Annotated in this window: 45 protein-coding genes (2 of these 45 only partly in view); 19 read left to right on the top strand and 26 right to left on the bottom strand. The window is 72.7% G+C overall.

Going from position 1 to position 57,671, the window contains the following annotated elements; genetic code table 11:
• The 4 genes in view from AB0J40_RS24325 to AB0J40_RS24310 are tightly spaced (at most 15 nt apart) and all read left to right on the top strand, a layout consistent with a single transcriptional unit that may run on beyond the window.
• On the top strand, positions 1-535 hold the 3' end of the coding sequence (locus tag AB0J40_RS24325) for an extracellular solute-binding protein (RefSeq protein ID WP_364456748.1). It extends 758 nt beyond the left edge of the window; only the last 535 of its 1,293 coding nucleotides appear in the window; its start codon lies beyond the left edge, outside the window; the stop codon is at positions 533-535.
• On the top strand, positions 532-1,503 hold the full coding sequence (locus AB0J40_RS24320; RefSeq protein WP_364456746.1) for a sugar ABC transporter permease: 972 nt from the start codon (positions 532-534) through the stop codon (positions 1,501-1,503). Before AB0J40_RS24325 ends, AB0J40_RS24320 begins: the two co-directional genes overlap by 4 nt.
• The gene (locus AB0J40_RS24315; protein WP_364456744.1) at positions 1,503-2,327 is read left to right on the top strand and encodes a carbohydrate ABC transporter permease; all 825 of its coding nucleotides are present in this window, start codon (positions 1,503-1,505) and stop codon (positions 2,325-2,327) included. The genes AB0J40_RS24320 and AB0J40_RS24315 overlap by 1 nt, the downstream gene beginning before the upstream one ends.
• A gap of 15 nt (positions 2,328-2,342) precedes the next feature.
• Complete coding sequence (locus AB0J40_RS24310; protein ID WP_364456742.1) at positions 2,343-5,372, top strand: glycosyl hydrolase 115 family protein; 3,030 nt, start codon at positions 2,343-2,345, stop codon at positions 5,370-5,372.
• A gap of 180 nt (positions 5,373-5,552) precedes the next feature.
• Here the strand turns inward: AB0J40_RS24310 and AB0J40_RS24305 are convergent, their stop codons facing one another.
• The gene (locus tag AB0J40_RS24305; protein ID WP_364456740.1) at positions 5,553-6,614 is read right to left on the bottom strand and encodes a LacI family DNA-binding transcriptional regulator; all 1,062 of its coding nucleotides are present in this window, start codon (positions 6,612-6,614) and stop codon (positions 5,553-5,555) included.
• Between the two features lie 69 nt (positions 6,615-6,683).
• On the opposite strand from AB0J40_RS24305, the gene AB0J40_RS24300 reads away from it, so the two are divergent.
• Positions 6,684-7,703 carry an endo-1,4-beta-xylanase gene (locus tag AB0J40_RS24300; protein WP_364456738.1) on the top strand — a complete coding sequence of 340 codons (1,020 nt, stop codon included), beginning with the start codon at positions 6,684-6,686 and terminating at the stop codon, positions 7,701-7,703.
• On the opposite strand, the gene AB0J40_RS24295 is transcribed toward AB0J40_RS24300, so the two are convergent.
• The 7 genes from AB0J40_RS24295 to AB0J40_RS24265 form a co-directional block, all read right to left on the bottom strand.
• Entirely contained in the window at positions 7,690-8,232 is a 543-nt protein-coding gene (locus tag AB0J40_RS24295) for a polysaccharide deacetylase family protein (protein WP_364456737.1), read from the bottom strand. The genes AB0J40_RS24300 and AB0J40_RS24295 overlap by 14 nt on opposite strands.
• 55 nt (positions 8,233-8,287) lie before the next feature.
• Positions 8,288-9,220 carry an acyl-CoA desaturase gene (locus AB0J40_RS24290; protein ID WP_364456735.1) on the bottom strand — a complete coding sequence of 311 codons (933 nt, stop codon included), beginning with the start codon at positions 9,218-9,220 and terminating at the stop codon, positions 8,288-8,290.
• 288 nt (positions 9,221-9,508) lie between these two features.
• Entirely contained in the window at positions 9,509-9,712 is a 204-nt protein-coding gene (locus AB0J40_RS24285) for a cold-shock protein (protein ID WP_086680104.1), read from the bottom strand.
• A gap of 99 nt (positions 9,713-9,811) precedes the next feature.
• Positions 9,812-11,107, bottom strand: a complete 1,296-nt coding sequence (locus AB0J40_RS24280) for a cyclopropane-fatty-acyl-phospholipid synthase family protein (RefSeq protein WP_364456733.1) — start codon at positions 11,105-11,107, stop codon at positions 9,812-9,814.
• Entirely contained in the window at positions 11,089-12,471 is a 1,383-nt protein-coding gene (locus AB0J40_RS24275; RefSeq protein ID WP_364456731.1) for an FAD-binding oxidoreductase, read from the bottom strand. Before AB0J40_RS24275 ends, AB0J40_RS24280 begins: the two co-directional genes overlap by 19 nt.
• 87 nt (positions 12,472-12,558) lie before the next feature.
• Entirely contained in the window at positions 12,559-13,092 is a 534-nt protein-coding gene (locus tag AB0J40_RS24270) for a hypothetical protein (protein WP_364456729.1), read from the bottom strand.
• A complete protein-coding gene (locus AB0J40_RS24265) occupies positions 13,089-13,511 on the bottom strand; it encodes a DUF6292 family protein (RefSeq protein ID WP_364456727.1) in 423 nt (140 codons plus the stop codon). Before AB0J40_RS24265 ends, AB0J40_RS24270 begins: the two co-directional genes overlap by 4 nt.
• A 186-nt stretch (positions 13,512-13,697) precedes the next feature.
• On the opposite strand from AB0J40_RS24265, the gene AB0J40_RS24260 reads away from it, so the two are divergent.
• Positions 13,698-14,114 (top strand): DUF6292 family protein, encoded by a 417-nt coding sequence (locus AB0J40_RS24260; protein WP_364456725.1) that lies wholly within the window; start codon positions 13,698-13,700, stop codon positions 14,112-14,114.
• Positions 14,115-14,138: 24 nt separating this feature from the next.
• Entirely contained in the window at positions 14,139-16,073 is a 1,935-nt protein-coding gene (locus tag AB0J40_RS24255; RefSeq protein ID WP_364456723.1) for a prolyl oligopeptidase family serine peptidase, read from the top strand.
• Here AB0J40_RS24255 and hpaD read toward each other — a convergent pair.
• From hpaD to AB0J40_RS24235, 4 genes are read right to left on the bottom strand one after another with little or no spacing between them, the layout of a single operon-like run.
• Positions 16,056-17,099 carry a 3,4-dihydroxyphenylacetate 2,3-dioxygenase gene (gene hpaD / locus AB0J40_RS24250; protein WP_364456721.1) on the bottom strand — a complete coding sequence of 348 codons (1,044 nt, stop codon included), beginning with the start codon at positions 17,097-17,099 and terminating at the stop codon, positions 16,056-16,058. The genes AB0J40_RS24255 and hpaD overlap by 18 nt on opposite strands.
• A complete protein-coding gene (gene hpaE, locus AB0J40_RS24245) occupies positions 17,096-18,604 on the bottom strand; it encodes a 5-carboxymethyl-2-hydroxymuconate semialdehyde dehydrogenase (RefSeq protein WP_364456719.1) in 1,509 nt (502 codons plus the stop codon). The genes hpaD and hpaE overlap by 4 nt, the downstream gene beginning before the upstream one ends.
• Positions 18,601-19,548 carry a 4-hydroxy-tetrahydrodipicolinate synthase gene (dapA, locus tag AB0J40_RS24240; protein WP_364456717.1) on the bottom strand — a complete coding sequence of 316 codons (948 nt, stop codon included), beginning with the start codon at positions 19,546-19,548 and terminating at the stop codon, positions 18,601-18,603. Before dapA ends, hpaE begins: the two co-directional genes overlap by 4 nt.
• Before the next feature lie 27 nt (positions 19,549-19,575).
• Positions 19,576-20,997 carry a fumarylacetoacetate hydrolase family protein gene (locus AB0J40_RS24235; RefSeq protein WP_364456715.1) on the bottom strand — a complete coding sequence of 474 codons (1,422 nt, stop codon included), beginning with the start codon at positions 20,995-20,997 and terminating at the stop codon, positions 19,576-19,578.
• A gap of 140 nt (positions 20,998-21,137) precedes the next feature.
• On the opposite strand from AB0J40_RS24235, the gene AB0J40_RS24230 reads away from it, so the two are divergent.
• The 5 genes from AB0J40_RS24230 (at position 21,138) to AB0J40_RS24210 (ending at position 32,356) form a co-directional block, all read left to right on the top strand.
• Complete coding sequence (locus AB0J40_RS24230; RefSeq protein ID WP_364456713.1) at positions 21,138-23,339, top strand: helix-turn-helix domain-containing protein; 2,202 nt, start codon at positions 21,138-21,140, stop codon at positions 23,337-23,339.
• Positions 23,340-23,688: 349 nt separating this feature from the next.
• A complete protein-coding gene (locus AB0J40_RS24225) occupies positions 23,689-24,660 on the top strand; it encodes a magnesium transporter CorA family protein (RefSeq protein ID WP_364456711.1) in 972 nt (323 codons plus the stop codon).
• A gap of 326 nt (positions 24,661-24,986) precedes the next feature.
• Positions 24,987-29,537 carry a HAMP domain-containing protein gene (locus tag AB0J40_RS24220; protein WP_364456710.1) on the top strand — a complete coding sequence of 1,517 codons (4,551 nt, stop codon included), beginning with the start codon at positions 24,987-24,989 and terminating at the stop codon, positions 29,535-29,537.
• A 4-nt stretch (positions 29,538-29,541) separates the two neighbouring features.
• Complete coding sequence (locus AB0J40_RS24215; protein ID WP_364456708.1) at positions 29,542-31,914, top strand: SpoIIE family protein phosphatase; 2,373 nt, start codon at positions 29,542-29,544, stop codon at positions 31,912-31,914.
• A gap of 43 nt (positions 31,915-31,957) precedes the next feature.
• Complete coding sequence (locus AB0J40_RS24210) at positions 31,958-32,356, top strand: VOC family protein (protein ID WP_364456706.1); 399 nt, start codon at positions 31,958-31,960, stop codon at positions 32,354-32,356.
• Here the strand turns inward: AB0J40_RS24210 and AB0J40_RS24205 are convergent.
• Both AB0J40_RS24205 and AB0J40_RS24200 read right to left on the bottom strand, forming a co-directional pair.
• The gene (locus AB0J40_RS24205) at positions 32,346-33,440 is read right to left on the bottom strand and encodes an ionic transporter y4hA (protein WP_364456704.1); all 1,095 of its coding nucleotides are present in this window, start codon (positions 33,438-33,440) and stop codon (positions 32,346-32,348) included. The two genes, AB0J40_RS24210 and AB0J40_RS24205, sit on opposite strands and share 11 nt — an antisense overlap.
• Before the next feature lie 51 nt (positions 33,441-33,491).
• Positions 33,492-34,373 carry a LysR family transcriptional regulator gene (locus AB0J40_RS24200; protein ID WP_364456702.1) on the bottom strand — a complete coding sequence of 294 codons (882 nt, stop codon included), beginning with the start codon at positions 34,371-34,373 and terminating at the stop codon, positions 33,492-33,494.
• A gap of 70 nt (positions 34,374-34,443) precedes the next feature.
• Between AB0J40_RS24200 and AB0J40_RS24195 the strand changes: the two genes are divergently transcribed.
• Positions 34,444-36,177 (top strand): pyruvate dehydrogenase, encoded by a 1,734-nt coding sequence (locus tag AB0J40_RS24195; protein WP_364456700.1) that lies wholly within the window; start codon positions 34,444-34,446, stop codon positions 36,175-36,177.
• Between the two features lie 43 nt (positions 36,178-36,220).
• On the opposite strand, the gene AB0J40_RS24190 is transcribed toward AB0J40_RS24195, so the two are convergent.
• The 3 genes from AB0J40_RS24190 to AB0J40_RS24180 all read right to left on the bottom strand — a co-directional run bounded on the left by AB0J40_RS24190 (position 36,221) and on the right by AB0J40_RS24180 (position 39,288).
• A complete protein-coding gene (locus tag AB0J40_RS24190) occupies positions 36,221-36,463 on the bottom strand; it encodes a hypothetical protein (protein ID WP_364456698.1) in 243 nt (80 codons plus the stop codon).
• Between the two features lie 16 nt (positions 36,464-36,479).
• Positions 36,480-37,589 carry an NDMA-dependent alcohol dehydrogenase gene (locus AB0J40_RS24185; protein WP_364456696.1) on the bottom strand — a complete coding sequence of 370 codons (1,110 nt, stop codon included), beginning with the start codon at positions 37,587-37,589 and terminating at the stop codon, positions 36,480-36,482.
• An 85-nt stretch (positions 37,590-37,674) separates the two neighbouring features.
• Complete coding sequence (locus AB0J40_RS24180; RefSeq protein WP_364456695.1) at positions 37,675-39,288, bottom strand: helix-turn-helix domain-containing protein; 1,614 nt, start codon at positions 39,286-39,288, stop codon at positions 37,675-37,677.
• Positions 39,289-39,508: 220 nt separating this feature from the next.
• On the opposite strand from AB0J40_RS24180, the gene AB0J40_RS24175 reads away from it, so the two are divergent.
• Complete coding sequence (locus AB0J40_RS24175; RefSeq protein ID WP_364456693.1) at positions 39,509-40,597, top strand: hypothetical protein; 1,089 nt, start codon at positions 39,509-39,511, stop codon at positions 40,595-40,597.
• Between the two features lie 83 nt (positions 40,598-40,680).
• The gene (locus AB0J40_RS24170; protein WP_364456691.1) at positions 40,681-41,337 is read left to right on the top strand and encodes an HNH endonuclease family protein; all 657 of its coding nucleotides are present in this window, start codon (positions 40,681-40,683) and stop codon (positions 41,335-41,337) included.
• Here AB0J40_RS24170 and AB0J40_RS24165 read toward each other — a convergent pair.
• The gene (locus AB0J40_RS24165) at positions 41,334-42,077 is read right to left on the bottom strand and encodes a fructosamine kinase family protein (RefSeq protein ID WP_364456689.1); all 744 of its coding nucleotides are present in this window, start codon (positions 42,075-42,077) and stop codon (positions 41,334-41,336) included. The genes AB0J40_RS24170 and AB0J40_RS24165 overlap by 4 nt on opposite strands.
• A 55-nt stretch (positions 42,078-42,132) precedes the next feature.
• Here AB0J40_RS24165 and AB0J40_RS24160 point away from each other — a divergent pair, with 55 nt between their 5' ends.
• Positions 42,133-42,489 (top strand): MmcQ/YjbR family DNA-binding protein, encoded by a 357-nt coding sequence (locus AB0J40_RS24160; RefSeq protein ID WP_364456688.1) that lies wholly within the window; start codon positions 42,133-42,135, stop codon positions 42,487-42,489.
• Here the strand turns inward: AB0J40_RS24160 and AB0J40_RS24155 are convergent.
• From AB0J40_RS24155 to AB0J40_RS24130, 6 genes are all read right to left on the bottom strand, one after another.
• Complete coding sequence (locus AB0J40_RS24155; protein ID WP_364456687.1) at positions 42,414-43,271, bottom strand: GNAT family N-acetyltransferase; 858 nt, start codon at positions 43,269-43,271, stop codon at positions 42,414-42,416. The genes AB0J40_RS24160 and AB0J40_RS24155 overlap by 76 nt on opposite strands.
• A gap of 44 nt (positions 43,272-43,315) precedes the next feature.
• Positions 43,316-45,388, bottom strand: coding sequence for a putative Ig domain-containing protein (locus AB0J40_RS24150; protein WP_364456856.1), 2,073 nt, complete (start codon positions 45,386-45,388; stop codon positions 43,316-43,318).
• Between the two features lie 106 nt (positions 45,389-45,494).
• Positions 45,495-45,716 (bottom strand): hypothetical protein, encoded by a 222-nt coding sequence (locus tag AB0J40_RS24145; protein ID WP_364456685.1) that lies wholly within the window; start codon positions 45,714-45,716, stop codon positions 45,495-45,497.
• A gap of 201 nt (positions 45,717-45,917) precedes the next feature.
• On the bottom strand, positions 45,918-47,489 hold the full coding sequence (locus AB0J40_RS24140; protein ID WP_364456683.1) for an acyl-CoA synthetase: 1,572 nt from the start codon (positions 47,487-47,489) through the stop codon (positions 45,918-45,920).
• 106 nt (positions 47,490-47,595) lie between these two features.
• The gene (locus AB0J40_RS24135; protein ID WP_364456681.1) at positions 47,596-50,535 is read right to left on the bottom strand and encodes a BTAD domain-containing putative transcriptional regulator; all 2,940 of its coding nucleotides are present in this window, start codon (positions 50,533-50,535) and stop codon (positions 47,596-47,598) included.
• A 224-nt stretch (positions 50,536-50,759) separates the two neighbouring features.
• The gene (locus tag AB0J40_RS24130; protein WP_364456680.1) at positions 50,760-51,350 is read right to left on the bottom strand and encodes a hypothetical protein; all 591 of its coding nucleotides are present in this window, start codon (positions 51,348-51,350) and stop codon (positions 50,760-50,762) included.
• A 56-nt stretch (positions 51,351-51,406) separates the two neighbouring features.
• On the opposite strand from AB0J40_RS24130, the gene AB0J40_RS24125 reads away from it, so the two are divergent.
• Entirely contained in the window at positions 51,407-51,766 is a 360-nt protein-coding gene (locus AB0J40_RS24125) for a DUF488 family protein (RefSeq protein ID WP_364456679.1), read from the top strand.
• A gap of 2 nt (positions 51,767-51,768) precedes the next feature.
• Here the strand turns inward: AB0J40_RS24125 and AB0J40_RS24120 are convergent, their stop codons facing one another.
• Both AB0J40_RS24120 and AB0J40_RS24115 read right to left on the bottom strand, forming a co-directional pair.
• Positions 51,769-54,114, bottom strand: a complete 2,346-nt coding sequence (locus AB0J40_RS24120) for a glycoside hydrolase family 2 TIM barrel-domain containing protein (protein WP_364456678.1) — start codon at positions 54,112-54,114, stop codon at positions 51,769-51,771.
• Positions 54,115-54,190: 76 nt separating this feature from the next.
• The gene (locus tag AB0J40_RS24115) at positions 54,191-55,225 is read right to left on the bottom strand and encodes a LacI family DNA-binding transcriptional regulator (RefSeq protein WP_364456677.1); all 1,035 of its coding nucleotides are present in this window, start codon (positions 55,223-55,225) and stop codon (positions 54,191-54,193) included.
• Between the two features lie 150 nt (positions 55,226-55,375).
• Between AB0J40_RS24115 and AB0J40_RS24110 the strand changes: the two genes are divergently transcribed.
• Positions 55,376-56,893, top strand: coding sequence for a sugar ABC transporter ATP-binding protein (locus AB0J40_RS24110; protein WP_364456676.1), 1,518 nt, complete (start codon positions 55,376-55,378; stop codon positions 56,891-56,893).
• Positions 56,890-57,671, top strand: partial view of an ABC transporter permease gene (locus tag AB0J40_RS24105; RefSeq protein WP_364456675.1) — the 5' portion only. The gene runs 277 nt beyond the window's last position; only the first 782 of its 1,059 coding nucleotides appear in the window; it begins with the start codon at positions 56,890-56,892; the stop codon falls past the right edge of the window. The genes AB0J40_RS24110 and AB0J40_RS24105 overlap by 4 nt, the downstream gene beginning before the upstream one ends.

Below are 57,671 nucleotides of genomic sequence, written 5' to 3'. Positions count from 1 at the left end.
CGGTACGCCCGCCCAGCAGGGCGCGGGCAGCTCCGCCGGCCTGGTCGCCAACGGCAAGGCGGCGATGGAGCTGCAGGGTGACTGGGAGCCCGGCACGATGTCGTCGCTGACCGAGGACAAGCAGCTGGACTCGAAGATCGGCTGGTTCGCGTTCCCGTCGGTCGCCGGCGGCCAGGGCGACCCGGCGGCCGTGCTCGGCGGCGGCGACGGCTTCGCCTGCACCAGCCGCGCGTCGAAGGCGTGCGCGGACTTCCTGCAGTACCTGAACTCCGAGCCGGTGCAGACCCAGCTCGCGGCGCAGGGGACCGGCCTGCCGGTGAACGCCGCGGCGGCGAAGTCGCTGAAGACCGACACGCTGAAAGAGGTCTTCGACTACGGGACCAAGGCTCCCTACCTGCAGATGTACTTCGACAAGGCGTTCCCGACCGCGGTCGGCGCGGCGCTGAACGACGCCGTCGCGAACATGTTCGCGGGCCAGGGCACCCCCGAAGGCATCGTGGCCGCCGTCAACCAGGCCGCGGCGGGCAACAAGTGACCACGGCGACGACGCCGGTGCGGACGACCGAGCGGCCGTCCGCACCGGCGGCCCGCCCCCGGCGGCGGCGCTCCGGCCTGGGCAAGCGGCTCGAGCTGGCGCTGCTGCTCGGGCCGGCCCTGCTGCTGTTCGCCGGGTTCGTCCTGGTGCCGATCGGGATCGCCGGGTTCTACAGCCTGTTCCAGTGGAACGGCTTCGGCCCGCTCGACAAGTTCATCGGCCTCGACAACTACGTCGACGCATTCACGGGCGCGGTGTTCCAGGGCGCGATCGCGCACAACCTGATCATCGCCGGGCTGTCGATCGTGGTGCAGCTGCCGCTGTCGATCGGGCTGGCGATGCTGCTCAACCGGAAGCTGCGGGGCCGCGCGGTGCTGCGCGCCCTGGTGTTCGCGCCGTACGTGCTGTCGGAGGCGATCACGGCGGTGATCTGGGTGCAGATGCTGCAGCCGAGCGGGTTCGCCGACCAGGTCCTCAAGGGTGTCGGGCTCGGCGGGCTGATCCACCAGTGGGTGGCCGACCCGGGCATCGTGCTCTACACGCTGTTCGCGGTGATCACCTGGAAGTACATCGGCTTCGGCATCATCCTGCTGCTCGCCGGCCTCCAAGGGGTGCCGGCCGAGCTGCGCGAAGCCGCGGCGCTCGACGGCGCGTCGGCCTGGCAGACCACCCGGCACGTCGTGCTGCCGCTGCTCGGGCCGACGATCCGGATCTGGATCTTCCTGTCGGTGATCGGGTCCCTCCAGCTGTTCGACGTCGTGTGGATCATGACGCTGGGCGGCCCGGCGAACGCGTCGACGACGATGGCGACCTACCTGGTCGACCACGGCTTCAAGCGCTACGAGTTCGGGTTCGGCTCCGCCGTCGCGGTGATCCTCTTCGTCATCTGTTTCGTGTTCGCCCTGCTGTACCAGCGGTTCGCGCTGCGCCGCGACACCGAGGGCGCCCTGACCAGGATGGTGGGCTGATGCGCTCGCGCAGGTTCGGCATGGCGACGGGGTACCTCGCGGCGATCGTCGTGCTCGGCGTGACCGTGGTGCCGCTGCTGTTCGTCGTGCTCGGCGGGTTCCGCACCAACGCCCAGATCAACAACGACCCGGCCGGGCTGCCCGGCCCGTGGGTGACGGACAACTACGCCTCGGTCCTCGGCTCGAGCGCGTTCTGGACGTTCCTCGGCAACAGCGCGCTGATCGCCGTGATCGCGACCGTGGTCGCCGTCGGCCTGGGCTCGATGGCCGGCTACGCCCTTTCGCGCTACCAGTTCAAGGGCCGGGAGGCGATGTACACGCTGTTCACGCTCGGCCTGCTGTTCCCGCTCACGGTGGCGACGCTGCCGCTGTACCTGTGGCTGCGGCAGCTGGGCATGCTCGAGAGCTTCTGGGGCGTGGCGATCCCCGAGGCGGCGTTCTCCCTGCCGGTGACGATCGTGATCCTGCGCCCGTTCATGCACGCGATCCCCGGCGAGCTCGAAGACGCCGCGGTGCTCGACGGTGCGAGCAGGCTCGGGTTCTTCTGGCGCATCCTGCTGCCGCTGTCGGCGCCCGCGCTGACCACGGTCGCCGTGCTCGCCTTCGTCACCAGCTGGAACGCCTACCTGCTGCCGTTGCTGGTGTTCAACGACTCCGCGCACTTCACGCTCCCGCTCGGCGTCGCCCAGTTCCAGTCGCAGTTCTCCCAGGACACCGCCCGGGTGCTCGCGTTCACCGCGCTGTCGATGATCCCGGCACTCGCGTTCTTCGTGCTCGCCGAACGGCGCATCGTCGGTGGGCTGACCGGATCCGTGAAGGGCTGACTCAGGAGGTCTGCCGTGCCGTCCGAGGTCCACCGTCGTGCCTTCCTGCAGTTGCTCGCGCTGGCCGGGGCCGGCTCGGCGGCGCTCCCGGCCCTGGCCGAGGCCGGAACCGGATTCCCGCTGGTGTCCCGGGGAAAGGCCGCGACGATCGTCGTCGGCTCGGGTGACCAGCCGGGGGTGCGGCGGGTCGTGGGCGACCTCGCCGCCGACGTCGAACGCGTCACGGGCGTGCGGCCCGCGGTGTCGTTCGACGTCGTCCCGGCGGACGGGCCGGTCGTGCTCGTCGGCACGCTCGGCCACAGCCCCCTGGTCGACTCGCTGGTCGCCGCCGGCCGCCTGGACGTCCGGGACGTCGCCGGCAAGTGGGAGACGTCGCTGAGCCAGGTCGTCGACGGCAGGCTCGTGCTCACCGGCAGCGACCAGCGGGGCGTGATCTACGGCGTCTACGAGGTCTCGCGGCGCATCGGCGTCTCGCCGTGGTACTGGTGGGCCGACGTCCCGCCCGCCCGGCAGGCGGAGCTGCACCTGCCGCCGGAGCGGTTCAGCCTCGGGACGCCGCACGTGAAGTACCGCGGGTTCTTCATCAACGACGAGAACCCGGCGCTCGGCACCTGGGCCCCGGCGTACTTCGGGCCGGGGAAGGCGCCGGGCTTCCCGAACGGCTTCAACCACCTCTTCTTCGCGAAGATCTTCGAGACGATGCTGCGGCTGCGGGCCAACTACCTGTGGCCGGCGGTCTGGGGCCGCGCGTTCGCCGAGGACGACCCGCTCAACCACGCCACGGCCAAGGAGTACGGCGTCGTGATGGGCACCTCGCACGAGGCGCCGATGATGCGCGGCATCGAGGAGTGGAACCGGCACGCCGTCCCGGCCGTCCGCGACTCGTCGGGGACGATCGTGACGCCGGGGCACGACCCGTACGGCGGCACGGGGGAGTGGAGCTTCCGCCGCAACGGCGACGCCATCAAGGCCTACTGGACCGACGGGATCCGCCGGATGGCCCGCGAGGGCTTCGAGGGCGTCGTCACGCTCGGCATGCGCGGCAACGGCGACGTCAGCCTCCCCGACGGCGACGGCATCGAGCTGATGCGGGAGATCATCGCGGCGGAGCGGGACATCCTCGCGCGCGAGCTGAGCACCGACGTCCCGCAGGTGTGGACGCTGTACAAGGAGGTCCAGCGGTACTGGGCCCAGGGCCTGCGCCCGCCCGACGACGTCATCGTCGTGTTCACCGACGACAACTGGGGCAACGTCCGCAAGCACCCGGACCTCTCGCTGCCGCCGCACCCCGGCGGGTACGGGCTGTACTACCACTTCGACTACGTCGGCGGCGGCCGCAACTACAAGTGGGTCGACACCGCGCTGCTGGCGAACACGTGGGAGCAGCTGCACCAGGCCGCTTCCTACGGGAACGACCGGTTGTGGGTCGCCAATGTCGGCGACATGAAGGGAAACGAGCTGCCGCTGCAGTTCTTCCTCGACTACGCGTGGGATCCGGCGTCCCTGCCCGCCGAGCGTCTGTCCACATGGGAACGAACGTTCGCCGCCGAGAACTTCGGTTCCGCGCTCGCGTCGGACATCGCGTCGGTGCTGCACGACTACGGCAGGCTGCAGTCGCGTCGCAAGCCGGAGCTGCTGAACCGGCGGATCACGGTGGACGCCGCCGGGGTGATCACCTACGACGACCAGATGACTCCGTTCAGCCTCGTCGACTACCGGGAGCTGGACCGCGTCACCGAGGAGTGGCAGGACCTCGCGGCGCGGACATCCCGGATCGCCGCGCGGGTGCCCGCGGTTCACCAGGACGCGTTCTTCGAACTGGTGGGCTACGAAGTCACGGCGTCGGCGAACCTCTACGCGTTGCGGCGGGCCGAGTTCACGAACCTGTTGTACGCGGCGCAGGGGCGCGCGTCGGCGAACCGGCTGGCCGCGGTCACCGAAGCACGTTTCGCCGACGACCTGGCGCTCGCGGAGAAGTACAACACCGGCATCGCGGGCGGCAAGTGGAAGGGGTTCCAGACCCAGCCGCACATCGACTACGGCGACGTCGCCCGGTACGGGCCCAACGCGCCGTGGCAGCAGCCGGAGCTGAACAACGTCGCGCTGCCGGACGTCATCTTCCCGGCGGTGCGGCGGATCGAGGTGCCCGCGGCGGCTTCCCTCGGTGTAGCGGTCGACGGGTCTGCGGAGGCGTGGCCGGGGGCCGCGGGACGTCCGGTGCTGCCGGAGTTCAGCCCGTACCAGAGCGCGCCGGCGCAGTACATCGACGTCTTCAACCGCGGCCGGACACCGTTCCGGTGCACGGTCTCGGCGGGCGCGCCGTGGGTCCGGGTCGAGCCGCGCGGCGGCCGGGTGGAGGAGGAGCTGCGGATGACCGTGCGGATCGACTGGAGCCGGGCGCCTCGTGGGACGACGACCGTGCCGATCACGGTGTCGGGCGCGGGGCAGTCGGTGGTGGTGGACGCGGTGGTGCGGCAGCCGGCCCTGCCGGCGTCGTGGCGGCGCGGGTTCGTCGAGGCGGGCGGGTACGTGTCGATGGAGGCCGCGCACTGCAGCGCGAACGTGCCGGCCGGGCCGGTTTCGTGGCGCCGGATCCCCGACCTGGGCCGGACGGGCGACGGGATGACGCCGTTCCCGGTGACGGCGGCGAGCCGAGCGGTGGGCGCGGGACCACGGCTGGAGTACCGGCTGACGCTGGTGACGCCGGGGCTGGTGACGGTGTGGGCGTACCTCTCGCCGCGCAGCAATGTGCTGCCGGGGGACGGGTTGCGGTACGCGGTGTCGTTCGACGACGCGGCACCGCAGGTCGTGAACATCACGAAGGCCACGGGCGCGGACGACATGACCATGAACCGCCAGTGGGAGCGGACCACTTCGGACAACGTGAACCTGACGTCCACACGGCACGAGGTCGGGGCGGGGCCGCACGTGCTGAAGGTGTGGATGGTCGACCCGGCGGTGGTGGTGCAGAAGCTGGTCGTCGACACCGGTGGGCTGCGGCCGAGTTACCTCGGGCCGCCGGAGAGCATGCGGTGGCCGGGATGAGCGGGCTGCCGCGGGCACCGGAGGCGGCCGGCTCGGAGGCCTGCGGGGGCGCCCCCCGTCTTCCACTCTACCGGTGGGCACCGACAATTCCGGCGCCCGGGAAGCCGCAAGGGACCGCCGGCCCCGGGCTGCCCTGGCCCCTCGCCCGACCGGCCGCCGGGCGTGGCCGCCACCCGGCCGTCACACCCGGCCGGCCGACAGGACCTGGTGCGCCGGCGCCGCCGTGCTTTGCCGGACCACCAGGCTCGTCGCCAGCTCCAGCCGGTGGCTCTCCGGGTGCGTTCCGCGGGCCAGCGAAATCGCCAGCCGGGCGCCCGCCGCCGCCATCTCCTGCAGTGGCTGGCGGATCGTCGTCAGCTCCGGGGTCAGCCAGCGGGCCACCGGGAGGTCGTCGAAGCCGACCACGCTCAGGTCGTCCGGGATCCGCAACCCCGCGTCGCGCGCTGCCTCGTACACCCCCAGCGCCTGCAGGTCGCTGCCCGCGAACACCGCCGTCGGACGATCCGGGAGGGTCAGCAGTGAAGCCAGCTCCCGGTAACCCGACCGGACGTGGAAGTCGCCGCGGCGGACCAGCGCCGGGTCGAACGCCAGCCCCGCCGTCTCCAGCGCCGTGCGGTAGCCGTCGATCCGCGCGCGGCTGCACAGCACCCCGTCCGGCCCGCCGATCATCGCGATCCGCCGGTGGCCCAGCTCCACCAGGTGCCGGGTCGCCGTCAGCCCGCCCTGCCAGTTCGTGGCCCCGATCGAGGGCGTCTCCGGTCCCGGCGCGCCGGCCGGGTCGACCACGACCAGCGGGATGTCGCGGGCCCGCAGCTTCGCCAGCTGCCCGCCGGTGAAGTCGGAGCACACCGAAACGATGCCGACCGGCCGCCGCGCCAGCACGCTTTCCAGCCAGCTCTGGCCGGGCGTGTGCCGGCCCGACGATTCCGCGAGCACGACCGCCATTCCGTTTTCGCGGGCGACGTACTCGACCCCGCGGATGATTTCCAGCGCCCACGTGCTTTCGAGTTCGTGGAACATCAGTTCCAGCAACCGGGAACGGCGGGACCGTTCGTCGGCCCGGCGGCGGTAACCGTATTTCCCGATGACGGCTTCGACCCGCGCGCGCGTGCTGTCGGCGACGTCGGGGCGGCCGTTCAGCACTTTCGAAACGGTCGGTACGGAAACGCCGGTTTCGGCCGCGATGCGGGCGATGGTGACCCGGGACGCGAGGGGCTCGGGATCGTCAGACTTCGTTGTCATGGAGGAGATTCTAGGTCATCGAAACCCGGTTTGACACGCCCCGAAACTTTCGAAAAATGGAGGATGCAGATGCTGCGAAGAATTCCTATTAAACGCGCGCTGATGACGGCGGCGATCGTCGCGGGCATTGCCGTGTCGCAGGCGCCGGCGGCTTCGGCGTCGGTTCCGCTGAAAGCCATCACCCACAAGTACGTCGGCAGTGCCGTCGCGGCCGCGTACCTGGCGAACGAACCCGACTACCGGGCCGTCCTCACCCGTGAATTCGACAACGTGACACCCGAGAACGAGATGAAATGGGGCACGGTCGAACCCGTCCGCGGGCAGTACGACTGGTCGGGCGCCGACGCCATCGTCCGGTACGCCCAGGCGACCCACAAGACCGTCCGCGGCCACACCCTGGTCTGGCACTCCCAGCTGCCGGACTGGGTGGCCGCGCTGCCCGCCGACGAGCTGCGCCGCGTCCTGCGCGACCACATCACCACGGAGGTCAAGCGGTACCAAGGAAAGATCCGCGCCTGGGACGTCGTCAATGAAATTTTCAACGAGGACGGCACGCGCCGCGACACCGTCTTCCGGCAGAAGCTCGGCGACGGCTTCGTCGCCGACGTCTTCCGCTGGGCGCACGCGGCCGACCCGCACGCGAAGCTCTACATCAACGACTACAACATCGAAGGGATCAACCCGAAGAGCGACGCGGTCTACGACCTGGTGAAGACGCTGCGGCGGCAGGGCGTCCCGATCGACGGCGTCGGCATCCAGGGGCACCTGTCGATCCAGTACGGCTTCCCGGGCCAGTACCGCGAAAACCTCGCCCGCTTCGCCAGGATCGGCGTGGAGACCGCGGTCACCGAGGCCGACGTGCGGATCCCGACCCCGCCCGACGCGGCGAAGCTGGACACGCAGGCGAGCTACTTCGACCAGCTCTGGGACGGCTGCCAGGCGGTCCGGCGGTGCGTCGAGTTCACGACGTGGGGCTTCACCGACCGGCACTCGTGGGTGCCGGACGTCTTCCCCGGCGAGGGCGCGGCCTGCCTGTTCGACGAGAACCTGCAGCCGAAGCCGGCGTACCTGCGGATCAACCCCTGGTGAGTCCCGGCCGCAGGCCGCGGGCGGCGAGTGCGGCGAGGATCCGCGGCACCGCCGCCACGGTCGCCGGGCGGCCTTCGTGCAGCAGCACGACACCGCCCGGCTCCGCGCCGTCGGCGGCGGCCACGATCTCGTCCGCGGAGGCGCCCGCCCAGTCGCGGGTGTCGACGGTCCACAGCACCTCGGTCAGCCCGTGCGCGGCGACGGTCTCCGCGACGGCGTCGTCCGTGTCGCCGTAGGGCGGCCGGAACAGCACCGGGCGCACCCCGGTCAGCGAAGCCAGGAGGTCCTGCGTTCGCCGGACCTCCTGGTCGCGGACCTGCGCCGGCAGACCGGTGAGGCGGGGGTGGGTCCACGTGTGGTTGCCGATCACGTGACCGGCCGCCGCGATCTCCCGGACGAGTGCCGGGTGTGCTTCGGCGTGCTCGCCCCACAGGAAGAAGGTCGCCCGCACCCCGCCGAGCGCGGCCAGCAGGGCCGGCGTCGTCGAAGGGTACGGGCCGTCGTCGAAGGTCAGCGCCACCGCGTCCACCCGGCCAAGATCACCCCGGTGCCGCCGCCGTGGCAAGGACTTTCGCGGGCTTTCGTCAGCGGGCCAGCGCGGCCAGCCGCTTCGGGGTGGGCCACCGGACGTTCCACGCCCAGCCCAGCTTTTCGAACGCCCAGATCACCCGCGCGGAGACGTCGATCTGGCCGCGCAGCACGCCGTGGCGGGCCGACGTCGGGTCCGCGTGGTGGGTGTTGTGCCAGGACTCGCCCATCGACAGGATGGCCAGCGGCCAGAAGTTCGCCGACCGGTCGCGGCTGGCGAACGGGCGCTCGCCGATCATGTGGCAGATCGAGTTCACCGACCACGTCACGTGGTGCTGGAACGAGATCCGCGCCAGGCCGGCCCAGAGGAACGCGGTCAGCGCGCCCCACCACGACAGGGTGATCAGGCCGCCGAGCAGCGGCGGGAGCAGCAGGCTCAGCACGACCCACAGCGGGAAGAGCCGGTCGACGACGCGCATGTCGCGGTCGCCGGCCAGGTCGGGGGCGAAGCGGTCGACGTTGGTCTTGTCGCGGCCGAAGAGCCAGCCCATGTGGGCGTGCCAGAAGCCGCGGGCGAGCGCCACCGGCGAGGTGCCGAACAGCCACGGCGAGTGCGGGTCGCCCTCGCGGTCGGAGAAGGCGTGGTGACGGCGGTGGTCGGCGACCCAGCCGATCACCGGGCCCTGCGCGGCGAGGCCACCGGCGATCGCCAGCGCGATCCGCAGCACGCGCTTCGCGCGGAACGCGCCGTGGGTGAAGTACCGGTGGTAGCCGACGGTGATGCCCAGCGTCGACACGACGAAGAACGCCCCGCCGATGGTGAGGTCGAGCCAGCTGACGCCCCAGCCCCAGAACACCGGGACGGCCGCGGCGAGCGCGAGGAACGGGACCAGCAGGAACGTCCGGATGGTGATCAGCTCGGCCACCGTCTGGCGGCCGGAGAGCACGGGTTTGGCGACGGGACGGGGAGCCTTCACGGAGGCTGTCATGCACTACTCGTTTCGAGGTCTAATCGCGCGCGGAGCGGGGCTCACGCACCGAGGCCGGGGGAGCGGGACACCCGGCGGTCAGCGGTCTGCGGGTGGCCGGGCGCGTCACCGCTCCTGTCGGCGATCGGGCCTCGGCGGCCACCAATCGAGAGTGGGTCCGGCCGGACGCCGGCGTACTGAGGTGCTCTCGACCCTTCCCATGTTACCCGATCGTTGTGAGCCCGCAGTGTGGCCGGGCACGAGAAAGGCCCCCGCCCCGGAGGGCGAGGGCCTTCGGTGCCTCGTGGCTCAGATGACGCTCACGCGCTGGGCCTGCGGGCCCTTCTGGCCCTGGCCGATCTCGAACTCCACGCGCTGGCCCTCATCGAGGGACTTGAAGCCGGTGCCCTGGATCTCGGAGTAGTGGACGAACACGTCCGGACCCCCGCCATCCTGGGCGATGAAGCCGAAGCCCTTTTCGCCGTTGAACCACTTGACACTGCCCTGAGCCATACCCATACCTACTCTTTGTAGTGAGCCGGGATGTCCCGTTCGGACACCCTGGTCTCCCCACCATCCTCCCATCTACGCCCGCGCGGGGCACGCCCGGTCTCAAACTCCCCAATCGGGGCGCAGCGGCATGCCCATCCCGCCCTCGCTGTCGGTCCGCACGCCGAGGATCTGGTGCAGCTCGATCTCGCGGCGTTCGAAGGCCAGCCGGCAGGCCGCGAGGTACAGCGCCCACACCCGGCTGCGGCCGGCGCCCGCCTCGGAAACGGCCTCGTCCCAGTGCTCGTCGAGGTTCGCACACCACCCGGCCAGGGTCAGCGCGTAGTGCTCGCGGAGGTTCTCCGAGTGCCGGACCTCCAGCCCGGCGTCGTGCATCGCGGTCATCAGCTCGCCGGGGGCTTCGAGCTCGCCGTCCGGGAAGACGTAGCGGTCGATGAACCCGCGCGAGCGGTGGGCGACGCTGGTGTCCGGGTTGGTGATGCAGTGGTTGAGCAGGCGCCCGTGCGGCTTGAGCTTCTCCGCGAGGAACCGGAAGTAGCCGGGCACGTTGCGGGCACCGATGTGCTCGGTGAGGCCGATCGAGGAGATCGCGTCGAACCCGGTCTCGGTGACGTCCCGGTAGTCGAGGTGGCGGATCTCGGCGCGGTCGGCCAGTCCGAGGGCGACGATGTTCTTCTGCGCCCACTGGGCTTGTTCACGCGAAAGGGTGACCCCGAGCGCCTCGACGCCGTAGTGCCGGACGGCGTGCGCGACCATGCCGCCCCAGCCGCAGCCCACGTCGAGCAGCTTCATCCCGGGCTGCAGGCCGAGCTTGCGGCAGACCAGGTCGAACTTGTGGTACTGCGCCTCCTCCAGCGTGGATTCGGCTTCCGGGAAGACCGCGCACGTGTAGGCCATCGACGGGCCGAGGACCAGCTCGTAGAACCGGTTGGACACGTCGTAGTGGCTGGCGATGGCCTCGCTGTCGCGGCCCTTCGAGTGCCGCAGCGCGGTCAGCCCGCGCCGGAACCGGCTCGGGTGCTCCTCGGCGGGCGGCTTGACCACGCGCAGGTGGCGCGGGCCGAGCTTGCGCAGCAGCCACAGCCGGTCGGCGGCGCTCAGCTGGTCGACCTGGGCCGACAGCGCGCGCAGCGCGGTGTACAGGTCGCCGGTGACGTCGAGCGCGCCGGCGACGTAGGCGCGGGCGAGGCCGAGGTCCCCGGGGGAGGACATCAGGTAGTCCAGGGCCAGCGGCGAGCGCACCTGGATGGCGACGGGAGCGTCGGCCGGGCCGCTGCTGCTGCCGTCGTAGGCGGTGATCGACACGGTCGCGCGGGGGCCGAGCAGGCGCTCGAAGACCTCGCCGACCGGGATGCTTGCCTGGTTCACGTTCGTTCCTTTCACCGGCGGCGGACGCATTTCTCGTAGAGGCCGAGCAGCCGCCCGCCCGGGTCGTAGGTCCGCTTGAGGTCCCGGTAGGCGTCGCCGTTGTAGAGCCGCCAGAACTCGTCCTCGGCGTAGAAGCTGTCCGAGTAGAGCGACTTGTGCCCGCCCAGCCGGGTGACCTCGGCTTCGATCATCCGGTTGTGCACGCCGTCGCGCTCGCCGGGGTCCAGCGGCACGGCCGACCAGAACCCGAAGTTGACGTACAGCGCTTCGGGGTCCAGCTCGTACAACGGCCAGCGCACGCCGCCGGGGCGCTGCCGCAACGGGCAGACCCACACCGGGCTGATCGGGATCTCCCGTTCGAAGAACTCGAGGAACTCCGCGGCGCGCCCGACCGGGACCTCGATGTCCTGCACGATCGTCTCCTCCGGCGGGAGGCGCCGCAGCTTCAGCAGCCGCTCGGCGATCTTGAACCGGCGGTCGAGCGCCACGGCCCTCCAGTACACCGAGGACCGCAGGAACCGGCGGCCGAGCAGCAGCCGCGGCAGCCGGTGCTGGACGCCGAACGCGCGCGAGCACCAGAACCAGTCGGTGTCCCACCGCCAGAGGTAGTCCCGCACGGTGAGGTGGTCGGTTTCCCGCCGCCGGATCGACCGGTAGTAGATGTCCAGCCAGGTGTAGTCGCTCGTCGCGGGCGCGGTGTCGGTGAACTTCGCCAGCGTCAGGTACAGCTCGTCGGGGCCGAAGATCGTCCCGTCGACGAAGTCGTGCTCGCCGCTGTCGCACTCGTGCGCGAGCGCGCGGAAGTAGGTGTCCCGGTCGTGGTACCGGACGTGCCGGAGGGCCACGAACGGCTTGACCGGCTCGAGGACGATCTTCAGGCGCAGCGCGTACCCGAGGGTGCCGTAGGAGTTCGGGAAGCCGCGGAAGAGGGCCTGGTGCTCGTTGTCCGGTGTCGCGACGACAATCCGGCCGTCCCCGGTGAGCACTTCGAGCTCGAGCACCGACTCGTGCGGCATCCCGTTGCGGAACGACGAGGACTCGATGCCGAGCCCGGTCACCGCGCCGCCGAGCGTGATGGTCTTCAGCTGGGGGACGACCAGCGGCATCAGGCCGTGCGGGAGGGTGGCGTCGACGAGCTGTTCGTAGGTGACCATCCCTTCGACGTCGGCGGTGCGGCTTTCGGGGTCGACGCGCAGCACGTGGGTGAAGCCGGAGACGTCCAGTCCGGGGTGCTTCGCGGCGGCACGGGAGCGGAAGAGGTTGGAGGTCCGCTTCGCGAGCCGGACGGTGGCTTCACCCGCGACGGCGGTGAGCTGCCGCCGCAGCGCGTCGACGCGGGCTTCGTGTTCGGGGAACGGCGGGGCCTGTGGCACCCCGGCCTGATCGATGGTCACGAACCCGATCCTGCCTCACGCCGACGGCGGGCGCACCGTGCCGCCGCACCACGGTTTCCGGGACCGTCCCGGCTGGTGGGAACGGGGTCAGGCGACGGCGTGGAGCGGGGTGTCCTCTTCGAGGAGTTCCGCCGCTTCGGCCAGGAACGCGTCGATCTTCCGCAACCGGCCGGCGGTCCGGCGTTCGGTGGCGGCGAGGTATTCGACGCGGCGGCGGGCGTGCTCGATTTCGTGGGCCGCGCGTGCCCGGGCGTCCTCGAGCCGGCGGGCCGCGGTCTCCTCGGCTTCGCCGACGATCGCCGCGGCGCGCTGCCGGGCCGCCGCGACGACGCCGTCCGCTTCGGCGTGGGCCAGTTCGAGCAGGTGGCGCACGCGGTCCCCGACCGCGGCCGGGTCGGCGGGGGTCCGGCACAGGCGGTCGGCACGCGCGCGCAGCGCGGCGTTGTCGGAGCGGGCCTGTTCGAGGCGCCGCGCGAGCTGCTCCGCTTCGGCGACCGCGGCGTCGCGGTCGGCCGTGAGCAGGCGGATCTCGGTGAGCAGCTCGTCGATCCGCTCGTCGACCTGCTCCCGGTCGTAGCCGCGCAGGGTGAGGGCGAAGCTCTCCGGCAGGGGGATCGTCATGAGCGGCGCAGGAGGTCGGCGAGCCCGGCGTCGGCCGCGGACCGCAGCGTGACGGGGTCGGGGCGGCCGACGGTGTGGTCGTCCTCGTGCAGTGCGGTGACGAACCGCGCGACCCGCCGCGGCGCCGGGGCCACGGTCGGGCCGCCCAGGTAGCGCAGGACGATCAGGTCTTCGCCGGAGTGCGTCTCGATGGCCGCCGCCCAGCCGCGTTCCTCGTCCCAGAGGAGCGCGACGTCGCGGTCGGGGTAGTGCGGCAGCCGCGTGTCGAGGGCGACGTACGCCGACAGCGGCGCGTCGTGGTCGAGGGTGCACGACTCGAGGCCGATCCCGAGCTCGGCGGTGACGTCGCGCAGGTAGTCGAGCAGCGCGGGGACGGCGGGGTGCTGGTAACCGGTCGGCAGGGCGATCGATGCGGTCACGGGGGGACGGACCCTTTCTCGGAGGTGGTTCTGGTACCACCGTTCTAACATGTCATCGAAACGATGACAAGTGAGATGTCGCCGGATTGACGACGTCAGTCGATCGGGGGTTGATCGCGCCGGTGGCGGGGTATCCGGCGCTCGGACCGCGGGGATCCCGCGGCGGACGGGGAAAGCGAGGCGGCGTTGAGCATTCTGATCGATTTCGGGCGTGACACGGAGTTCTCGTTCGAGCGGGGGTTGCGCGGGTACGTCGCCGCGGTGGCCCGCGCGGTGGGGGTCGGGCTGGAATCCTGCACGCTGGACGCGGGCACGCCCGCGGCGGCGTACATCGCGCTCGACTGGCGCCTGAGCCGGTTCCCCGACCACGACCTGGCCCTGGTCTGGGACGAAGCGAACGGCTGGGCGGCGGCGATCGAGGACGCCGCCGGCGCGACGGTGCTGTCCTACCTGGGCGGCGAGGTGTTCCCCGAACCCCGTGCGGTGGTGCGGTTCCTGGCGGCGGTCCGTGCCGACGACCCGGAGGCGGGGATGGTGGAAGCGCCGGAGCTGCGCGAGCCGGGCCGGCACGAGGAACTGCTGGGAACGCTCGCCCGCGGCTGATCGGTTTCCGGCACACTGGGCGGGGTGCTGACGGCGGAAACGGTGGTGGACCGGAAAGTCCCGCGCGAGCCGCGGATCTCCCCGGACGGCCGGTGGGTGGTCTACGCGACCGCACCGGTGGGACGGACGGGGAACCACCCGGCGAGCGAGCTGTGGCTGGCCCCGTCCGACGGCGGTGCGGCGCCCCGGAGGCTGGCGGCCGGTGCAGGACCGCGGTGGGCGCCGGATTCGGGCTCGGTGTTCTTCCTGTCGGAGGGGGAAACGCCGCAGCTGCACCGGATCGGCCTCGACGGTGGTGCGCCCGAGCAGCTTACGGAGTGGCCGGCGGGCATCAGCGGACATGTGCCGCTGGCGGGGTCGGTGGTGCTGATCGCGCCGGATCCGGCGGATCGGCCGGGCGACCCCTGGGTGCGGATCGTCCGGCGGGCCACGGATCCCGAAGACCGCGGGCAGGGGGCGGGTGGCTGGGACCGCGAAGCTCGCCGGGATCCGCCGGGCGGGCGGGACAACAAGGCGCGCCCGGATGCGCCAGGCGGCCGGGACACCCGCGTACGCCCCGATCTGCCAAGCGGCGCGACCACCAAGTCGTGCCCCGATCGGCTCTGGCTGCTCGACCTCCGCACTTGCGCCCTCGCACGCCTCGGCGACCTCGGCCGCCGGCACGTGCGGGAAGTCGCCGCCCGGCCGGACGGGACCACCCTCGCCGTCTTCACCTGGTCCTGTGCCGATCGTGAACCCGGCGTCTTCGAACCCGGCCTGCACTTCGTCGACCTCGCCACCGGCGAGACCCGCGACCGGCCCGCCCCGGCCCTCGAAGCGGCCGACCCGGTCTGGTGGCACGACGGCACCGGATGGCACCTCGCCCACCTCGGCCTGACCCCGCCCGGCCTCGTCGGCGGCACCGCGGTCTTCGACAACGGCGACAACCTCACCGCGGGCCTCGGCAGCTGCCCGATCGAACTCACCCAGGTCGGCACCGGCCCACCCCTCGCCCTGTTCGCCGAAGGTCTGGACACGACGCTGCGGCGCCTGGATCCCGTCGAGAAGACCTTCACCGAGATCACCGGGGTCCACGGCACCGCTCTCACGGCGAGCCGCGACGGCGCCACGATCGCGCTGGTCGTGAGCACCGCGACCGAACCGGAAGAAGTCCACGCCGGCGCGCCGCACAGCCTGAAACGCGTCAGCGCGCCGGCGCCGCGAGGCTCCTGGGGCACCCGGCACCGGCTGGCCTACCGGGCGCCGGACGGCCTGGACCTCGACGGCCTGCTGATCCTGCCGCCCGGCAAGACGACGGCCGACGGCCCGTTTCCCCTCGTCACGCTCGTGCACGGCGGCCCGCACGACCGCTACGCCGACCGCTTCCACCTCAACTGGTACCCCTCCGGCCAATGGCTCGCCGCCGCCGGGTTCGCGGCGTTCCTCCCGAACCCGCGCGGCGGGCTCGGCCACGGCCACGCGTTCGCGGCCAGTGTCGCCGGGGACGTCGGCGGCGCGGAGTTCACCGACCTGCTCGCCGGCATCGACCTCCTGGTGGCCGACGGCATCGCCGACGAAGACCGGCTCGGGATCGCCGGCGGGAGCCACGGCGGGTTCATGGCCGCCTGGGCCGTCGCGCACACGGACCGCTTCAAGGCGGCCATCGTGCTCGCCGGCGTCACCGACTGGCCGCTGCTGGCCGCGACCGGCGAGCACTCCCGGTTCGAAGCCGCGCTGGGCGGCCGGGAGAACAGCCCGATCACGCACGCGGCGAACATCCGCACGCCGGTCCTCATCCTGCACGGCGAGGACGACACCAACGTCCCGCTCTCGCAGGCCGAACTCCTGCACCGCGCCCTCGGCGACCGGCCCCACGAGTTCGTCGTCTACCCCCGCGAGGGCCACTCGATCCGCGAACGCGGCCACCAGATCGACGTCCTGAACCGTTCCCGGAACTGGTTCTCAGACCTGCTCGCCTAACTTGAACTCCGCGGGACCGGTGCTGAAGGAGAACCCGTCCGCGCCCACGGTGACGTCCGCTTCGCGCGGCTCGGCCCGGGCGACGACCGGGGCCACCGAACCGGCCAGGTCCAGCACCACCGACGCGTCGGTGTACCAGCTCGGCACCACCGGGTTGCCCCACCAGTCGCGGCGCTGCGGGTCGTGGACGTCCCACGTGATCACCGGGTTGTCCGGGTCGCCGGTGTAGTAGTCGTGCGTGTAGATCTCGACGCGGTGCCCGTCGGGATCGCGGACGTAGAGGTAGAAGGCGTTCGACACGCCGTGCCGGCCCGGGCCGCGTTCGATCATGCCGGGTTTGCGCAGCGCGCCCAGGTGGTCGCAGATGTGCAGGATCTGGTGCCGTTCGTGCGACGCGAACGCGATGTGGTGCAGCCGCGGGCCGTCGCCGCCGGTCAGCGCGATGTCGTGGACCGTCGGCTTGCGGAACATCCACGCCGCGTACACCGTGCCCTCGGCGTCCTGGATGTCCTCGGACACGCGGAAACCCAGGCCCTCGTAGTACTTCCGGGCCGACGGCACATCGGGAGTGTCCACGTTGAAGTGGTCCAACCGCGACAGTGCGCCGGCGCCGTGGACGTCGTAGCGCTGCGTGAACCGTTCGACGTGCCGGGCCTCGTGGAAGAACTCGACCGGGAACCCCAGCGGGTCGACGACCCGCACCGCCTCGCCGATACCGCGCGTCGCTCCCGCGGCCCGCCGCTCGACCGGGCACCCGAGCGTCCGGTAGTACGCCTCCGCGAGATCGAGGTCGGCGGTGCTCCGGACGCGGTAGGCCAGCACGGCGAGCGCGGGCGTGGATCCCTTGCGCAGCACCAGGGAGTGGTGCAGGTACTCCTCGAAGGCCCGCAGGTACAACGCCGAAGAGTCCTCGTGGGTGACGACGAGACCGAGCACGTCGACGTAGAAGGCGCGGGACGCGGCCAGGTCGGTGACGACGAGTTCGGCGTACGCGCAGCGGAGGACGTCCGGCGGGGTGGCGGTCATGACCGGCCCTCCCGGCCACTGCCGAACCGGGCCGTGTGCACCGGCCCGAGCGAGACGTGGATGGCCTGCTGATGGGTGTAGAAGTCGAGCGAGCGGTAGCCGCCTTCGTGGCCGACGCCGGACGCCTTGACCCCGCCGAACGGCGTCCGCAGGTCGCGGACGTTGTGCGAGTTCAGCCAGACCATCCCGGCTTCGACCGACTGCGCGAAGGTGTGCGCCCGCTGCAGGTTCGACGTCCAGAGGTAGGCGGCCAGCCCGTACTGGACGCCGTTGGCGAGCGCGAGGGCCTCGGCTTCGGTGTCGAACGGGGTCAGCGCGACGACCGGCCCGAAGATCTCCTCCTGAAAGATCCGCGCGGACGACGGCACGTCGGCGAACACCGTCGGTGCCACGTAGTTGCCGGTGTCCAAACCGGACGGACGGCCGCCGCCGGCGAGCAGCCGGCCCTCGGACTTGCCCAGCTCGACGTACCGCAGCACCTTCTCGTGGTGCTCGGGGTGGACCAGCGCGCCGACCTCGGTGGCCGGGTCGTGCGGGTCCCCGACGACGATGGCGGCCGCGCGCTCGGCGTACCGGGCGCAGAACTCGGCGTAGACCGGCCGCTCGACGAGGATCCGGCTGCCCGCGGTGCAGCGTTCGCCGTTCAACGAGAACACGCCGAACAGCGTCGAGTCGAGCGCGGCGTCGAGGTCCGCGTCGGCGAACACGATCGCCGGGGACTTGCCGCCCAGCTCCATCGACATGCCCTTGAGGTGCGCCGCGCAGTTGCGGTAGATCGTCCGCCCGGTCGTGGTCTCGCCGGTGAACGAGATCAGCGGGACGTCCGGGTGCTTGACGAGCGCGTCGCCCGCCTCTTCGCCGAAGCCGTTGACCAGGTTGAACACCCCCTCGGGCAGTCCCGCGTCGGCGAAGATCCCCGCCCAGAGGCTCGCCGACAGCGGCGTGAACTCGGCGGGCTTGAGCACGACCGTGCAGCCGGACGCCAGCGCCGGCGCGAGCTTCCAGCTCTCCAGCATGAACGGCGTGTTCCACGGCGTGATCAGCCCGGCGACCCCGACCGGCTTGCGGTGCACGTAGTTCACCTGCCGCCCGGGCACCTGGTAGGTGTCATCGGCTTGGGCGACGACGAGGTCGGCGAAGAACCGGAAGTTCTCGGCGGCGCGCTGCGCCTGCCCGAGTGCCTGGGTGATCGGCAGGCCGGTGTCGAACGTCTCCAGCTCGGCGAGCCGGGCGTCCTGCGCCTCGACGGCGTCGGCGATCCGGTTCAGGATCCGCGCCCGGGCCCGCGGCGGCATCCGCGGCCACGGCCCATCGGTGAACGCTTTCCGGGCCGCGGCGACCGCGCGATCGACGTCCTCGGCCTGGCCGGCCGCAGCGGTCGCGTAGGGCGTGTTCGACACCGGGTCGAGCACGTCGAACGTCTTGCCCGAGACGCTGTCGACCGGCTCGCCGCCGATGTGGTGCTTCAGCTCGCCCGGCAGTCCTTCCGGGACGTAGTGGGTCATGCCTTTCCCTCCACGGTGAAGCCTTCGGTCGGCGTGAGGTACTGCGCGCCTTCGGCCATGAGGTCCTTGATCCGCGAGACGCCGGCGTCGCTCGGCGGGATCAGCGGCGGCCGGACGTGCCCCGAGGCGATCAGCCCGCGCTGTGCCAGCACCCACTTGCCCGGCGCCGGGTTGGTCTCGACGAACAGCAGGTCGACCAAGGGGTGCAGCCCGTAGTGGATTTCCCGCGCGCGTTCGTGGTCGCCGGACTGCCACGCGGTGTACAGCTCCGCGCACGCGGCCGGGGCGATGTTGGCCGTCGCGCTGACGAACCCGGCGCCGGCCAGTGCCAGCAGCGGCAGGCAGAGCAGCTCGATCCCGGACCACACCAGCAGGTCCCGGCCGCACAGGTGCAGCACGCGGGAGAAGTGCTCGAAGTCCTTGGTCGTCTCCTTGATCCCGACGAAGTTGCCGCACGAGCGGTACAGCCGCGCGACGGTCTCCGGCGCGAGGTCGACCGCGGTCCGGCTCGGCACGTTGTAGGCGACGATCGGCAGGTCCGGGAACTCGCGGCAGACCGTGCGGTACCAGACGAACAGCGCGTCCTGCGTCGGCCGCGCGTAGTACGGCGTGATGACCAGCGCGGCGTCGATCCCGGCGTCCCGCGCCAGCGCCGTCAGCTCCAGGGTCTCGTCGAGCTTCGCCGAACCGGTGCCGGGGACGACCGGGACGCGGTCGCCGACCTCGGCGGCCACCGTCCGGATCGCCTCGGCGCGCTCGGCGACCGTCTGGGACCCGGGTTCGCCGGTGGAGCCGCCGATCGAGATGCCGTGCGAGCCCGAGGCGAGCTGCCAGCGCACGAGGTTCACCAGGCCGTCGTGGTCGACGGCGCCGTCGGCGGTGAACGGCGTCATCAGCGGCGCGATCGACCCGCGGATGGCCTGGGGGTCGGAGCGGAAACGCATGGGAATCCTTCCTGACGTCGGCGCGGATCACCGGTTCGCGAGCCAGGCGGCGTACCTGGCGCGCCAGTGCTCGTCCATCGGGTACAGGCCTTCGACGCGCTCGCCCGCGGCGACCTGCTCGGCGATGAACGTCTCCTGCAGCTCCTGTTCGATCGCCGCGTCGACCACCTCTTCGACCAGGGTGGGCGGGATGACCAGGACCCCGTCGCCGTCCCCGGCGATCACGTCGCCCGGGCAGACGGCCGCGCCGCCGCAGGCGATCGCGACGTCGGCGTCCCACGGCACGTGCCGGCGGCCGAGCACCGCCGGGTGCGGCCCGGCGTGGTAGGTGGGAATGTCCAAAGCGGACACCGCGGCCAGGTCGCGGACCCCGCCGTCGGTGACTATCCCGGCGGCGCCGCGCACCTGCGCCCGCAGCGCGAGGATGTCGCCGACCGTGCCCGCGCCGCGTTCCCCGCGCGCCTCCACGACCAGGACATCGCCGGGGCCGAGGCGGTCGATCGCGCGCTTCTGCGCGTTGTAGCCGCCGCCGTGGTTCTCGAACAGGTCTTCGCGGTAGGGCAGGTACCGCAGGGTCCGCGCGCGGCCGGTCAGCCGGACACCGGGCCGGGTGGAGGTCAGCCCGTCGATCGACACGGCGTCGTGGCCGCGCTTGCGCAGCTGGGCGGAAAGCGTCGCGGTACCGACGGATTCGAGGCGCCGCTTGAGGTCCGCGGTCAGCGTGAAGTCCGGTGTGGACGTTCCGTGCGCGTCCGCCCGCTGCCGCTCGTCCACGCGGGGGAGCGCGCCATACGGTCCGAAGGGGACGGTTCCCTCGGTGACCGGCGTGACCAGCCGCCCGGTGGTGTGCCCGGCGGTGTCGACCTCGACCTCGACGACGTCGCCGGGGACGGCGACCGACGCGCCCGCGGGCGTGCCGGTGAGGACGACGTCGCCGGGTTCGAGGGTGATCAGCTGGGACAGGTCGGCGACCAGCCGGCCGAAGCCGAAGAGCAGTCCGGCGGTGGTGTCCTCCTGGACGAGTTCGCCGTTCAGCCAGGTCCGCAGCCGCAGCGCGGCCGGGTCGAGGTCCGCGGCGGGCAGCACCGCCGGGCCGAGCGGGGTGAAGCCGTCGCCGCCCTTCGCCCGCAGGTTGCTGCCCTGGTCGGCGTAGCGCAGGTCGTAGACGCCGAAGTCGTTGGCGGCGGTGACCCCGCCGACGTACGACCAGCCGTCGGCCGGGGAGACCCGGCGGGCGGTGCGGCCGATGACCAGCGCGATCTCGCCTTCGAAGCCGAGCAGCTCGGTGCCCGCCGGCCGGTCGAGCGCGGCCCCGCTCGCGGCGACGGACGTCGGGGGCTTGAGGAAGTACGACGGCTGCTCCGGCACCCGGCCGCGCTGGGCGGCGCGGGACCGGTAGTTCAGGTGCAGCGCGATGATCTTGCCGGGCCGCTGCGGGAGGGGCGTCATCCGTGGTCCTGCCTGCCGGTTCCGAAGAAGGTATCGCAAATGATATACGATCTGCGGTGCCGGGAAACCCCCTTTCGCCCGCGGCCGCTGGCGCCCACCCGTGCCCGCGTGTGATCCTCCTGGCGGGGAGGAGGGGCGGGATGGACTCGTTCGGTACCCGGCTGCGCCGGCTCCGGCGCGCGGCGGGGCTCACCCAGGAGGCGCTCGCCGAGAAGTCCGGGCTCAGCGGCCAGGCCGTCGGCGCGCTGGAACGCGGCGACCGGCGCTTCCCGCACCGCGACACCCTCGACCGGCTCGCCGACGCCCTCGGCCTCGCCGGCACCGAGCGCGACGACTTCGCCCGAGCGGCCGAGCGGCCTCCGAAACCCGCGGCCGCGAAGGTCGTCCCGCGGGAGCTGCCCGGCGGGATCGCCGTCTTCACCGGCCGCGACGCCGAACTCGGCCGCGTCCTCGCCCTCTTCGAGTCCCCGGGCAGCGTCGTCGTCGCGATCGGCGGGATGGCCGGTGTCGGCAAGACCGCCCTCGCCCTCGAAGCCGGCCACCGGCTCACCCGGCGCTTCCCCGACGGCTCGCTCCACCTCGACCTGCGCGGCCACGCCGCCGACCCGCCGGACCCCCTCGACCTGCTCGACCGGCTCATCCGCGAACTCGGCGACGAACCGCCGAAGCCGCTGTCGCTCGACTCCGCGGCCGCCCGCTTCCGGACGCTGCTCGCCTCGAAACGCGTCCTGCTCCTGCTCGACAACGCCCGCGACGCCGCGCACGTCGCACCGCTGCTGCCCGGCGCCGGCGGCTCCGGTGCCATCGTCACCAGCCGGGCCGCCCTGCCGGACCTGCCGCAGGCGCACCAGGTGCTGCTGGACGTCCTGCCCGAGGCGGACGCGCTCCGCCTGCTCGCGGCCGAGATCGGCGCCGAGCGCGTCGCGGCCGAACCCGCCGCCGCGCGCCGGGTCGCGCGCCTGTGCGGGTACCTGCCGCTGGCCCTGCACCTCGTCGGCGCGCGGCTGGCGACGCGGCCGCGCTGGCCGGTCGCCCACCTCGCGCACCGGCTCGACGACGAACACCGCCGCCTCGACGAAACGGGCGTCCGCGCCGGCTTCGCCCTGGCCGTCGGCGCGCTGGACGAAACCGCCGCCCGCGCGTACCCGCTGCTGTCGCTGCTCGACGTCCCGGAGCTGTCGGTGCCCGTCGCGAGCCGGCTGCTCGACGCGCCCGAAGCCGAGACGGAGAAGCTGCTCGACCGCCTCACCGACGAGCACCTGCTGACCACGCCCGCTCCAGGGTGGTACCGGCTGCACGACCTGCTCCGGCTCTACGGCCGGGAGCTGGCCCCACCGGGTGAGCGGGCCGCCGCGATCACCCGCGTCGTCGAGCTCTGCGCGGCGATGGCCTGGCGGAGCATGGCGCTCGTCTCGGCGGCCTCGCACCGCCACGACTGGGCGGCCGGGCGGTGGGCCGCCGGCGGACCCGGCTCCGCGGAGGAGGTGTTCGCCTGGCTCGACCGGCACCAGGCCCACCTCGTCACCGTCGTGCGGCAGGCCGCCGCCACCCCCGGCGTGCCACCCGATGCGATCGCCGCCGTCGGGCTCGGCCTCTACGAGTACCACCGCGCGCGGGCCCGCTGGCGGGACGCCATCCAGGTCGACGAGGTCGCGCTGGAGCTCGTCGACGGCGTCGACCCGGTCGCGGCCGCGACCCTGCGCAACGACCTCGGCGTCGCCGAAGCGGAACTGGCGAGCGGGGGCGAGGCGGCCGGCTTCCGGCGCTCGCACGCGCTGCTCCGCCGGAGCCTCGCCGACTGGGAGGCGATCGGCGACGAGCGTCAGCTGGCGGGCACCCTCAACAACCTCTGCTTCGTCTACGGCCTCGGCGAGGACGTCGAGACGGCCATCGGCTTCGGCGAGCGGAGCCTGGCGCTCAACCGGTCGCTCGGGCTGCGCCACGTCGAGACGCTGAACCTGGTCAACCTGGCCGTGCTGTACGGGCGCCAAGGCGACCGCGCGCGCGAACTGGCGTACGCGAGCGAAGCGGTGGCGGTCGGCGAGGACACCGGAGACGTGCGCGGCACGGCCTACGGCCGGATGCGGCTCGGGATCGTGCACCGCGAGCTGGGCCGGTTCGACGCCGCGATCGACGAGCTGAGCCGCAGCGTCGCCCTCTGGCGCGAGGCCGGAGTGCGGCTGTACGAGGCGATGACGCTGGCCGAGCTGGGCCGCGCGTACGCCGGCCGGGACGAGCGCGACCGGGCCCGGGAGGTGCTCACGGAAGCCCTGGCGCTGCTGGGGGAGTACGGCGGTGCGGAGCGCGCGGCCGCGGTCCGGGCGGAGCTGGCGCGGTTGTGAAGGCGACGGCCAGGTAGGGCCGCGCCCGGTGCACCGGTCGGCAGACCACCTTGCCGCCGTGGTCGGCGCAGCGGATGGTGACGGTGTCGCGAATCCGCGACACGAGCAGGACCCGCGCGGGGGCCGCCGCGGCGGCGGGCGCCCCGGTGAGCAGGGCAACGGCGGCGAGCGCGGCGAGAAGGGTTCTGCGGGCGGCTCTCACCGGTGCCCTTCGCGTCGGGGATGGCGGCAGCACCGATCTTCGCGGCGGGCGGCGGCGGGCGACAGCGACAACCTCTACGAACGACCTCTACAAAAGCGCGGAAAGCCCCGGCCGTGTGAACGCGCTCGCCGCCGGGCACCCGGTGGCATGACGAAAACCCGGGCCTACCGCGACGGCGTACTGCTCGAGGAAGACTTCCCGATGGCGGACGTCTCCGACTTCCTGGCCGAACCGGACACCGCCGTCTGGGTCGACCTCTGCGAGCCGTCCGAAGCGGACCTGGCCGAGCTCGCCGGCGAACTCGGCCTGCACCGGCTCGCCGTCGAGGACGCCGTTCAGGAACACCAGCGACCCAAGCTCGACCGCTACGACGGCCACGCCTTCCTCACCGCCTACGCGGTCCGGTTCGACGCCGCGAGCGAGCGCACGACGACCCACGAGCTCGCCGTCTTCATCACGCCGCGCGCGCTGGTGACCGTCCGCAAGGACGACGGGTTCGCCATCGAGGGCGTCACGCGCCGCTGGGACCAGGCGCCGGACCTGGCGAAGTCCGGGGTGCCCTTCCTGCTGCACGGCCTCCTCGACTACGTAGTGGACGGCCACTTCGACGCCGTCCAGGCGCTCGACGACGAGGTCGAGGAGCTGGAGGACCTGGTCTTCGACGACCGCCCGGACACCGCCGAGCTGCAGCGGCGCTCGTTCCGGCTCCGCAGGAACCTGACCGCGCTGCGCCGGGTGGTGGGACCCGTGCCCGACGTCGTCGGCTCGTTGCTGCGCCCGGACCTGCGGCTGGCCGACGACACCACCCGCCCGTACTTCGAGGACGTCCACGACCACGCGCGGCAGGCCGCCGAGCACGCCGAGGCGCTGCGCGAACGCCTGACGACGGTCCGGGAGACCCAGCTGAACCTGCAGAGCGACCGGCTGAACCTGATCATGAAGAAGGTCACCGGGTGGGCGGCGGTGATCGCGGTGCCGACGGCGGTGACCGGCTTCTACGGCCAGAACGTCCCCTACCCCGGCAACGGCACGACGATCGGCTTCTGGGTTTCGACGGTCGTGATGCTGGTGCTGTCGGTCGGTCTGTACACGCTCTTCAAGAAGAAGGACTGGCTCTGACGCGGGTCCCCACATTCCACTGTGGAGTGTCCGTTGTGGACGGTAAATGGGCATGGCGAAACCGGCGCCGCGGCTGAGCCGACGTCGCCGGGACCCCTGTCGCCGGCGTTCAGCCGAACGGGTCAATGCGGCCGAATGGCCTGGGGGAGAAAGAAAAGCTGTGGAGGACCGCCTGGGGAGCACGCGCGGGCACGGGCGCGGCTGGTTGCTCAACCGTTGCCCTTCAGCATAGTGCAGCTGCACTATGCTGGGCCATCCGGTGTGGTCGCCGGGACGGCGCCCCCGGCGCCGACGTGCGGAGAAACGGGTGGCGGATGGGTGGGGCAATGGCCGAGGGGACGCGCCCGGGTGCCAACGGCGCGGTCGCAGGCGTCGGCGAGGCGGGGGAGCAGGAACTGCGCCGCCTGCTGGCGGGCCTGACCGCGGTACGCGACGGCGACTTCGGCATCCGGCTGCCGGGCGGCACCGACGGGCTGCTCGGGGAGATCGCGACGGTCTTCAACGGCATGGCCGACCAGCTGTCGCTGTTCACCTCCGAGGTCACCCGCGTCGCCCGCGAGGTCGGCAGCGAGGGGCAGCTGGGCGGCCAGGCGAAGGTGCCCGGCGTGTCCGGCACGTGGAAGGACCTCACCGATTCGGTGAACGCCATGGCCGGCAACCTGACCACCCAGGTCCGCGACATCGCCCAGGTCGCGACCGCGGTGGCCAAGGGCGACCTGTCGCAGAAGATCGACGTCGACGCCCGGGGCGAGATCCTCGAGCTCAAGGACACCGTCAACACGATGGTGGACCAGCTGTCGTCGTTCGCGGACGAGGTCACCCGGGTGGCGCGCGAGGTCGGCAGTGAAGGCCGGCTCGGCGGCCAGGCCCAGGTGCCCGGCGTCGGCGGCGTCTGGCGCGACCTCACCGACTCGGTGAACTTCATGGCCGGGAACCTGACCGACCAGGTCCGCAACGTCGCCCAGGTGACCACCGCGGTCGCGAAGGGCGACCTGTCGCAGAAGATCACCGTCGACGCCCGGGGCGAGATCCTCGAACTCAAGAGCACGATCAACACGATGGTGGACCAGCTGTCGTCGTTCGCGGACGAGGTCACCCGCGTCGCGCGAGAAGTCGGCACCGAAGGCAGGCTGGGCGGTCAGGCCGACGTCAAGGGCGTCTCCGGCACCTGGCGCGACCTCACCGACTCGGTGAACTTCATGGCGGGCAACCTGACCGACCAGGTCCGCAACATCGCCCAGGTCGCCACGGCGGTCGCGAAGGGCGACCTGTCCCAGAAGATCAACGTGACCGCCCGCGGCGAGGTCCTGGAGCTCAAGGACACGCTGAACACGATGGTGGATCAGCTGTCCGCGTTCGCGGACGAGGTCACCCGGGTGGCCCGCGAGGTGGGCACCGAGGGGCGCCTCGGTGGCCAGGCCGACGTCAAGGGCGTCTCCGGCACCTGGAAGGACCTCACCGAGTCGGTCAACGTCATGGCCGACAACCTCACCGCGCAGGTCCGCTCGATCGCCCAGGTCACCACCGCGGTCGCCCGCGGTGACCTGTCGCAGAAGATCCGGGTCGACGCCCGCGGCGAGATCCTGGAGCTGAAGGAGACCATCAACACGATGGTCGACCAGCTGTCCGCGTTCGCCGACGAGGTCACCCGCGTCGCCCGCGAGGTCGGCACCGAAGGCAACCTCGGCGGCCAGGCCACGGTCCGCGGCGTGTCCGGGACGTGGAAGAACCTGACCGACAACGTCAACGTGATGGCGTCCAACCTGACCGGCCAGGTCCGGTCGATCGCCCAGGTCGCGACGGCGGTCGCGCGCGGTGACCTGTCGCGGAAGATCACCGTCGAGGCCAAGGGCGAGGTCGCCGCGCTGGCCGACGTCATCAACACGATGGTCGACACGCTCTCGGCGTTCGCGGACGAGGTCACCCGCGTGGCCCGCGAGGTGGGCACCGAGGGCATGCTCGGCGGCCAGGCCCGCGTGCCGAACGTCGCCGGCACGTGGAAGGACCTCACCGACAACGTCAACTCGATGGCGAACAACCTCACCGGGCAGGTCCGCAACATCGCCCAGGTGACCACCGCCGTCGCCCAGGGCGACCTGACGCGCAAGATCGACGTCGACGCCCGCGGCGAGATCCTCGAGCTCAAGACCACGATCAACACGATGGTCGACCAGCTCTCGGCGTTCGCCGCGGAGGTCACGCGCGTGGCGCGCGAGGTCGGCAGCGAAGGCCGCCTCGGTGGCCAGGCCGAGGTCGAAGGCGTGTCGGGCACCTGGAAGCGGCTGACGGAGAACGTCAACGAGCTGGCCGGGAACCTCACCCGGCAGGTCCGCGCGATCGCCGAGGTCACCAGCGCCGTGGCCGAGGGCGACCTGACCCGCTCGATCACCGTCGACGCCTCCGGCGAGGTCGCCGAGCTGAAGGACAACATCAACTCGATGGTGGAGTCGCTGCGCGAGACGACGCGGGCGAACCAGGAGCAGGACTGGCTCAAGTCCAACCTGGCCACCATCACCGGGCTGATGCAGGGCCGCCGCGACCTCGCGGTCGTCGCGGCCGCGGTGATGGACGAGCTGGTCCCGCTGGTCAACGCCCAGTACGGCGCGTTCTACCTGGCCGACGACACGACCGAGGTGCCCGAGCTGCGGCTGGTCGGCGCCTACGGCCACCCGGACGACGGCGACGGTCCCGCGGTCCGGTTCCGGGTCGGCCAGTCGCTGGTCGGGCAGGCCGCGCGCAGCCGCCGCCCGATCGTCGTCGACGACGTGCCGCCCGGCTACGCCACCATCTCCTCCGGGCTCGGCAGCACCGCGCCGGCCGGGCTGATCGTGCTGCCGATCGTGGTCGAGGACCAGGTGCTCGGCGTGCTCGAACTGGCGTCGGTGCACGGCTTCACCGAGGTGCACCGGGCGTTCCTCGAGCTGCTGATGGAGCAAATCGGCGTCAACGTCAACAGCATCGTCGCCAACGCCCGCACCGACGAGCTGCTCGGCGAGTCGCAGCGGCTCACCGCCGAGCTGCAGGCCCGCTCGGAGGAACTCCAGGCGCGGCAGGAGGAACTCCAGTCGTCCAACGCCGAGCTGGAGGAGAAGGCGGCCCTGCTGGTCACGCAGAACCGCGACATCGAGACGAAGAACCTGGAGATCGAGCAGGCCCGCCAGGAGCTGGAGGCCCGCGCGCAGCAGCTGACGCTGGCGTCGAAGTACAAGTCGGAGTTCCTGGCCAACATGAGCCACGAGCTGCGCACCCCGCTCAACAGCCTGCTGATCCTCGCCCAGCTGCTCGCGCAGAACCCGACCCGCAACCTCACCGCGAAGCAGGTCGAGTACGCGGGCATCATCCACTCCGCCGGGTCGGACCTGCTGCAGCTGATCAACGACATCCTCGACCTGTCGAAGGTCGAGGCCGGGAAGATGGACGTCACCCCGGAACAGGTGTCGCTGCGCGGCCTGCTGGACTACGTCGAGGCGACGTTCCGGCCGATGACCTCGCAGCGCAACCTCGACTTCCGGATCACCGTCGCCCCCGGCTCGCCCACCGAGCTGCTCACCGACGACTCGCGGCTGCGGCAGGTGCTGCGCAACCTGCTGTCCAACGCGGTGAAGTTCACCGAGGTCGGCGGGATCGAGCTGCACATCGAACCGGTCGACCCGGACGCCCTGCCCCGGCCGCTGCGCGCGCACGGGCCCGCCGTCGCCTTCCGGGTCACCGACACCGGGATCGGCATCGCCGAGCACCAGCTGGAGTCGATCTTCGGCGCGTTCCAGCAGGCCGACGGCACCACCAGCCGCAAGTACGGCGGCACCGGCCTCGGCCTGTCGATCAGCCGGGAAATCGCCCAGCTGCTCGGCGGCGTCATCACCGCCGAGAGCACGCCCGGCGAGGGCAGTTCGTTCACGTTCTCGCTGCCGGTCGCGCGGCCGGACTTCGCGCCGCTGCCGGCGGGCGAGCACCCCGGCACCGCCGTCACGGCCGGCGAAACCGGCGTCGCCGTCACGACCTCGGCGCCGCGGGCCCACCGGCGGCTGCTGGTCGTGGAGGAACGCCAGCACGGGCTGCTGACGCTGGTCGCCGAAAGCGCCGCGGCGGACCTGGCCGACAGCCGGGACATCGGCATCTCGCCCGCCGACGTCGAAGTCGTCACCGCGGTCGGCACCGAGGAGGCGGCGGCCGCGCTCGCCACCGACGCCTTCCACTGCGTCGTGCTGGACCTGGACCTGCCCGACCGCACGGCGTTCGGCTTCCTCGACGCGATGCAGGGCGACAGCGCGCTGCGGCTGGTGCCGGTACTCGCGCACAACAGCCGCCGCCTCGACGGTGAGCTGGAGCAGCTGGTGCAGTCCCGCGCCGATGTGCAGTCGCTGGAAGTGCTGTCCGGACTGGACGAACTGCGCGAGCGGATCGCGCTGCACCTGTCGGCGGAGGAGCCCGGCGCGGTGCTGCCGCTGGTCCGCCCGGACGAACCGCCCGCGCCGGTGCGGGCCGCCGACGTCGACACCGCACTGGCCGGGCGCACGGTGCTGATCGTCGACGACGACCCGCGCAACGTCTACGCGCTGACCGGGATCCTGGAGCTGCACGGCATGCAGGTGCTGCACGCCGAGGACGGCCGCAAGGGCGTCGAGACGGTGGCTTCGCACCCGGGCATCGACCTGATCCTGATGGACGTGATGATGCCGGAGATGGACGGCTACACCGCGACCGCGAAGATCCGCGCGATGCCGGAGCACGCGGGCATCCCGATCGTCGCGGTGACGGCGAAGGCGATGCCGGGCGACCGCGAGAAGAGCCTCGCCTCGGGCGCCACCGACTACGTGACCAAGCCGGTCGACGCGGACGACCTGATCGCCCGCATCAAGCGGCACGTGACGGCGTGATCGGGTGACCGCCGAAGAGGAGACGCTCCCGGTGCTGGCGCCGCCGGCCGAGGTGTCCGCGAACCTGGCCCGCCTCGCCGACACCGTCGCCCGGCTGCGCGGCGAGGTCGACCACGCGCACGCCGTCGCCGACGGCCGCGCGCTGATCGAACTGGCCAAGGGCGTCCTGATGGAACGCCTGCACTGCACGCCGTCCGACGCCGCGCGGCAGCTGGAGACCCTCGCCGAGCGGGCGGGGCTGACCCCGCTGGAGTTCGCCGCGGACGTCGTCGGCGAGGCCGCCGAAGACCGGATCAGCGAGGTGACGCAGGAGTTCCTGGCCCGCGCGGAAGGCGAGGACTCCGTCGCGGTCCGGTTGCGCACCGCCGAAAGCGGTGTCCTCGCGGCCGGGGACACCCAGCGCGTCGCGGAGTCCATTTTGGAGCACGCGCTGCGGCCGCTCGGCGCGACGGCGGTCGCGGTGTGGCTCGCCGGGCCCGACGGATCGCTGACCCTGGCCGGTTCGGCGGGGTTCTCCGCCGAGGAAGCCGCGCGCTGGCGGTACGTCCCGCCCGGGGTCGCGACCCCCGCCCGCAGCGCGCTGATCGAGCGCGACACGGTCTGGTTCCCGACCCTGGCCGGCGGCGGGCTCCCGTCGGTCGGGCAGCACACGCTGGGGCAGGGCGGCCGGGTCGCGGTGCCCACCGGCACCGGCGGCCGGATCATCGGCGTCGTCGAGATGTGCTGGCCCGAACCCCTGCCCCCGGAACCGGGGCGGCTGCGCCGTCAGCTGGAGGCGCTGGCCGAGCTGTGCGCGCACACGCTCGACACCTGGGACGGCGTGATCGCACCGGTGGCGGCCGACGGCTCGGGGGACTTCCTCGGCGAGCTGGTGGACTTCGTCGACGGCCTGCACGACCCGGCCGTGCTGCTCTCGCCGTGCCTGGACGGCGGCAGGCTGAGCGACTTCCGGATCCACCACGCCAACGTCCGGTTCGCCGACCCCGGCGGGCGGCCGCGCAGCCGGATCGTCGGCACCCGGCTGCTGGAGACCTACCCGCTGGCCGCCGAGGAGAGCGGCCTGCTGGACATGATCCAGCGCGTCTACGCGACCGGCGAGCCGTTCCGCGCCGACAGCATGGCGATCACCACCCTGGTCGACAAGGTGCCGCTGACCGTGCTGACCGACATCAGCCTGACCCGGTTCGCCGGCAACGTGCTGCTGATCCTGCGCATCCAGGACGACGCGGCGAAGCTCGCCGTGCTGCTGCAGCACGCCCAGCGCCTCGGCCGGATCGGCGGGTTCGAAGAGAACGTCGTGACCGGCGCGATCACCTGGAACACCGAGCTGTTCTCGCTGTACGGCCTCCCCGCCACGGCGGCCCCGCTGTCGCTGCACGAACTGGCCGCGCACGCGCACCCGGACGACGCGCAGGCCATCGGCCGGTTCCTGCGCGCGGTGCTGCACCACCGGCGCCCGTCGTCGACGGCGTTCCGGCTGCAGCGCTCCGACGGCGTCGCCCGGTACATCCGGGTGGTCGCCGAGCCGGTCGTGGACAGCCGCGGCGAGCTCGTCGCGGTCCGCGGGGCGTACCAGGACGTCTCGGCGCAGCACTGGACCGAGGTGGCGCTCGCGGCGACCCGCGACCGGCTGGCCGAGACCGAGCAGCAGGCGATCGAGCGCAACCGGCTGGCGCTGCAGCTGCAGCACGCGATCATGCCGCCGGCGAAGGGCCCGATCGAGATGCCCGGCCTGCGCGCGGCGGTCCGCTACCGCCCGGCGGAGAAGGAGCACCTGGTCGGCGGCGACTGGTACGACGCGGTGGCGCTGCCGACGGGCGAGGTCCTGCTGTGCGTCGGCGACGTCGCCGGGCACGGCATCGACGCGGCGACCGGGATGGTGAGCCTCCGCAACGCGCTGCGCGGCCTGGCGGCGACGGGCGCGGGGCCGGCGCAGCTGCTGACGTGGCTGAACCTGGTGGCCTACCACCTGACCGACCACGTGACGGCGACGGCGGTGGCGGCGGTGTACGACCCGGCGCACCGCAAGCTCCGCTGGGCCCGCGCGGGGCACCTGCCCCCGATCGTCCGCCACCGCGACGGCGGCGCGACGACGCTGCCCCTGATCCGCGGCTCTCTGCTGGGCGCGGTGCGGGACGTCGAGTACCAGGAGGAGGAGCTGCAGCTCGACGAGGGCGACATCCTGCTGATCTACACGGACGGGCTGATCGAGAGGCGGGACCGGCCGGTCCAGGAGACGGTGGCCCGGTTGGTGTCGCTGGTGAAGGGCCACGACGGAGGCCTGGAGAACCAGCTGGACACGCTGCTGACGTACAGCACGGCCGACACGGACGACGACACGTGCGTGGTGGGGATCGAGGTCCGGACGACGCCGTGACGAGGCCTGGCCTCCGCGCCGCCGCTGTGCTGTGCTGGACGCCATGGCCACCGTGAGCGTCCGGTACGTCGTCGACGACGTCGATGCCGCGATCTCCTTCTACTGCGGGTACCTCGGGTTCACCGAGCGGATGCACCCCGCGCCCGGGTTCGCGATGCTGACCCGGGGCGACCTCCGGCTGCTGCTCTCCGCGCCCGGCGGCGGCCCGGGCGGCGGGTCCGCGGTCGGCGGGGTCACGCCGGAGCCCGGCGGGTGGAACCGGTTCACCCTCGAGGTCGACGACCTCGCCGCCGAGGTCGACCGGCTCACCGCTGCCGGGGTGCGGCTGCGCGGGGACGTCGTCCACGGTGTCGGCGGGGACCAGGTGCTCGTCGACGATCCTTCCGGCAACCCCGTCGAGCTGTTCCAGCCGACCCGGGACGAGGCTCGGCTCACGGATTGACGGCCAGCACCAGGAATCCCGCCAGCAGCACCAGGTGCACGCCGCCCTGCAGGCGCGTCGCCCGGCCCGGGACCACCGTCAACACGCTCACCACCACCGTCAGCGCCAGCAGCACGATCTGCGTCGACCCCAGCCCCAGCAGCAGCTGGACCGGCAGCCACACCGACGCCAGCGCGATCGCCGGGATCGTCAGGCCGATGCTCGCGATCGCCGAGCCGTAGGCCAGGTTGAGGCTGATCTGCATCCGGTCGCGCTGCGCCGCCCGCGTCGCCGCCAGCGTCTCCGGCAGCAGCACCAGCAACGCGATCACCACGCCGACGAACGACTGCGGGAACCCGGCCGCGCGCACGCCCGCCTCGATCGCCGGGGACTCCACCTTCGCCAGGCCGACCACCGCGACCAGCGCCACCAGCAGCAGCGCGAGGCTGCCCAGCGCCGCCCGGTTCGACGGCGGCTCGGCGTGGTCGTCCTCCTTGACCTCGCCGTCGGCCGCCACCGGGAGGAAGAAGTCGCGGTGGCGCACGGTCTGCGTCAGCACGAACGTCCCGTACAGCGCCAGCGACGCGAGCGCGGCGAACGTCAGCTGCGCGGGGGAGAAGGCCGGCCCCGGCGTGCTGGAGGTGAACGTCGGCAGGACCAGGCTCAGCGACGCCAGCGTCGCGACCGTCGCCAACGCGGCCCCGCTGCCTTCGGGGTTGAACAGCGTCGAGCCGTACCGCCGCGCGCCGACGAGCAGGGAGATGCCGACGATGCCGTTGGTCGTGATCATCACGGCGGCGAACACCGTGTCCCGCGCCAGCGACCCGGCTTCCGGGCCGCCGGAGACCATCATCGTGACGATCAGCGCGACCTCGATGACGGTGACCGCGACCGCGAGCACCAGCGACCCGAACGGCTCGCCGACGCGGTGCGCGACGACCTCCGCGTGGTGCACCGCGGCCAGCACGGTCGCGCCCAGCGCGACCGCGACGACCACCACGAACACCGGGCCGAGGTCACGGCCCCAGGCCAGTGCCAGCACCACGATCCCGAGCACCGGCGTGACGGAGGTCCAGGACGTCAGGAAGGATCTCAGCGCGGCCATGTCCCCACCCTGGCACACCCGCGGGAAAACCGCCTGGTCCTACGGCGCTTCTCACATAGTCCCTTGTGGACGGTCGAGGACGTACTGCCGGAAGGTTTCGCTGAGCGGCGGGAGAGTTCGCCCGGCCGCCCAGGCGAGGCCGATGTCGCGGGCAGCGTCCACATCGGTCAGTTCGAGGTGCGGCGCCGGGAACGTGGCGGTGTGCGGCAGCGGCAGCACCGAAACGCCGAGCCCGGCGGTGACGAGCCCGCGCAGCGTCTCGACTTCGTCGCCCTCGAACCCGATCCGCGGCGCGAACCCGGCCTCGGCGCACAGCCGCTCGGTCGTCTCGCGCAGGGCGTAGCCGGGCCGCAGCAGGATGAACGTCTCGTCCGCGAGGTCGGCGAGCCGCACCCGCCGCCGGCCGGCGAGCCGGTGGTGCGGCGGGACCGCGAGCCGCAGCGGCTCGACGAGCAGGCGTTCCCAGTGCAGCTGCGCGTTCCCAGGATCGCCGCTGGTGATGACGAGGTCCGCGGTGCCGTCGAGCAGTTCGGCCTCCAGGCCGGCTTCGCCGTGCTGGCGCAGTTCGAAGCGGGCGCCGGCGTGCTCGCGCAGGAAGCCGCTCAGCACCGACGGGACCAGCCACGTGCCGAACGTGTGCAGGAAGGCCAGCGGCACCACGCCGGTGCCCGGGTCGACGATCTCGGCGACCTCGCGCAAGCCCTGGTCGAGCTGGTCGAGCACGAGGTCGACGTGCCGCTTGAACGCGTGCCCGGCCGGGGTGGGCCGCAGGACCCGCCCGGACCGGCGGAAAAGCTCGGCGCCGGCGTCGTGCTCCAGCCGCCGCAGGGCCCGCGACAGCGCCGGCTGGGTGAGGTGCGCCCGCGCGGCGGTGTCGGTGACGGTGGCGCCGCCCGCCACTTCGCGGAACAGGCGCAGCGTCTGGACGTCCATGCTCCCAGTGTATGGATTTTCAGCCAATCAGGCATTGGACGCATCGGTCGCGGCGGGCCACCCTGGAGGTATGGCAACCGTGGCAGAACAACTGGTCAGGACCCTGCGGGACGCGGGTGTCGAGCGCATCTACGGCATCGTCGGCGACAGCCTCAACCCGATCGTCGACGCGGTCCGCCGCACCGACGGCATCGAGTGGGTGCACGTCCGGCACGAGGAGACCGCCGCCTTCGCCGCGGCGGCCGAAGCCCAGGTCACCGGCAAGCTCGCCGTGTGCGCGGGCAGCTGCGGCCCGGGCAACCTGCACCTGATCAACGGCCTGTTCGACGCCCACCGCTCCGGTGCGTCGGTGCTCGCGATCGCGTCGCACATCCCCTCGAACCAGATCGGCACCGGCTTCTTCCAGGAGACCCACCCGGACCGGCTCTTCGCCGAGTGCAGCCACTTCAGCGAGGTCGTCGCGGACCCGGCGCAGCTGCCGCGGCTGCTGCGCATCGCCACCCAGGCCGCCGTCGGCAAGGGCGGCGTCGCCGTGCTGACCATCCCCGGCGACCTCGCCGACCGCAAGGCCACCGGCCCGCTGACCGAGCGCCTCCCGCTGGTCACGCCGTCGCCCGCCGTGCCTGCGCCGGAGACCGTCCAGGAGCTCGCGGACCTGCTGAACTCGGGCGAGAAGGTGATGCTGTTCGCCGGCGCGGGCGTCCGCGGCGCGCACGACGAAGTCATGGCGCTGGCGGAGAAGCTCGCGGCGCCGGTCGGGCACTCGCTCGGCGGCAAGGAGTGGATCCAGTTCGACAACCCGTTCGACGTCGGCATGAGCGGCCTGCTCGGCTACGGCGCCTGCTACGACGCGATGCACGAGGCCGACCGGATCGTGTTGCTGGGCACGGACTTCCCGTACGACAACTTCCTCCCGCAGGCCCGCACGATCCAGGTCGACCACGACGCCTCGCGCCTCGGCCGGCGCACACCGCTGGACCTGGCGGTGCACGGCGACGTCCGCGAGACGCTGCGTGCCCTCCTGCCGCTGCTGCGGTCCCGCACCGACCGGGCGTTCCTCGACCGGATGCTGCGCGAACACGTGCGGAAGCTGGAGAAGGTCGTCGGCGCGTACACCGGCAAGATCGAGCAGCGCCGTCCGATCCACCCGGAGTACGTCGCCTCGGTGCTCGACGAGGTCGCCGCCGACGACGCGGTGTTCACGGTCGACACGGGCATGGGCAACGTCTGGGCCGCGCGCTACCTGACCCCGAACGGCCGGCGCCGCGTGCTCGGCTCGTTCCGGCACGGCAGCATGGCCAACGCGCTGCCGCACGCGATCGGCGCGCAGCTTTCCCAGCCGGGCCGCCAGGTCGTGTCCCTCTCCGGCGACGGCGGGCTCGCGATGCTGATGGGCGACCTGCTGACGCTGCCCGCCTACGACGTCCCGGTGAAGGTCGTGGTGTTCAACAACGCGACGCTGGGCATGGTGAAGCTGGAGATGCTCGTCGACGGCCTCCCGTCCTTCGGCACCGACCACGCGCCGGTGAACTTCGCGGCGATCGCGGCGGCGTGCGGGGTGTTCTCGGTCCGGGTCGAGGACCCGGCCGACGTCCGCGGCGCGCTGGAGAAGGCGTTCGCCCACCCGGGCCCGGCGGTGGTCGAGGTGGTCACCGACCCGAACGCGCTGTCGATCCCGCCGCGGATCACCGGCGAGATGGTGCGCGGGTTCGCGCTGGGCGCGACGAAGACGGTGCTCAACGGCGGCGTCGGCAAGATGGTCGACCTCGCGCGCGCCAACCTGCGCAACGCGCCGCGGCCGTGAGCCGGGGGTGGCCACCACCTCGTCGTGGTGGCCACCCGCCGGTTCACGGGTCGGTGACGATGATCCCGGCGGCGGCCAGGTGTTCCAGCGCCGCCACCACCCGCGCCCGGCTGGTTTCGGCGAGTTCCGCGGCGTCGAGCGCGTCGCGGGCCGTCGCGTGCATCGCCAGGGCGCGGGCGAAGCGGACCACGTCCGGGGCGCTGAACAGGCACCCGTCCCGGTGCTCGTGGACGAGCGCGTCGAGGGGTACCAGCGGGTTCAGCCGGTACGGCGCATCGAGGTCCACTGTGGACTCCGGCGGCCTACTCGTGGACGATGACGCCGCGGATGTTCTTGCCGTCGCGCAGGTCCTGGTAGCCCTCGTTCACCTGCTCGAGGGTGTACTTGCGGGTCACCAGCTCGTCGAGCTTGAGCTTGCCGGCGTCGTAGAGGCGCAGCAGCCGGACGATGTCGTACTGCGGGTTCGCCGAGCCGAACAGCGTGCCCTTGACCGTCTTTTCGAACAGCGTGAGCACGCCGCCGGAGAGGTGCACGGTGAGCTTTTCGGGGTTGGCCAGGCCGGTGATGACGACGGTGCCGCCCTTGCCGACGACGTTGAACGCCTCGGTGACGACGTCTTCGTCGACCGTACCGACGGTGATCAGCGCCTGGTCGGCCAGCTGGCCCCAGGTGAGCTCGTTGACCTTCTCGGCGGCTTCGGCCGCGGTCGCGAACGCGTGGGTGGCGCCGAACTTCAACGCCGTCTCCCGCTTGAACTCGACGGGATCGACCGCGACGACGTACTTCGCGCCGGCGTGCGCGGCGCCCTGCACCGCGTTGATGCCGATACCGCCGATGCCGTAGACGACGGTGGTGTCGCCGGCCCGGACGCCGCCGGCGTAGTTGGCGGTGGCCCAGCCGGTCGGGACGCCGCAGCCGACCAGGACGGCGGTTTCCAGCGGCAGCCAGTCGTCGACCTTGACGACGGAGTGCTGCGAGATGGTGGCGCGCTCGGAGAACGTGCCGAGCATGCACATCGCGCCGAAGTCCTGCCCGCCGCCGTGGAAGCGGAAGGTGCCGTCCGGCATGTGGCCGTCGAGGATGGTGGCGCCCATGTCGCAGAGGTTCTGGCGCCCGGTCGAGCAGTAGCGGCAGGTGCCGCAGTTCGGGATGAAGCTGCAGACGACGTGGTCGCCCGGCGCCACCTTGGTGACGCCCGCCCCGACCTCCTCGACGATCCCGGCGCCCTCGTGGCCGCCGATGATCGGGAAGCGCGGCACGAGGTCGTTGTCGATCAGGTGCAGGTCCGAGTGGCACAACCCGGCGGCGGTGTACTTGATGAGCACCTCGCCGGGGCCCGGGCCGTCGAGGTCCAGCTCCATGATCTCGAACGGCTTACCGGCATCGAACAGTACGGCTGCCTTGGTCTTCACGGCCATCTCCTCCACGTGCGGCGGTGTGCCTCGATTGTGTGGAGCGGGGGAGGGGCCGGAGTGTCCAAATCCCGGACACCCGAGGTCAGCGGACCCGCAGGGCGCGCATCCGGTTGTAGAGCGTCGAGCGGCTGATGCCGAGCTGCTTGGCCGCCCGGACCTTGTTGCCGTCGCAGGCTCGCAGCGTCCGGACGATCACGTCGTACTCCGCCTGCTCCCAGCCGCTCAGCGCGCCGCCCGGGGCCGTCTCGGCGCAGCCCGGGGCCACGTCCTCCGCCGTCAGGTCGCCCGCCGAACGGCGGTCGGCCGCGCCCGCCAGTACGCCCGCCAGCTCGCGGAGGTTGCCCGGCCACTGCTGGGAGCCCAGCAGTTCCAGCGCGCCCGGGGTCAGCCGGAGGGAGTCGCCGAAGCCGCGCAGCAGCGCGCGGGCGATCGCCGGGATCTCGTCGCGGCGCTCCCGCAGCGGGGGCAGCTCGATCCGCCGGTGCATGCGCGCCGCCAGGGTCGCCTGCTCGCCGCGCAGCTCCGACGGCGGGCCGCTGAGCAGGGCGAACCACGCCGTCGTCGTGTCCAGCAGCCGTGCGAGGCGGACCGCCGCCAGTGGCGGCAGCAGCTGGATGCCGTCGACCACCAGCAGGCCGCGCAGGGACGCCGCCGCTTCCACCCGCGCACACCACTCGACCTCGCCCGCGACGACGTCGGACGCGTCGAACTCGTGCAGCGGCTCGTCGCCCGCGACGACCCGCGCCGCCGTCGTCCGCCCCGCTCCCGGCTCACCGGAGATCAGCACGCGCCGCCGGGCCCGGCCCGCGCCGCGGAGGCGCTCGTCGATCTGCTCGGGGAAGAGGCCGCGCGCGGCCCGCGGGCGCGACACGACCGGGCTCGACGTCCGCACCGGCGCCAGCTCGAACAGCAGCCCGGCGTTCGCCGACACCGCCTCGACGCGCACCTCGACCGGCGTGCCCGACGTCAGCCGGAGCCGCCGGAGCCCGCGCCGGGTGCGGCCCAGCTCGCGCAGCAGCCGGTGGTCGGCGGTGTCGACGAGCTCGGTCGCCGCGGTGTTGGCGAGCACGACGTCCTGGCCGAGCGCCAGCACCGCGCACGCCCGGTGCTGCGCCGACTGGAACGCGGCCAGCAACTGCTGCTCGGCGAGCTTGGCGCCGTCGAGCAGCCGCCGTTCGATGTCGGCGACCGCGCGGCGCAGGAACGGCCCCAGCAGCGGGTTCGCGTCGCCCGCCGGGCCGGTGATGTCGAGGACGCCGGCGAGCCGCCGCGTCGCCGGGTGCACCACCGGGTGGCCGTAGCAGGTGAACTGCTTCATGGCGTCGAGGAAGTGCTCGTCGCCGTCGACGGAGACGCCGCGGCGGGTCTCGAACGGCGTCGCGAGCGAGTTCGTCCCGGTCCGCTCCTCCAGGAACTGGCAGCCGGGCACCGCGCTGATGGTCTCCAGCGCCACCTCGACCGACCGCTCGCTGAACCGGCGGGCCACGATCCGGCACTCGTCGTCGGCGAGGATGACGCAGAAGCGCGTGCCGGCCAGCTGCCGGGCCAGCTCGTCCAGGACCGGTGAAGCGGCTCGCAACAGCCGGCTGCGGCTGTCGACGTCGGCGAAGTCCAGGCGCTCGACCGACGACGCCGGCGAGAGCCCGGAAAGCTCCGCCCGCCGCCACGACTGCGCGATCTCGGTCCGCAGGTCCACTCGCACTCCTCGTCGAGCCGATCGGTGTCCCCGGACTGCCATCATCACACGCGGCGCGAGCGCGGTACACCACCGCGGCGGAATCCGTTGCGGCACAGGGGTTACGCGCCGGCCGGTCGCCGCCCGGGCTGTTGTCCGGCTACGCACGGTGGTGTTCGATCACTCGTTCGGCTGCTGGGTGGCGGCCGGTCCGGCTCTTACCGTCGAAGGAGCTCTACTCGTGGGAGGAGTGACCGGCGTGCTCGTGGCCTTCCAGCGCACCGGTGACGAGCGGCGGCTGCCCGCCGCGGCGGAGCACCTCGTCGGGTTGCTGCGTTCGTGGGGCCCCGGCCCGGACCACTTGACGGGTCTGGCGCTGGCGGGGATCACGGTCCCGAGCCGGCTCGGCCCCCGGGTGGTGGACGCGCTGGTGTTCACGCGGTCGGGAGTGGTGGTGATCGCGGCGCACGAGCCGGGCGCGGGGGTGTGGCCGGGGCCGGAGGAGCGGGCCGGAGCGGGGGTCGCGGCGGCGAAGGGGGCGTTGGCGGCGCATGACGGCGGGCGGTACGTGACCGGGCTGGTCGCGGTCGTGTCGCCGATCTCCGAGGCGGATGCGGGTGGGCGGTTGGCCGAGCCTGTGGCGGATGCGGGGGGACGGCTGGCCGAGCCTCCGGCGGAATCGGGCGGGCCGATGGCCGAGCCTGTGGCGGATGCGGGCGGGCGGCTGGCCGAGCCTCCGGTGGATCCGGTGGCGATCGAGCCCGGGCTCGGTGGGCCCGAGGAACCGGTGCCTGGTCCGCGATCGACGGAGGACCCGCGACCGGAGCCCGGATCGCACGGAGAACCGCCGGACCTGACAGCCGAACCCGACCCGGAAACCCTTCCCCACCCCCGCGAACCCGAATCCCTCCCCGGCGTGGCCGTCGTGCTCGCCGATCCGCGGGGCCTGCGCCGGATCATCGGCCAGCACAACCGCTGGCGCACCGTCTGGTCGGCCGACGACGTCCTCGACGCCTGCTACGCGCTCTCCCTGGCCCACCTCGCCCCGCCCCGCGCGGCCCTCCTCGCCGACGGCTTCCCGGCCCGTATCCCTGCCCGGTCCCCGCTTCCCGTGCTCCCCGCGGTCGTCGAAGTCCCGCCCGACCCGCCGCCGCCACCGGCCGACGACGAGCCCGGCCCCCGCATCCGGATGACCCGCGGCCAGGCCGTCTTCCCGCGGCAGCGGCCCATCCGGCTCGTGCCGTGGGGGCTGGTCTTCGTCCTCACCCTGCTCGTCACCGTGGGGGTCATCGCCGCGGTTTTCGTGGCACAGGTCTTCCACGGCTCGTAAAGTTCGCGCCAACTAAGCCGTCTGCACCGTTTCCCTTCGCTGTCGCCTGGGCACCTCCCGGGTAGACGTGAAAGGGGTTCACGATGCCGCGCACCCGAGCGCTCGTCCTGCTGGCCGTCCTCACCGGCGCTTCCCTCACCGCCTGCAAGGTGCCGAACGAACTGGCAGCCGGGAGCCAGCCCACCGGCACCCAGCAAGCTCCGCCGATCGCGCCCGCCGAAGCGCGGGCCCAGCTGGCGAAGCTCCCGATCGCCGTGCGCGGCACCATGGACGGCTACAGCCGCGACAAGTTCCCGCACTGGGACAAGGTCGACGGCGCCTGCGACACGCGCGAGCAGGTGCTCAAGCGCGACGGCAAGGACGTCACCACGAACGCCGACTGCGCCCCGAAATCCGGCACCTGGGTCAGCGCGTACGACGGCGAGACCTGGCACAAGGCGTCCGATGTGGACATCGACCACATGGTGCCCCTCGGGCAGGCGTGGGTCAGCGGCGCGAAGAAGTGGACCCAGGAGCGCCGCGAGCAGTTCGCGAACGACCTGATCCGCCCGCAGCTGCACGCGGTCACCGACAACCTCAACGAGCAGAAGGGCGACAAGGCGCCCGACCAGTGGAAACCGCCGCTCGTTTCGTACTGGTGCACCTACGCCACCGACTGGATCGTCGTCAAGAGCAACTACGGCCTGACGATCACCGTCCCGGAGAAGACGGCCCTCGAAACGATGCTGCAGCGCTGCTAGAACGAGCGCGCCGCGGCGAGCGCCCGGCCGGCGTACGACCGTCCGAACAGGACCGTGTGCACCAGCAGCGGGAACAGCTGGTGCAGCCCGATCCGGTCGCGCCACCCCTCGGCCAGCGGCGCGGCCTCGTCGTAGGCGGCGACGACGCGGTCGAGGTGCGGGCAGCCGAACAGGTGCAGCATCGCCAGGTCCGTCTCGCGGTGCCCGCCGTGCGCGGCCGGGTCGATCAGCCACGCCTCGCGCCCGTCCCACAGGACGTTGCCGGTCCACAGGTCGCCGTGCAGCCGCGCGGGCGGCTCGGCCGACGCCGGGATCCGGGCACAAGCGCGCTCGAACAGCTTTGCCTCGGCAGCGTCGAACATTCCCGCGTCGACGGCCCGCCGGACGTACGGCAGCACGCGGTCCGACGCGTACCACGCCGCCCAGTCGCCGGCCGGGACGTTCGTCATCGGCGCGAGCCCGATCCACGCTTCGGCGGGGCCGTCCGGGGGAGGTGCGCCGAACGCCGGCGCGCCGGCCGAGTGCAGCCGCGCCAGCCCGCGGCCGAACCGTTCGGCCGCCGGCGCCGTCGGACGTCCGGCCGGGACGCGGTCGATGACCAGCGTGTCGTCGTCCTGGCCGCGGATCTCCGGCACCGGAACCGCGCCCGCCGCCGCGAGCCAGCGCAGGCCCGCGGCCTCGGCGGCGGTCGCGCCGGGCCCGTGTCCCCGCTTGACCACCACTTCGCGCCCATCGCTCATGTCCCGCACGGTACCGGCGCGCTACGGTGGTCGCCGGAGACAAGGGGAGCGACAGGTGACGGTCACGGTCCGGAAACTCGAACAGCTGCTCGGCCGGCTGGCCGAGGTCCAGCGGTCGGAAGCACGCGACTACTCGGCGTTCGGCGTGCGGGGCAAGCGGTTCGGCTACTTCTGGCCGCGCACCCGGACCGTCGGGCTCAAGCAGGAGATCTCCGAACAGCTCGCCCTGGTCGCCGAGCGGCCGGACGTCTTCGAGGTCCAGTTCACCGCCGGCGGCTTCGGCTGGGTCGTCGTGTACCTCGACCGGATCGACGCCGACGAGCTGGCCGAGCTGCTCTACGAGGCGTGGCGGCTGTCGGCGCCCGACGAGCTCGTCGAGGAGACGCCCTTCACGAGGATCGCGCGCGCGTAGAGCAGGTCGAACCCCTGCCGCTGCACGTTCCGCTGGGACTTCGACCCCGGCTGCGTCGTGACGACGGCGACGTCGCACCCCGCCTCGGCGGCCGCCGCGAGCCGCGCCCCCAGCAGCGCCGTCTGCACCCCCTGGCGGCGAAACCGCGGCACGGTCGCGGCGCCGGTGAACTGCGCGATCCCGTCGGTGACGCGGAAACTGGCCCCGCCGGCGAACTCGCCGTCGCGCTCGGCGACGTAGCGCCGCACGCCTGCCATGTCCCGCAACGCGTGCACGAGCGTCTCGCGCGGGAAGTCTTCGTGGGACGGCACGCCCTCGGTGTCGGCGACCGCGGTCGCGTCGGCGACCATGGCGAGCCAGGGCTCCAGCTCGTCGTCGCGGATGAGCCGGGCATCGCCGCCCCGTAGCGGGCCGGTGAGCCGCCGGCCGAGCACGTTCTCGAACGACTCCAGGTGGTAACCCCGGCGGGTGAGGAACGCGCCCACCGCGGGGTCGGCCAGCTGGGACAGCTCGACCTGCACCGGCGCGCCCAGCTCGGCGAACGCGGCTTCGACCTCGTCGAGCGCGTCCGGCAGGCCGTCGAAGCCGAGCCCGATGACCTTGGTGAACGGCGAACCCGCCTCGGCGAAGCTCGCGATACCACCGGAAAGGGGCCGCGCGAATCCGGTGGCGTCCCCGCGGCGCGCCCGCGCGGCTTCGCTGCACGCGGCCGTCAGCCGCGCTTCGGCGCGCTCGATGCGCGCGGCGAGCGCGGTGTCGCAGAAAAGCCGTTCCCCGTCCACGTCCCCAGCCTGGCGGACGCGGACGGGGAACTCCAAGCGATTTCTCAGCCCTCCACGCGGTGCGAGGCCCAGAACGACGTCAGGTCGGTCGACCCGGCGGCCGCCTGCGCCGCGGCCTTGAACTCGGCCGTGGTCGACACGCCGTACCAGTGCGACTGCGCGTACGACTTCAGCAGGTTCGCCATCGCCGTGTCGCCGATCAGCCGCCGCAGGTCGTGCAGGGTGCACTTGCCGTAGTTGTAGACCACCGTCGAATACCGGGACGAATGCGCGTCCCAGTAGGCCATCGAGTTGGTCAGCTTCTCCGCGCTCGACTGCCACGTGATGCCGCAGCCGCTGCCGGTGATGCCGCGGTAGAGGTCGGTGGCGTAGTCGGTGAAGCTCTCGTCCAGCCACGGCGAGTTGTACTCGTCGTCGCCGACGATCCCGTAGAACCACTGGTGCGCCAGCTCGTGCGGGAGCGCCGTCGTCGACACGAGGTCGAGCACGAAGCCCGGGTATTCCATGCCGCCGAACCAGAAGTTGTTGTCCAGCACCACGTCCACCTCGCCGTACGGATAGTCGCCGAAGCGGCCCGAGTGGACGTCGATCGCGTCGGCGGCCAGCGTCAGCATCTGGTTGGCGCTGCTGGTCGAGATCCCGCTGACCGAGTAGACGTTGACCCGCACGCCCTTGCCGGACGTCGTGGTGATCTTCGCGAACGGCCCGGCGGCCCAGGCGAAGTCACGCACCTTGTTCGCCACCGCGTGCGTGGTGGTCGTCGTGCCGCCGGCCGTCTCGGTCGACGTGCCGGTGGCCGGGGTCAGCAGCGACGTCGGGTGCACGAGCGTGACGTCGAAGTCGCCGATCACCGTGTAGAACGACTCGCCGTTGTTGGTGTAGGGGTCGAGGTGCCAGCCGGCGCCGTCGCGGACCGCCAGCACCGGCAGCGCGTTGCCGATCATGTTGTACGCGCCGTCGTGGCCGAACCGGTCGGCGCCGCTGGGCACGTCGATGCTGAGGTCGAACCCGATGGTCGCCGACTGGCCCTGCGCCAGGGGTGACGGCAGCGTGATCTTCATGGCGGTGCAGTTCACGCTCAGCGCGGACGGCGTGCCGCCGGTGACGCCGGAGACCGTGATCGGCGTCGTCGGGCAGCTGCCGTGGTAGTTGTCCCACAGGCGCAGGTAGACCTCGGGCAGCGCGGTCGCCGAGCCGTTGGTGAAGCTGACGCTCTGGTGGCCGGTCCACGTGGTGCCGGAGCTGTTCGACGTCAGGTTCACCGTGTACGCCGGGTTGATCGGCGTGCGGGTGGCGTCCGCGGGCGCGGCGGTGATCGTCCAGGTGAAGGTCGCGCTGCCGCTGTTGCCGGCCGGGTCCTTGGCCGTGACGGTCACCGACGACGTCCCGGCCGTGGTCGGCGTGCCGGTGATCTTGCCCGTGCTCGCGCCGATGGCGAGGCCGGCGGGCAGCCCGGTCGCGCTGTAGGTGAGCGCGTCGCCCTGCGGGTCGCTCGCCTGGACCTGCACGGACACGGCCTGGCCGACGGCGCTCGACTGGACGCCCGGCGAGGTCACGACCGGCGACTGCGGGTTCGACGTCCCGGTCGTGGTCAGCGAGAAGTCGTCGAGGAGGAAGTTCGTCGCCAGGCTCGAGTCCTCGGTGCCGGTGATCTTGAGCGTGACCGTCTGGCCCAGGTAGCGCGACACGTCGACCGTGCGCTGGACGTACCCGGTGTTCTTGTCGAGGTTGGAGTAGCTCGCGAGGGTGTCGGTACCCGCCTGCACCGTCAGCTTGTCGTAGGCGGTGGAGGTCGTCGTCTCCTTGGTGTCGACGTGCGCCCACCAGGTCAGCGACGCCGAAGTACAGCCGGCGGGGAGGGTCAGCGACTGGGACAGGGTGTCGGTGTGCGTGCTGCCGTAGCCGTCCAGCCAGGCGTCCATCGTCCCGCCGTGCGCGGGTTCCGCCGAGGTGGCGGCGGAGATCACGCCACTGGTCTGGGTCCACGGCGCGGTGCCGCTCTCGAACCCGCCGTTGCCGACGACCTGGTCACCGCAGACCGCGGCGGCCTGGGCCGGCGCGGCGACGACGACTGTGCCCAGCAGGCCCACGGCCGCACCGAGCGCAGCAGAAAGCACCCTCGATCTCATGGGGGAGTCCTTTCCCGGCCCCGCCCGTCGGGGCCAGGGGAAAGCGTGCGCTGCCGCCGGGGCGGCAACAACCCGCCATGAGTCGGGTTCCGCGTCAGGCCTGCTGGAGCACGTTCAGCAGGATGAAGAGCAGGACGAGGGCACCGGCGACCGCGAGCACGGCCGACACGCCGGAGCGGATCATCTCCCCGAAGCCCTTCGCGGTCCGGGCCCGGTAGGCGGAGTAGTTGGCGCGGGCCTCGCGGGCGCTGTGGACGCGGCTGCCGACGAACAGCCCGGCGCCCAAGGCGAGCAGGACGGCGAGAAAGACGGACACGAGAAGATCCTTTCGCGGTTCGGGAACGTGGAACGGCCTCATTACTAGACCCGACGGACGCCGCGCGCCATGGCTTTCGGGTATCTCGTTTCCGGGCCGGTCGGCCCTGGTGGGACACCTGGCCCGCGTTCCTCGGAAAGCGGTGGTGGAAAGGCGACGGTATCCGCTGTGTTCCGTACCGGGCAAGGAGTTTTCGGTGGCTCAGTGCTCGGTCGCGAGTCCTTTGTGTCGTTCCCGCAATTCTCGCTTGACGATCTTTCCGCTGGGATTCTTGGGAAGCCGGTCCGCGAACACGACGTACTTGGGACATTTGTAACCGGCCAGGTGTGCCTTTGCGTGGTCGATCACTTGCGCAGCGTCAAAAGTGACGCCCTCGCGCGGCACGACCACCGCGGTCACCGCTTCGATCCAGTGTGGATGGCCGATCCCGAACACCGCGACCTCGGCCACGCCGTCGAGCAGGTACAGCGCCTCCTCGACCTCCCGGCTCGCGACGTTCTCGCCGCCGGTCTTGATCATGTCCTTCTTGCGGTCCACGACGGACAGATAGCCGTCCTCGTCGACGACCCCGAGGTCGCCGGAGTGGAACCAGCCGGCGCGGAACGCTTCGGCGGTCTTCTCCTCGTCGCGGTAGTAGCCGAGGGTGGCGTGCGGGCTCCGGTGCACGATCTCGCCGATCTCGCCCGGGGCCACCGGGTTGTCCTCGTCGTCGACGATCCGCGTCTCGACGTTCAGCGACGCCCGCCCGGCCGATCCGGCCCGCGCCAGCTGTTCGTGCGGGCGCAGGATCGTCGCGAGCGGTGCCATCTCGGTCTGGCCGTAGAAGTTCCACAGCTCGACCTCGGGCAGGCGCCGGCGCAGCTCGCGCAGCACCTCGACCGGCATCGCCGAAGCGCCGTAGTACCCCTTCCGCAGACTGGACAGGTCGGTCCGGTCGAAGTTTTCGTGGCGCAGCAACGAGATCCACACCGTCGGCGGCGCGAACAGCTTCGTCGCGCGCTCCCGTTCGACGGCGGCGAGCAGCGCCGCCGGGTCCGGGCCGGGCAGGATCACGCTCGTCGCGCCGAGGTAGACGTCGACGGAGAAGAAGCAGTCCAGCTGGGCGCAGTGGTACAGCGGCAGCGAGTGCACCTCGACGTCGTCGGCGCTCATGCCGCCGTCGATCACGCACGAGACGTACTGCGCGATGAGCGACCGGCTCGACAGCAGTACGCCCTTGGGGCGCGACTCGGTGCCGGAGGTGTACATGATCCGCAGCGGGTCGTCGTCGGCGACGAGGACGTCGGGGGCTTCGGTGTCCCCTTCGGACAGCCAGCCGGTCACGTCCTCCCAGTCGCCGCCCCCGCTGTTCGGGATGCGGCCGCGGACGACGTCGCCCAAGGCCGCCAGCTCAAGGGCTTTCGCGGCGGTCGGCTCCAGGGCGTCCTCGGCGACGAACGCCTTGACCTCGGCGTGCCGGAGGATGAAGGCGATCTCGTCGGCGCCCAGCATGAAGTTGACCGGCACGAGCAGCACGCCCAGCTTCGCGGTGGCGAAGGCGAGGACGCCGTACTGGAAGCAGTTGTGGCTCAGCAGCGCGAGCCGGTCGCCCTTGGCCAGGCCGCGGGCGGCGAGGGCGTGGGCGCAGCGGTTGGCGGCGGCCTCGAACTCGGCGAAGGTGAGCTTCGTGGCGCCGTCGACGACGGCGAGCTTGTCCGGCAGCCGCAGCGCGGTGCGGCGCAGCAGGTCGCCGAGGGAGTGCTGCCGGGCGCGGTCGACGAGGTGCTGATCCATCCCGGCAGTCTCGGCCGGGCCCGCCGATCCCGCAAGCCACCGCTCGTGAGTGGTCAGGGCGGTTCTAACCGTCCTGACCACTCACGACCGGCCGCGGGGGACTGCTTCAAGCGGGCAGGCCGGCCAGGACGCGGGCCACCCGGCTTTCCAGCGGGCGGTAGCCCGCCTGGGCCGCCAGTTTGGCCGCGGCTTCGCCGTGCAGCCGGGCCTGGTCGGTGTCCCCCTCGGCGAGCGCCGCCTCGGCCAGGCCCGTCAACGCGGCCGCCTCGCACCAGGCGAAGCTCGTCTCGCGGGCGATCTCGAGCGCCGCGGCGAGGGGCTCGGCCGCCGGCCTGCCGAGCAGGACGTTCACCTCGCCGAGGGCCGCCAGTGCCGAGGCCTCCGTGCCGCGGTCGCCGATGCGCCGGGTCAGCTCCACCGCTTCGGCCGCGTCGGCCGGCGCGCGCGTGCCGTCGCCCGCGCGGGCCTCGAGCACCGCGCGGCCGGACAGCGCCGCCGCTTCGCCGTACTGGTAGCCGACTTCGCGGTTGGCCGTGAGCGCCCGCTCGTAGAACGCGGCGGCTTCGGCGTCGCCGCGGTCGCGGTGGATGTGCGCGAGGTCGACCAGCACCACGGCCACGCTGAACCGCGCGCCGTCGCGTTCGGCGATCTCCAGCGCGCGCCCGAAGTGGCGCAGGGCCGCGTCGAGCTCGCCGACCTGACCGCACGCGAACCCGAGGTTGGCCAGTGCCATGGTGACGCCCGGGATGGCCAGCTCTTCGCACAGCCGCAACGACTCCTCGCCGCAGGCGATGGCCTCGTGCGGGTCGCCGAGGCGCTGGTGCACCGCGCTGAGGTTGTTGAGCGCCGCCGCGCGCCCGGCGGGCCAGTCCGCCGCCAGCCCGGCGTCCAGCACCGTGGTCAGGTGCGTGCGCGCCTCGGCGTAGCGGCCGCTGTTGACCCCGGCGAGCGCGATCGACAGCCGCATCGCCGCCTGCGCCTGCCGGTCACCGGCGGCCTCGGCCGCGGTCAGCGCCGTGGTCGCGGTGTCGAGCCACTCCGTGTGGTGGCCGCGGTGGTGGAAGAACGCCCGCAGCGCGTCGGCGAGGTGCCAGGCGTACTCCCGGGCTTCCGGGTGCTCGACGGCGGCCGCGAGGTTCGGCCACTCGGTGTCGAGCCAGGCCAGCGCGTCCTCGGTGCCGTCGAAGACCTGGGCCGGCTCGGGCCGGGGCAGCCGGAGGAAGTGCGGGATCAGCCGGCGGCCGGCCGCGTCCGCCGTCGCGAGGTAGTGGTCCAGGAGCCGCCGCCGGGCCGCGTCCGCGGCTTCGGGCGAGTCGTCGGCCCGCACCCGGCCGGTCGCGTAGCTGTGCAGCAGGTCGTGGAAGCGGTAGCGGCCGGGCAGGTGCCGTTCGACGAGGTGGGCCGCGGCCAGCGCCTTGAGCTGCTGCCCGGCGCGGCCCTCGGCGACCTCGGCGAGCGCGGCGGCCGCGGGTGCGGTGAACGTCTGGCCCGGCACCAGCGCGAGCCGCCGGAACAGCGCCCGGTGCTCGGCGGGCAGGGCCCGGTAGGACACGGAGAACGCCGTCGTGACGGCGCTTTCCTCGGCGCCGTCGACGCTCAGCCCGGCGAGGGGATCGCCGTCGGCGAGTTCGCGGGCCAGGTCCGCGAGCCCGCCCGCGTCGCCGAGGTTCGCCGCGGCCAGCCGCAGGGCCAGCGGGAGGTGCCCGCACAACCGGGCCAGTTCCCCGGCCGCCGCGGGCTCGGCCGCCACGACGGACCGGCCGAGGACCGTCTCCAGCAGCTGCCGGGAGTCGGCGGCGGGCAGCACGGTCAGCGGCACCGGCCGCGCCCCGGTGCGGGCGATGAGGTCGCCGAGGCGCTGGCGGCTGGTGACCAGCACCGTGCCCGACGGCGGCAGCAGCGGGGTCACCTGCGCGCTGTCGCGGGCGTTGTCGAGCAGGACGAGCACGCGGCGGTCGGCCAGCAGCGAGCGCCACAGCGCCGTCCGGCCGTCCGGGTCCGGCGGGATCGCCCGCGGGTCGGTGCCCAGCGCCCGCAGCAGCTGCGCGGCGGCGACCGCGGGGGTGAGCGGCTCGTGGTCGGGGTCGAACCCGCGCAGGTCGAGGTAAAGCTGGCCGTCGGGGAACCGGTCGCGGACGCGGTGCGCCCACCGCACGGCGAGCGCGGTCTTGCCGACCCCGGCGGTCCCGGTGAGCACCCGGATGTCCGGGCCGGGCCCGGCGGCGGGCTCGTCGAGCCGGGCCAGCTCGGCGGCGCGGCCGGTGAAGCCGCGGACGTCGTGCGGCAGCTGGGCGGGGCGCACGGCGACGGCGTCGAGCGCCGGGTCGGCGGCCAGGATCGCGGACTGCAGGCGGGTCAGCTCCGGCGCCGGGTCCAGGCCGAGGTCGTCGGCCAGCCGGGTCCGCAGGTCGCGGTAGGCGGCGAGGGCGGCGTCGGTGCGGCCCTCGCGGTGCAGGGCGAGCATCAGCCGGCCGACGAACCGCTGCCGCAGCGGATGCGCGGCGACCAGCGCGGTCAGCTCGGCGAGGACGTCCCGGCCGCGGCCGAGCCGCAGCTGGGCGTCGATCCGGTCTTCGAGGGCGCTCCACCAGGCTTCGCGCAGTCCCGCGAGCAGCCGGTCGGCGAGCTCGGCGGAGGCGGCGCCGGCCAGCGCGTCACCCCGCCACAGCGCGAGGGCTTCGGCCAGCAGCGCGACGGCGGTTTCGTCGTCGGCCGCCCGGGCCCGGCCGACCAGCGCGGTGAACCGGTGGGCGTCGACGGTTTCGGGCTCGGCACGCAGGACGTACCCGGCGCCCTCGGTGACCAGTTCGGGGCCGCCCGCGGCGCGGAACACCGCGCGCAGCCGCGAAACCAGCGCCTGGACGGTGTTGCGCGCGCTCGCCGGGGGAGCCGTGGGCCAGAGCAGGTCGACGAGCCGGTCGAGCGCGACCGGACGGCCGGCTTCGAGGAGCAGGACCGCGAGGACGAGCCGCTGCTTGCGGGAGCCGAGGTCCACCGGAGCGCCGTCCACGGACGCCTCGACGGTGCCGAGGACGCGGAACCGCACTCCGCCACCTCCGTTCACTCCGGCGGGCCAGCGTACTGCAAGCGGGGTGCAAGCCCGCTCGACGATGCTGGCCGCGCTGTTCGGACACCACCCCGACGATGTCCGCGGCCGGCTCGCTTCGCCGGTGCAGACCGACGGGCCGTCGCTCTCACGGGCGCACGAGCTGGGGGTAGGGCCACCACGGCGGTCTTCCCCCTCGGCCGCGGTGGTGGCCCTTCGTCCGTTCAGCGGGCGCTGTCGTCGATCTGCACGGGGTAGCCGGCGCGCAGCACCGTGATCGTGGCCGGTGGGGTGAGGACCGGGACGGTCCCTGCCCGGGGCAGCCGCTGCCGCCGTCCGTAGCCCGCGGTCGTCCACTCGGTGAGGTGGCCGTCGACCTTGAGCTCGGGGTGGTCGTGGCGGAGCACGAAGACGCCGTCCGGGAGATCGGCCCAGGCCAGTTCGTGGAGGCGCCGGGTGTGGGTGCCGCGGACCAGCCGTTCGGCGTGCAGCCGCCGGTTCATGGCGCCGGCCGGCGGGCGTCCCGGCCACGCGTCGCGGTAGGCGGTGTAGGCGGGACGGCGGCACTCGCCGCAGGGCCGGTGCCCGGCGGCGAAGGAGACGGCTTCGTCGTGGAAGTACAGGTGGGTGTAGCGGTTCGGGAGCCACTGCTCGCGCCACCGGTCCTTGAAGGCGAGCGCGCAGGTGATCCAGAGGTCGCCGCCGTGGAACCGGACGATCTCGTGGCCCCGGTGCAGCACGCCCCGGTTGCCGGTCCACGCGCCGCGCAGCGGGATGTCGACGATCTCGCCGAGCGGCGTCACGCGGTTGCGCACCGGGACCCCCGGGTGCTCCGGTGGCGGGGCGCGCGGGCGCACCGCAGAATGCGCGCATGCAGCCGACGGTCGTCCGGGTGGCGCGCCTGACCGACCCGGCCGGGCCCGCCGACGGCGTCCGCGTGCTCGTGGAGCGGCTCTGGCCGCGCGGCACGAACCGCGCCACGGTCGTACTGGACGGCTGGTACCGCGGGCTGGCGCCGTCGGACGGGCTGCGCACCTGGTACGGCCACGACCCGGAGCGGTTCGACGAATTCGCCGACCGGTACCGCGCGGAGCTGCGGGAGCCCGACCGGGTGGCGGCGCTGCAGCGGCTGCGCGCGCTGGCGGCGGGCGGCCCGGTCACGCTGCTGACCGCGAGCGGGTCGCCGGAGATCAGCCAGGCCGCGGTGCTCGCCGAAGTGCTCACCGGCTGACCTCACGAGCGCGACCCGCCTGCCGAGCCACTGGCGCTCGTCGTCACCGTCGCCGTGGCCGTGCCCAAGGAGTCGTGCCGCGCGGTCAGCGTCAGCACGCCCGGCGGTCCCGCGAACGGCCGCAGCCAGACCGCCGCCGCCCCGCCGGTCGCGCCCAGGTCCAGCGTCGGGTCCCCGACCAGCTCGCCCGGTCCGGTCAGCGCCAGCGTCACCTTGCCCGTCGCCCCCGCGCGCAGGGTGCCGAACCGGTCCATCGCCGAGACCACTACCCGGGTCGCGTCCGCGCCGTCCGCGCGCAGCCGCGTGTCGTCCGGGACGCACCCCAGCACGTCCCGGCTCCGGTCGCCGCTGAAGCGCCGGGACACGACCAGCCGGTCACCCGCGTAGCCGTCGATCCGCAGCTGGGGCCGCTCCCCGCGCGGCACGACCAGGTCCACGGCGAAGGGCGGGTACCGCAGGTGCGGGAAGTCGGCGCGGCGGCTGCGCGCCGCACCGATCGGACGGTCGTCGAGGAACAGCAGGAGCCGGTCGCAATTGGACCAGATCGTCACGTCCCGCCCGGGCCCGGCCGGTGCCGTCGTGAAGTCCCACGCGAACCCCGGCTCGACGACCGCCCGCACCCGCGGGTCGACCTGCGAGGCGTAGAACGCCGCCGCGGGCTTCGGGATCCGGAAGATGTCGGAGACCCCGGCGAACTTCGAGCCGCCCACCGACCGCTGCCAGCCCGACGGGTAGTCGAAGGCGCACCAGGCGAGCAACCCGCAGTAGCGGTCGTCCGCGGCCGCCAGGTCGTGGGCCTTCGCGTGCAGCTCGGCCTGCAGCTGCTGGGTCGCGTTCGGATCCGTCCGGCGGTAGGCGCGGGCACCGGCGAGCGTGCCGATGGTTTCGGTGACCAGGTACGGGACTCCCGCGCGGGGCGGGCGGAGCTGAAAGGGCGCGCCACGGCGGGCGGTGTAGTCGTTGTAGGCCAGGACTTCGACGTCGCCGCCGGCGAACCGCGCGCCCGTCGCACTGGCCAGCGCGCCGCTCGTCGGTCGCGAAGGGTCGAGCTGACGCGCGAGCCGTCCGGTCCGCCCGTACATCGCCGTCGTGCCGTTGGCCTCGTTCACGCGGGTGCCCCAGACGACGATGCTGGGGTGGTTGCGGTCGCGGGTGATCATGTCCGAGACGTCCCGGAGGTTCCGCTGCTGCCAGGCGGCGTCGCCGATCCGGCCCCAGCCGGGGATCTCCTCCCAGACCAGCAGGCCCAGCTCGTCGCAGGCGTCGAGGAAGGCGCTCGACTGCGGGTAGTGCGAGCACCGGACCATGGTGCAGTTGAGCTCGCGCCGGAGGATCTCGGCGTCGCGCCGCTGGACGCGGTCGGGCATCGCGCCGCCCGCGAACGGGTACCACTGGTGCCGGTTGAGGCCGGTCAGCTTGAGGCGGCGGCCGTTGAGGAAGAAGCCGTCGGGGGTGAACCGCGCGTCGCGGAACCCGATCCGCACGGACCGCTGGTCGAGCACCGCGGGACCGGACCGCACGGTGACCACGACCTCGCACAGCGCGGGGTCTTCGACGTCCCAGAGCCGGACCGCGTCGAGGCCGTGGACGTCGAACTCGGCGCCGGTGCCGGCCACCGGGGCGGTGCCGTGGGCCAGTTCCCGTCCCGCCTGGCGGACCGACGCGGTCACCTGGGCCACGACGGGCGCGTCGAGCGTGCAGGTGAGGTGCAGCGACCGGCCGGGGGAGAGGACGTCGACGGGCCGGGCGAAGACGTCGGTCAGCCGGATCCGCGGCACCGGACCGATCGTCGCCGGGCGGTAGATCCCGGCCGGCTGGTAGAAGTCGAGCACCGACGGACCCGCGGCGCTCGGCAGGTTGGGGGGCACGTCCAGCGCCCACCGCCCGTCGACGACCACGGCGAGCACGTTGTCGCCCGGCACCACCCCGGGCAGTCCCACCTCGAACGGGAGGTAGCCGCCTTCGTGGGTCGCGACGAGCGTGCCGTTGAGGTACACCGCCGCGTTGGTCATGACGCCCTCGAAGCGGGCGGAGAAGCGTTCGGTCGCGGTGACCGTGAAGTGCTTGCGGTAGATCCACCGGTCCTGCCAGGACGCGGGGTCCCAGCCGGTCCAGGACAGCGGGGTCACGCAATGGGGCAGCTGCACGGGGGAGAGGTCGGTCTCGTCGAAGCCGAGTTCGGCGCACCCGTCCTCGTACCGCCCGAAGAGCCAGAAATCGCCCAGCTGCGTGCTTTCCGGCCCGGCTGCCGCGTGTCCGGCCGACCCGGCGACGACGGCGCCGAGCAGCGCGGCCCCGCTCGCGGCGAGGAACCCGCGCCGCGACAGCCGCGGGTGCGAGCCGGCCATCGGCGCCTCCCTGCTCGGGGTCCCCGGGTGTTATCGCTTGTGCCGGTTAAGACGTCACAAACGATCAGCGGGTTGCTCAGCGCAGGGTGGAGGCGCGGACGACCAGTTCGGGGGTGAAGACGACCTGCCGGTGTTCGTGCCCGGGCTCGGCCTCCGCCAGCAGCAGCTCCGCGGCCGTGCGGCCGAGGCGGCGCCGGGGCTGGCGGACCGAGGTCAGCGGGACGGCGGCCGCCGCGGCGAACTCGATGTCGTCGTACCCGACGATCGCCAGATCCTGCGGGACGCGCATGCGCAGGTTCGCGCACGTCTGGAGCAGCCCGAGGGCGACCAGGTCGTTGGCGCAGAACGCCGCCGTCGGGCGGACGGCCGCGGGCAGCCCCGCCAGCCGCTCGCCCGCGCCGCGGCCGTCGGCGACGGTCAGCGCCGTCGTGGTCAGGTCGACCAGGCGGTCGGGACCGAGCCCGGCCGCCTGCAACGCGCGCAACGCACCGAGCCGCCGGTCGCGGACCTGCCCGACCGTCGTGTGGTTGCCGATGAACGCGATCCGCTCGTGCCCCTGCTCGATGAGGTGCCGCACGGCGAGCTCGCCGCCGTAGACGTCGTCGACGGCGACCGAGCAATGGGTCGTGCCGCCAGGCGTGCGGTCGACGACCACCACCGGCGTGCCGCGGCGCGCGATCTCGCCCAGCAGCGGGGCGTCCGGGTCGACCGGGGTGATGAGGATGCCCTGCACCCGCTGCTGTTCCAGGCGGCCGAGGTAGGCCGCCTCGCGCGACGGCTGGTGCGCGCTGTTGCAGAGGAACAGGGAGAGGTCGCCCGCGTCCGCGGTGTCCTCCATGCCGGCCGCGACGTCGGTGAAGAACGGGTTGCTGCCGTCGAGCATCACGTACGCCAGCACGCGGCTGCGCCCGGCCCGCAGCTGCCGCGCGGACTCGTTGCGCACGAACCGGAGCGCGGTCATCGCCGCTTCGACCTTCGCGCGCGTCGCGGGGCTGACGCGGTCGGGGCGGTTGAGCACATTGGACACCGTGCCGAGGGAGACGCCGGCGGCCGCGGCGACGTCCTTCATGCCGGCCGCGCGCGGCTCGGCACCGGACTCCTGGACCGTCATGTGCGCTCCCCTTTGAAACGTAACATCATCACGAACTGCCCGGTCCTGAAGCCGTTTGGCCACGGTTATGCAGATTCATTGACTTGCTCTCCGACCGCATAGTAGCGTCACCGCGCCAGGTTTGTGAAACCTTTCAATCCGGAGGTCGCGATGACGCGCCCACGCCCGGGCCGGGCCCCTCTGCTGGAGGTGCGCGGCGTGACGAAGTCGTTCGGCGCGGTCGCCGCCGTCGCCGGCGTGAGCTTCGGCCTGCACGCGGGGGAAGCCCACGCGCTGGTCGGGGAGAACGGCGCCGGCAAGTCCACGATCGTGAAGATGCTCGCCGGGGTGCACAGGCCCGACGACGGCACGCTGCTGCTGGACGGCACGCCGGTGGAGTTCGGCTCGCCCGCCGACGCCAAGGCGGCCGGCATCGCCGTGATCTACCAGGAACCCACGCTCTTCCCCGACCTCAGCGTCGCGGAGAACATCGTGATGGGCCGCCACCCGCGCAAGAGCCTGGGCCGCATCGACCGGACGGCGATCCGGGAGGAGGCCGAGCGCCTCTTCGCCCGCCTCGGCGTCCGGATCGACCCGGCCCGGCCCGCCCGTGGTCTCTCCATCGCCGACCAGCAGATCGTCGAGATCGCCAAGGCCCTCAGCGCCGACGCCCGCGTGCTCGTGATGGACGAGCCGACCGCCGCGCTGAGCCGCGTCGAGGTCGACCGGCTCTTCACCGTCGCGCGGACGCTGCGCCAGGAAGGCGCGGCGATCATGTTCATCTCCCACCGCTTCGAGGAGATCACGGAGCTCTGCCAGCGCGTGACGATCATGCGCGACGGCAAGCACGTCTCCACCGACCTCCTCGAAGACCTCACGGTCGACGACATGGTCAAGCGGATGGTCGGCCGCGATCTCGACGCGCTGTTCCCGAAGCAGGACGTCGAGCCCGGCGCGGTCGTCCTCGAAGTCGAAGGCCTGGTGCGCGAAGGCGTTTTCCGCGACATCTCCTTTTCGGTGCGCGCCGGGGAGATCGTCGCGTTCGCCGGACTGGTCGGCTCCGGGCGTTCCGAAGTCGTCCAGGCCGTGTTCGGAGTGGACGAACGGGACGCCGGTGTCGTCAAGGTCGGCGGCAAGAAGCTGAAGGCGCACTCCTCGCGGGCGGCGATGGCCGCCGGGATGGCGCTGGTGCCGGAAGACCGGCGCCAGCAAGGCCTCATCATGGACCTTTCGATCGAGCGGAACGTGACGCTGCCGCGCTCCCGCGCACTGGCCAAGCTCGGCTTCCTCACCGGCGCGAGCGAGCGGCGGGAGGCCCGGCGCTGGACCGAGCGCCTGCGCACCAAGTACCGCAGGCTGGCCGACCCGGTCGGCACGCTTTCGGGCGGCAACCAGCAGAAGGTCGTGCTGGCCAAGTGGCTCGCGATGGCGCCGAAGGTGCTGATCGTGGACGAGCCGACGCGCGGCATCGACGTCGGCACGAAGGCCGAGGTGCACCGGCTGATGTCGGCGCTGGCGGCCGAAGGCGTCGCGATCGTCATGGTGTCCTCGGAACTGCCCGAGGTGCTCGGCATGGCCGACCGCGTGCTCGTGATGCGCGAAGGCAGGCTCGTCGCCGAGCTTCCGCGCGCCGACGCGACCGAGGACGCCGTGATGTACGCCGCGATGGGCCAGGGAGCCGCCGCATGACCGCCACGAAGGAGGCCACCGTGAGCGGGGCAACGACCGTCCACTCCGGACGCTCGTGGACCGCGAACGTGTTCAAGGCCCGCGAATCCGGCATCGTGCTCGCCCTGATCGTCCTGGTCGCGTTCACCGCGACGCAGAACTCCCGGTTCCTGTCGGGGCAGAGCGTCCGCGACATCCTGCTCGGCACGGCCATCCTGGCGGTGCTCGCCGTCGGGCAGGCGATCGTGATGATCACCCGCAACATCGATCTGTCGGTGGGCTCGGTGCTCGGCCTCGCGGCCTTCGCCGTGGGCTCGCTGATGCGCGACAACCCCGGGCTGCCGGTGATCGTCGCCGTGCTGGCCGGACTCGGCGTCGGGGCGGTGTGCGGCCTGCTCAACGGCGCGCTGGTGCGGTTCGGCCAGGTGCCCGCGCTCGTCGTCACGCTCGGCACGCTCTACGCCTACCGCGGTGTCAGCTACTTCTGGGCCGGCGGCCAGCAGATCAACGCCGACAAGCTGCCGGCGTCCTTTTTGGACTTCGGCACGGCGTCGCTGCTCGGGGTGCCGTGGCTCGTCCTGATCGCGGTGCTCGTCCTGGTCGTCGCCGGGATCGTGCTCCGCAGCTATCCCGCCGGGCGCGAGCTGTACGCGATGGGGTCGAGCCCGCAGGCCGCGCAGCTGGCCGGCATCCGGGTCGGCCGCAACACCACGGCCGCGTTCCTGGTCAGCGGCGCGCTCGCCGGCCTCGCCGGGGTCCTGTTCGCCGCCCGATTCGGCACCGTGGACGCGGCCGCCGG

Source organism: Amycolatopsis sp. NPDC049691 (assembly GCF_040675005.1).
Taxonomy (GTDB): Bacteria; Actinomycetota; Actinomycetes; order Mycobacteriales; family Pseudonocardiaceae; genus Amycolatopsis.
Note: the sequence above shows the minus strand (reverse complement) of the source record. Positions and strands in the feature narration are given on the sequence as shown.

Bases quoted from the DNA above. Each gene is read 5' to 3' on its own strand.
- AB0J40_RS24200 (WP_364456702.1), bottom strand. From the start codon at position 34,373: ATGGACGTCCAGACGCTGCGCCTGTTCCGCGAAGTGGCGGGCGGCGCC.
- AB0J40_RS24230 (WP_364456713.1), top strand. From the start codon at position 21,138: ATGGACTCGTTCGGTACCCGGCTGCGCCGGCTCCGGCGCGCGGCGGGG.
- AB0J40_RS24315 (WP_364456744.1), top strand. From the start codon at position 1,503: ATGCGCTCGCGCAGGTTCGGCATGGCGACGGGGTACCTCGCGGCGATC.
- AB0J40_RS24270 (WP_364456729.1), bottom strand. From the start codon at position 13,092: ATGACGATCCCCCTGCCGGAGAGCTTCGCCCTCACCCTGCGCGGCTAC.
- AB0J40_RS24235 (WP_364456715.1), bottom strand. From the start codon at position 20,997: ATGACGCCCCTCCCGCAGCGGCCCGGCAAGATCATCGCGCTGCACCTG.
- hpaE (WP_364456719.1), bottom strand. From the start codon at position 18,604: ATGACCCACTACGTCCCGGAAGGACTGCCGGGCGAGCTGAAGCACCAC.
- AB0J40_RS24115 (WP_364456677.1), bottom strand. From the start codon at position 55,225: ATGACGGTCCAGGAGTCCGGTGCCGAGCCGCGCGCGGCCGGCATGAAG.
- AB0J40_RS24280 (WP_364456733.1), bottom strand. From the start codon at position 11,107: ATGCGTCCGCCGCCGGTGAAAGGAACGAACGTGAACCAGGCAAGCATC.
- AB0J40_RS24110 (WP_364456676.1), top strand. From the start codon at position 55,376: ATGACGCGCCCACGCCCGGGCCGGGCCCCTCTGCTGGAGGTGCGCGGC.
- AB0J40_RS24170 (WP_364456691.1), top strand. From the start codon at position 40,681: ATGCCGCGCACCCGAGCGCTCGTCCTGCTGGCCGTCCTCACCGGCGCT.
- AB0J40_RS24125 (WP_364456679.1), top strand. From the start codon at position 51,407: ATGCAGCCGACGGTCGTCCGGGTGGCGCGCCTGACCGACCCGGCCGGG.
- AB0J40_RS24165 (WP_364456689.1), bottom strand. From the start codon at position 42,077: ATGAGCGATGGGCGCGAAGTGGTGGTCAAGCGGGGACACGGGCCCGGC.
- AB0J40_RS24120 (WP_364456678.1), bottom strand. From the start codon at position 54,114: ATGGCCGGCTCGCACCCGCGGCTGTCGCGGCGCGGGTTCCTCGCCGCG.
- AB0J40_RS24140 (WP_364456683.1), bottom strand. From the start codon at position 47,489: ATGGATCAGCACCTCGTCGACCGCGCCCGGCAGCACTCCCTCGGCGAC.
- AB0J40_RS24195 (WP_364456700.1), top strand. From the start codon at position 34,444: ATGGCAACCGTGGCAGAACAACTGGTCAGGACCCTGCGGGACGCGGGT.
- hpaD (WP_364456721.1), bottom strand. From the start codon at position 17,099: ATGACCGCCACCCCGCCGGACGTCCTCCGCTGCGCGTACGCCGAACTC.
- AB0J40_RS24225 (WP_364456711.1), top strand. From the start codon at position 23,689: ATGACGAAAACCCGGGCCTACCGCGACGGCGTACTGCTCGAGGAAGAC.
- AB0J40_RS24210 (WP_364456706.1), top strand. From the start codon at position 31,958: ATGGCCACCGTGAGCGTCCGGTACGTCGTCGACGACGTCGATGCCGCG.
- AB0J40_RS24205 (WP_364456704.1), bottom strand. From the start codon at position 33,440: ATGGCCGCGCTGAGATCCTTCCTGACGTCCTGGACCTCCGTCACGCCG.
- dapA (WP_364456717.1), bottom strand. From the start codon at position 19,548: ATGCGTTTCCGCTCCGACCCCCAGGCCATCCGCGGGTCGATCGCGCCG.
- AB0J40_RS24305 (WP_364456740.1), bottom strand. From the start codon at position 6,614: ATGACAACGAAGTCTGACGATCCCGAGCCCCTCGCGTCCCGGGTCACC.
- AB0J40_RS24300 (WP_364456738.1), top strand. From the start codon at position 6,684: ATGCTGCGAAGAATTCCTATTAAACGCGCGCTGATGACGGCGGCGATC.
- AB0J40_RS24285 (WP_086680104.1), bottom strand. From the start codon at position 9,712: ATGGCTCAGGGCAGTGTCAAGTGGTTCAACGGCGAAAAGGGCTTCGGC.
- AB0J40_RS24220 (WP_364456710.1), top strand. From the start codon at position 24,987: ATGGCCGAGGGGACGCGCCCGGGTGCCAACGGCGCGGTCGCAGGCGTC.
- AB0J40_RS24290 (WP_364456735.1), bottom strand. From the start codon at position 9,220: ATGACAGCCTCCGTGAAGGCTCCCCGTCCCGTCGCCAAACCCGTGCTC.